The organism is Clostridioides sp. ZZV14-6345 (assembly GCF_020657775.1).
GTDB lineage: Bacteria > Bacillota > Clostridia > Peptostreptococcales > Peptostreptococcaceae > Clostridioides > Clostridioides difficile_D.
This window is the reverse complement of the sequence record NZ_JAGWCX010000021.1, coordinates 1-56,596: the sequence shown is the minus strand read 5'-3', so window position 1 is coordinate 56,596 and position 56,596 is coordinate 1. Positions and strand designations below refer to the sequence as shown.

General features: G+C 28.5%; 46 protein-coding genes. 4 read left to right on the top strand and 42 right to left on the bottom strand.

The genetic code is table 11. The features are described 5' to 3' along the window. Window positions 1–60: 60 nt before the first annotated feature. Window positions 61–942, bottom strand: a complete 882-nt coding sequence (pepI, locus tag KGF39_RS07710; protein ID WP_227821836.1) for a proline iminopeptidase — start codon at window positions 940–942, stop codon at window positions 61–63. A 464-nt stretch (window positions 943–1,406) separates the two neighbouring features. Between pepI and KGF39_RS07705 the strand changes: the two genes are divergently transcribed. Continuing rightward, window positions 1,407–2,381, top strand: coding sequence for an aromatic acid exporter family protein (locus KGF39_RS07705; protein WP_227821835.1), 975 nt, complete (start codon window positions 1,407–1,409; stop codon window positions 2,379–2,381). Between the two features lie 290 nt (window positions 2,382–2,671). Here the strand turns inward: KGF39_RS07705 and KGF39_RS07700 are convergent, their stop codons facing one another. From KGF39_RS07700 to xylB, 19 genes are all read right to left on the bottom strand, one after another. Beyond that, window positions 2,672–3,523 (bottom strand): MurR/RpiR family transcriptional regulator, encoded by an 852-nt coding sequence (locus KGF39_RS07700; protein ID WP_227821834.1) that lies wholly within the window; start codon window positions 3,521–3,523, stop codon window positions 2,672–2,674. A 16-nt stretch (window positions 3,524–3,539) separates the two neighbouring features. After that, a complete protein-coding gene (locus tag KGF39_RS07695) occupies window positions 3,540–4,460 on the bottom strand; it encodes a BadF/BadG/BcrA/BcrD ATPase family protein (RefSeq protein ID WP_227821833.1) in 921 nt (306 codons plus the stop codon). A 109-nt stretch (window positions 4,461–4,569) separates the two neighbouring features. Then, window positions 4,570–5,484: an N-acetylmuramic acid 6-phosphate etherase gene (gene murQ / locus KGF39_RS07690; protein ID WP_227821832.1), complete on the bottom strand. Its 915-nt coding sequence runs from the start codon at window positions 5,482–5,484 to the stop codon at window positions 4,570–4,572. A 79-nt stretch (window positions 5,485–5,563) separates the two neighbouring features. Beyond that, window positions 5,564–6,232, bottom strand: a complete 669-nt coding sequence (locus KGF39_RS07685; RefSeq protein WP_413927075.1) for a phospho-sugar glycosidase domain-containing protein — start codon at window positions 6,230–6,232, stop codon at window positions 5,564–5,566. Window positions 6,233–6,255: 23 nt separating this feature from the next. Next, window positions 6,256–6,426 (bottom strand): MupG family TIM beta-alpha barrel fold protein, encoded by a 171-nt coding sequence (locus KGF39_RS20210; RefSeq protein ID WP_413927074.1) that lies wholly within the window; start codon window positions 6,424–6,426, stop codon window positions 6,256–6,258. A 232-nt stretch (window positions 6,427–6,658) separates the two neighbouring features. Then, window positions 6,659–8,005, bottom strand: coding sequence for a PTS sugar transporter subunit IIC (locus KGF39_RS07680; protein WP_227821831.1), 1,347 nt, complete (start codon window positions 8,003–8,005; stop codon window positions 6,659–6,661). 80 nt (window positions 8,006–8,085) lie between these two features. Beyond that, window positions 8,086–8,394: a PTS sugar transporter subunit IIB gene (locus tag KGF39_RS07675; RefSeq protein WP_054274952.1), complete on the bottom strand. Its 309-nt coding sequence runs from the start codon at window positions 8,392–8,394 to the stop codon at window positions 8,086–8,088. A 263-nt stretch (window positions 8,395–8,657) separates the two neighbouring features. Next, a complete protein-coding gene (locus KGF39_RS07670) occupies window positions 8,658–9,056 on the bottom strand; it encodes a hypothetical protein (protein ID WP_227821830.1) in 399 nt (132 codons plus the stop codon). A 1-nt stretch (window position 9,057) separates the two neighbouring features. Beyond that, complete coding sequence (gene anmK / locus KGF39_RS07665) at window positions 9,058–10,209, bottom strand: anhydro-N-acetylmuramic acid kinase AnmK (protein ID WP_413927031.1); 1,152 nt, start codon at window positions 10,207–10,209, stop codon at window positions 9,058–9,060. Window positions 10,210–10,539: 330 nt separating this feature from the next. After that, a complete protein-coding gene (locus KGF39_RS07660) occupies window positions 10,540–10,722 on the bottom strand; it encodes a hypothetical protein (protein ID WP_227821828.1) in 183 nt (60 codons plus the stop codon). 197 nt (window positions 10,723–10,919) lie between these two features. Continuing rightward, window positions 10,920–12,077: an MFS transporter gene (locus KGF39_RS07655; RefSeq protein WP_227821827.1), complete on the bottom strand. Its 1,158-nt coding sequence runs from the start codon at window positions 12,075–12,077 to the stop codon at window positions 10,920–10,922. A gap of 2 nt (window positions 12,078–12,079) precedes the next feature. Then, entirely contained in the window at window positions 12,080–12,547 is a 468-nt protein-coding gene (locus KGF39_RS07650) for a PTS glucose transporter subunit IIA (RefSeq protein ID WP_227821826.1), read from the bottom strand. A gap of 13 nt (window positions 12,548–12,560) precedes the next feature. Beyond that, on the bottom strand, window positions 12,561–13,049 hold the full coding sequence (locus tag KGF39_RS07645) for a hypothetical protein (RefSeq protein ID WP_227821825.1): 489 nt from the start codon (window positions 13,047–13,049) through the stop codon (window positions 12,561–12,563). A gap of 13 nt (window positions 13,050–13,062) precedes the next feature. Then, the gene (locus tag KGF39_RS07640) at window positions 13,063–14,394 is read right to left on the bottom strand and encodes a 6-phospho-alpha-glucosidase (protein ID WP_227821824.1); all 1,332 of its coding nucleotides are present in this window, start codon (window positions 14,392–14,394) and stop codon (window positions 13,063–13,065) included. A 14-nt stretch (window positions 14,395–14,408) separates the two neighbouring features. Further along, on the bottom strand, window positions 14,409–15,974 hold the full coding sequence (locus KGF39_RS07635) for an alpha-glucoside-specific PTS transporter subunit IIBC (protein ID WP_054274963.1): 1,566 nt from the start codon (window positions 15,972–15,974) through the stop codon (window positions 14,409–14,411). A gap of 169 nt (window positions 15,975–16,143) precedes the next feature. Continuing rightward, on the bottom strand, window positions 16,144–16,929 hold the full coding sequence (locus KGF39_RS07630; RefSeq protein ID WP_107596036.1) for a MurR/RpiR family transcriptional regulator: 786 nt from the start codon (window positions 16,927–16,929) through the stop codon (window positions 16,144–16,146). 167 nt (window positions 16,930–17,096) lie between these two features. Beyond that, window positions 17,097–18,296: a S41 family peptidase gene (locus KGF39_RS07625; RefSeq protein WP_227821823.1), complete on the bottom strand. Its 1,200-nt coding sequence runs from the start codon at window positions 18,294–18,296 to the stop codon at window positions 17,097–17,099. A gap of 522 nt (window positions 18,297–18,818) precedes the next feature. Then, window positions 18,819–20,156: a xylose isomerase gene (xylA, locus tag KGF39_RS07620; RefSeq protein ID WP_227821822.1), complete on the bottom strand. Its 1,338-nt coding sequence runs from the start codon at window positions 20,154–20,156 to the stop codon at window positions 18,819–18,821. A gap of 104 nt (window positions 20,157–20,260) precedes the next feature. Continuing rightward, window positions 20,261–21,808 (bottom strand): xylulokinase, encoded by a 1,548-nt coding sequence (gene xylB / locus KGF39_RS07615; protein ID WP_227821821.1) that lies wholly within the window; start codon window positions 21,806–21,808, stop codon window positions 20,261–20,263. Between the two features lie 207 nt (window positions 21,809–22,015). On the opposite strand from xylB, the gene KGF39_RS07610 reads away from it, so the two are divergent. Beyond that, window positions 22,016–23,197 (top strand): ROK family transcriptional regulator, encoded by a 1,182-nt coding sequence (locus KGF39_RS07610; protein ID WP_227821820.1) that lies wholly within the window; start codon window positions 22,016–22,018, stop codon window positions 23,195–23,197. A gap of 501 nt (window positions 23,198–23,698) precedes the next feature. On the opposite strand, the gene KGF39_RS07605 is transcribed toward KGF39_RS07610, so the two are convergent. Genes KGF39_RS07605 through KGF39_RS07585 form a run of 5 tightly spaced genes read right to left on the bottom strand, consistent with a single transcriptional unit; the run spans window position 23,699 to window position 28,300 of the window. Further along, window positions 23,699–24,103, bottom strand: coding sequence for a PTS sugar transporter subunit IIA (locus KGF39_RS07605; protein ID WP_227821819.1), 405 nt, complete (start codon window positions 24,101–24,103; stop codon window positions 23,699–23,701). Between the two features lie 20 nt (window positions 24,104–24,123). Beyond that, the gene (locus KGF39_RS07600) at window positions 24,124–24,606 is read right to left on the bottom strand and encodes a PTS sugar transporter subunit IIB (protein ID WP_054274968.1); all 483 of its coding nucleotides are present in this window, start codon (window positions 24,604–24,606) and stop codon (window positions 24,124–24,126) included. A 34-nt stretch (window positions 24,607–24,640) separates the two neighbouring features. Next, window positions 24,641–25,450 (bottom strand): PTS system mannose/fructose/sorbose family transporter subunit IID, encoded by an 810-nt coding sequence (locus tag KGF39_RS07595; protein WP_054274969.1) that lies wholly within the window; start codon window positions 25,448–25,450, stop codon window positions 24,641–24,643. Then, window positions 25,443–26,222 carry a PTS mannose/fructose/sorbose/N-acetylgalactosamine transporter subunit IIC gene (locus KGF39_RS07590; RefSeq protein ID WP_003422498.1) on the bottom strand — a complete coding sequence of 260 codons (780 nt, stop codon included), beginning with the start codon at window positions 26,220–26,222 and terminating at the stop codon, window positions 25,443–25,445. The genes KGF39_RS07595 and KGF39_RS07590 overlap by 8 nt, the downstream gene beginning before the upstream one ends. Then, window positions 26,222–28,300, bottom strand: coding sequence for a TIM-barrel domain-containing protein (locus KGF39_RS07585; RefSeq protein WP_227821818.1), 2,079 nt, complete (start codon window positions 28,298–28,300; stop codon window positions 26,222–26,224). Before KGF39_RS07585 ends, KGF39_RS07590 begins: the two co-directional genes overlap by 1 nt. Before the next feature lie 310 nt (window positions 28,301–28,610). Here KGF39_RS07585 and KGF39_RS07580 point away from each other — a divergent pair, with 310 nt between their 5' ends. Then, the gene (locus KGF39_RS07580; RefSeq protein ID WP_227821817.1) at window positions 28,611–29,480 is read left to right on the top strand and encodes an AraC family transcriptional regulator; all 870 of its coding nucleotides are present in this window, start codon (window positions 28,611–28,613) and stop codon (window positions 29,478–29,480) included. 102 nt (window positions 29,481–29,582) lie between these two features. Here KGF39_RS07580 and KGF39_RS07575 read toward each other — a convergent pair whose 3' ends face one another. From KGF39_RS07575 to KGF39_RS07525, 11 genes are all read right to left on the bottom strand, one after another. Continuing rightward, window positions 29,583–30,947, bottom strand: a complete 1,365-nt coding sequence (locus tag KGF39_RS07575) for an MFS transporter (RefSeq protein ID WP_227821816.1) — start codon at window positions 30,945–30,947, stop codon at window positions 29,583–29,585. Window positions 30,948–31,026: 79 nt separating this feature from the next. Then, window positions 31,027–33,381 (bottom strand): alpha-xylosidase, encoded by a 2,355-nt coding sequence (gene yicI / locus KGF39_RS07570; protein WP_227821815.1) that lies wholly within the window; start codon window positions 33,379–33,381, stop codon window positions 31,027–31,029. Between the two features lie 330 nt (window positions 33,382–33,711). Continuing rightward, window positions 33,712–35,121, bottom strand: coding sequence for a glycoside hydrolase family 1 protein (locus tag KGF39_RS07565; protein ID WP_227821814.1), 1,410 nt, complete (start codon window positions 35,119–35,121; stop codon window positions 33,712–33,714). 117 nt (window positions 35,122–35,238) lie between these two features. After that, entirely contained in the window at window positions 35,239–37,095 is a 1,857-nt protein-coding gene (locus KGF39_RS07560) for a beta-glucoside-specific PTS transporter subunit IIABC (RefSeq protein ID WP_227821813.1), read from the bottom strand. A gap of 470 nt (window positions 37,096–37,565) precedes the next feature. Further along, window positions 37,566–38,843 (bottom strand): DUF4038 domain-containing protein, encoded by a 1,278-nt coding sequence (locus KGF39_RS07555; protein WP_227821812.1) that lies wholly within the window; start codon window positions 38,841–38,843, stop codon window positions 37,566–37,568. Between the two features lie 48 nt (window positions 38,844–38,891). After that, window positions 38,892–39,917, bottom strand: coding sequence for a substrate-binding domain-containing protein (locus KGF39_RS07550; protein WP_107594000.1), 1,026 nt, complete (start codon window positions 39,915–39,917; stop codon window positions 38,892–38,894). Between the two features lie 151 nt (window positions 39,918–40,068). Next, window positions 40,069–41,493, bottom strand: a complete 1,425-nt coding sequence (locus KGF39_RS07545) for an L-fucose/L-arabinose isomerase family protein (RefSeq protein WP_107594001.1) — start codon at window positions 41,491–41,493, stop codon at window positions 40,069–40,071. Between the two features lie 25 nt (window positions 41,494–41,518). Further along, window positions 41,519–43,018 carry a glycerol kinase GlpK gene (locus KGF39_RS07540; protein WP_227821811.1) on the bottom strand — a complete coding sequence of 500 codons (1,500 nt, stop codon included), beginning with the start codon at window positions 43,016–43,018 and terminating at the stop codon, window positions 41,519–41,521. A gap of 12 nt (window positions 43,019–43,030) precedes the next feature. Beyond that, window positions 43,031–43,972 carry a transketolase C-terminal domain-containing protein gene (locus tag KGF39_RS07535; protein WP_227821810.1) on the bottom strand — a complete coding sequence of 314 codons (942 nt, stop codon included), beginning with the start codon at window positions 43,970–43,972 and terminating at the stop codon, window positions 43,031–43,033. Next, a complete protein-coding gene (locus KGF39_RS07530; RefSeq protein WP_227821809.1) occupies window positions 43,973–44,794 on the bottom strand; it encodes a transketolase in 822 nt (273 codons plus the stop codon). Window positions 44,795–45,352: 558 nt separating this feature from the next. Next, entirely contained in the window at window positions 45,353–45,874 is a 522-nt protein-coding gene (locus KGF39_RS07525; RefSeq protein ID WP_227821808.1) for a CD3072 family TudS-related putative desulfidase, read from the bottom strand. A gap of 166 nt (window positions 45,875–46,040) precedes the next feature. On the opposite strand from KGF39_RS07525, the gene KGF39_RS07520 reads away from it, so the two are divergent. Continuing rightward, on the top strand, window positions 46,041–46,607 hold the full coding sequence (locus KGF39_RS07520; protein WP_227821807.1) for a CD3073 family putative ECF transporter S component: 567 nt from the start codon (window positions 46,041–46,043) through the stop codon (window positions 46,605–46,607). 233 nt (window positions 46,608–46,840) lie between these two features. Here KGF39_RS07520 and KGF39_RS07515 read toward each other — a convergent pair whose 3' ends face one another. The 6 genes from KGF39_RS07515 to KGF39_RS07490 form a co-directional block, all read right to left on the bottom strand. Continuing rightward, window positions 46,841–48,904, bottom strand: coding sequence for a DUF262 domain-containing protein (locus tag KGF39_RS07515; RefSeq protein WP_227821806.1), 2,064 nt, complete (start codon window positions 48,902–48,904; stop codon window positions 46,841–46,843). A 380-nt stretch (window positions 48,905–49,284) separates the two neighbouring features. Continuing rightward, window positions 49,285–52,620, bottom strand: coding sequence for a DEAD/DEAH box helicase family protein (locus tag KGF39_RS07510; RefSeq protein ID WP_227821805.1), 3,336 nt, complete (start codon window positions 52,618–52,620; stop codon window positions 49,285–49,287). Window positions 52,621–52,668: 48 nt separating this feature from the next. Continuing rightward, window positions 52,669–53,097 carry a hypothetical protein gene (locus KGF39_RS07505; protein ID WP_227821804.1) on the bottom strand — a complete coding sequence of 143 codons (429 nt, stop codon included), beginning with the start codon at window positions 53,095–53,097 and terminating at the stop codon, window positions 52,669–52,671. Beyond that, window positions 53,087–53,467 (bottom strand): nucleotidyltransferase domain-containing protein, encoded by a 381-nt coding sequence (locus KGF39_RS07500; protein ID WP_054274997.1) that lies wholly within the window; start codon window positions 53,465–53,467, stop codon window positions 53,087–53,089. The genes KGF39_RS07505 and KGF39_RS07500 overlap by 11 nt, the downstream gene beginning before the upstream one ends. A 47-nt stretch (window positions 53,468–53,514) precedes the next feature. After that, the gene (locus KGF39_RS07495; protein ID WP_227821803.1) at window positions 53,515–54,696 is read right to left on the bottom strand and encodes a restriction endonuclease subunit S; all 1,182 of its coding nucleotides are present in this window, start codon (window positions 54,694–54,696) and stop codon (window positions 53,515–53,517) included. Between the two features lie 3 nt (window positions 54,697–54,699). Then, window positions 54,700–56,163, bottom strand: a complete 1,464-nt coding sequence (locus KGF39_RS07490; protein WP_227821802.1) for a class I SAM-dependent DNA methyltransferase — start codon at window positions 56,161–56,163, stop codon at window positions 54,700–54,702. Between the last annotated feature and the right edge of the window lie 433 nt (window positions 56,164–56,596).

Sequence of the window (56,596 nt, the reverse complement as noted above, 5' to 3'; positions counted from 1 at the left end):
CTCATGAACTAAAAAGTTCATTTTGAGACACTCATTTTTTTATATAAATTTATATAATTTTTAATCGTTCGCATCTAACCACTCAGTTAGGACTTTTATATATTTATCATTTTCTTCAACGAATGGCATATGTCTTGAATACTCAAATAACTCCCACTTACTATTAGGAATTCTATCGTACATAGTTTTTGCAATATATGGTGAACATAAATCTATTGCTCCACTAGTTACTAGACAAGGCTCTTTTATTTCATGTAATCTATCTGTAAATTCATATCCAGAAAGAGTTCCTGTAGGAGAAAATTCATTTTGTCCCCATCCTACAATATATGCTTCAGAACCTGATTTTTTAGGTCTTCTTAGGCACTCTGGAGAATCTTCTGTTACTTCACCTACACAATACATTTCCATAAATCTTTCTAATGCCTCATTATATTCTTTACTAGAGTAGTCTCCAGTATTTACTGCATCAAGCAATGCTTTTTGGTCAGCTTCACTCATATATGATATTCTTCTTTTTTGTTCTTTCTCCCAAAGCTTTGCAGAAGAAAGAGTAGATGAAAGGATGTAAGACTTAATACCTTTTGGCTTATATTCAATAGCATACCAAATAGCCTGCATGCCTCCCCAAGATTGACCTAATAGATGAATTTCTTCAAGTCCTAGATGCTTTCTCAGTTCAATAAGCTCCTCTATCCAAGTGTCAGCATTAAATAGCTCAGGATGCCCTTCTACAAATGAATTTCCACAACCAATTTGGTCATACATTATTACTTGTCTACCACTTTCGGCTACCTTGTCCAATACTTCAAAATAGTTGTGTGTAGAACCTGGACCTCCGTGAAGTAATACCAATGGTTTCTTCCCTTCTGTATTTTCTCCTACTATACGGTAATAGGTTTTAAAACCTTTAAAAGGCATATATCCTTCAGTAATTTTCATGTTTATCTCCTCCAATTTTCTATTGTGAACAGTAATTAAGTTCATTAATAAAACTATTTAAAACTTCTTATACATATTTAATTATGTATTTTAATCTTTATGCCTACTTTTATAAATAGTATAACATAAAAGTTAAAAATCTCTATACTAAACCAATTATAAAATCATATTAACTATATAATTTTATTTTTTTAATAATAGTATATACATCTTTGATTATTTTTATTTGATACTTTAATAGTAATCTTAAATTTTCTTTCTATAATAAACTACTTCTATTTTATAGGCTCATGTCAGTTTCTAAATTTAAAATTTTTAAAAAAATTTTCATAAAATAAAAATATATTGATTGTATTCAAATAAATAGGGCAATAAAATAATTAAGTATAGTTAATTGTCTTTTAAGCAATATTAGTTTTATGTTAAAATTATCTTTATTATATTGATTTACAGGAGGTTTGTATTTGAATAATATTAATTCACTTAAAGTAATAAAATTATCTCTTGGATGTTCTCTTGCTATATTTATTGCTTGGCTATTAAAATTAGAATACTCAATGGTTGCTGGAGTTATAGTACTACTTACAGTAAAAGACACTAAAAGAGAAACTCTTAAAGGCTCCATTGGAAAGATTTATGGTTTTCTTTTATGTACTATTTTTTCATATTTATGTTTTAATATTTTAGGATATAATTTGACTTCATTTTCAATATTTATATTTATAATTATACCACTTTGTTTTTTATTAAATATTCAAGATGTTATTGCTATGTGTGTAGTCATAGCATCCCATTACTTTCTTCAAGGAGAAACATCTATTAAGTGGATTTTAAACGAAGCTGGAATATTTGCAGTAGGGACTGGAATAGGTGTCGTAATAAACATGTATATTCCAACAAATATACATAAAATCTATGAGGTTCAAAAAAAGTTACAGAAAGAAGTGAGCATTGTACTTATAGACATTGCAGATATTATTGTAAATCCAAAAAAAGAAAATGGATATAGTAGAGATTTATATACATTAAATTCACTTATTGACAACAGTATTTCTGAAACTTACGATAATATTAATAATACTTTATTAAGTGATACCAGATTCTTCTTAGAACATATGAATATCATAAAAAGTCAACGTGATATCTTAGAAAATTTGTATAGTTATGTATCTCAACTAAATTCTACACCACCACAAGCTCATATTCTATCTGCTTTCATACATAAGATAGGTTATACTGAATTTGAAGCTGAAACAGGAAATCTTCTTCTTGAAGAATTGAAGAGATTAATGCTTAGTATGCAAAACCAACCTCTACCTGTTGACAGAACAGAATTTGAAAATAGGGCTATTTTATTTTTTTGCTTAACTGAATTAAAACAGTTTCTAATTAACCGTAAACGTGCCCAAGTTCTTAGAGATAATAATTTTTTTAAATAAAAATGATAGAAATCCAGTAGTTGACCCAACTACGAAATACCAGATATAATGTTAAATGCGCCCCAACAAGAGGGCGCAATGTTTATAATTTCTTCTACTGTCATAATTAAATCATTATTCATATCGAATATACATTACTTGGCCAATTCCAGTATTAGCTTTTTCATCAATGATTTCTATTTTAATAGTCACATCATTTTTTTACAATACTTTGCTAATTCTGCCCCAGAACGGTTCTTATCGACTTATACTTATCTAATTTCACTGTTTAGTTGATATATAACCTAATTTTAAGCATTATCAATATTTAAATAATCAAGTATCCTTTTTGTTTCTTGTAATTTCTGTTCTGCCTCATTTAAATTTTCTTGAATTATAGAAATATAGATTATGTCTATCAATGTAAGCATTGCTATTCTTGAAGAAATAGCACCTTCTCTGAGCCTTTTTTCTATATTTGGCACTACTAGTTTTAAGTCACTAATCTTACTAAGATGATTATCACTATATTTAGTTATACAAACAATCTTACATCCTTTTAATTTTGCATTTTCTATAGACTTTATTACTTCTTTTGATTCTCCAGAATAAGATATTGCTATAGCTATATCTTCTTTATCTACATTTGAAGATACCATAAGTTGTGTATGACTATCTAAAGAGGTAAATGCTTGTTTATTTATCCTTAAAAGTTTCATCTGTAAATCTAATGCAACTAAAGCCGAACCTCCTACTCCAAAAATATATATTTTTTTAGCCTTTATTATCTGTTCAACAGCTTCTCTTATTACATCTTTTTCATTCAACAATCTTGTTTGGTTGATAGTCTCTATGTTTTTGTTTGTAATTTTATTTATAACACTATCTATATTGCAATCATAGTTTTCATCTACATATGTGTATTCATTCTCTTTCCCCATCAAATCTTTAGCTATCTCAATTTTTAAATCCCCAAAACCCGAATAGCCCATTTTTCTAGAAAATCTCACTATACTTGCTGTACTCGTTTTTGAGTTTGATGCCAATTCTGATACAGAAAGCTTACTAATAGTTTCTGTATTATTCAATATATAATCAGCTATTTTTTTATCTACTTCTGTTAAATCTTCATATATTTGTTTTAACTTTAAAATACAACTCATACTCCACCGCCTCTACCTATTTACTATAATATTTCTTCTTAGCAAGTAAACATGCTCCTAAATCTGGAGTCAACACTGGCCTCACTATATCAAATCTCGCCTTATTCAAATATTTTTTAAGTGGTTCTAATATCAAATCTCCTGACTTAAATACTCCACCTGAATAAGATACCTTTATCTTTGTACCTTGTTCAAAATGATGCTCTAATCCTATTATAAGCCTACTTAGTTCATAAGCTGCATCATCAAATATTTTACTAGCAGTATTATCACCTTCAATAACCGCTTTTAAACATATAGTAGCAAACTTTGCTATTTCTATTCTATCTCCTTTTATTTCATCATTTACATATTTTATTATGTCATAATCATTCCCTATATCAAGATGTCTTTTTATTAAATCGTATAATTTTGTTTTTGAACACCTTCCATCAGACTGCATTGTGAACATTTTTAGAGTAGCCATTCCTATATAATACGCTGACCCTTCATCTCCTAATACATAGCCCCATCCTCCACATCTGTGAAGATTCCCATCTTTATCTAAAGCCTGTGCTATTGAACCAGTACCTGCAATTATATTTATACCTTTTTCTCCATTTAAAGAACCTGCTAATGCTATTTCTACATCATTGCCTAAAGTATAATTTATATGACTATATGCATTTTTTGTTGCTACTTCTAATGCGTATAATACTTCTTTTATTTTTCCATATCCAGCAAGTCCAACAAATGCATACGTTATTTCTTCTACATTTATCTTAGCATCTTTACAAACTTCTTCCAACCCAGTTATTAATAATTTTGTTAGATTATCAAATCCTATTTGATTATAATGACAAGTTCCTTTGGTTATGTTTCCCACTGTATTTAATTCTTCATCTACTAATGTAAATGTTGTTTTAGTTCCTCCACCATCTACACCTAAAAAATACATACTATCCCCCTACAATATTTTTAATAAATCTTTCAATATTTAATACTTAAAAATAACCTCCCAATACCATACTTTTAATATTGAAAGGTTATCAGCATTATTATTTATTTTACAATATTTCTATTGATTTTAAAGCTTCACTTATATAACCTTCTTGTCTATCAAGTATATTTTTTGCACTATCCTTATCTATACCACTTTTTATCATAAATATAGCTAATTTGACACTATTATCTGCTTCTTCTAAGAACTTTTCTGCAACATCATATTCTACACTTGTAGCTATCATTATTATTCTTTTTGCTCTTTCAACCAACTTTTCATTTGATGTCTTAACATCTACCATTAAATTTGAGTATACTTTCCCCATCTTAACCATAGAAGCTGTTGTCAACATATTACATACCATTTTTTGAGCTGTACCACTTTTCATTCTAGTTGAACCCATTATTACTTCTGCTCCTACTATAATGCTTATTGGTAAATCCGCTTTTTTACTCATTTCACTATTTGGATTCATAGTTATGGATAATACTGCACATCCCAATTCCTTAGCATATTCCATAGCTCCTATCACATAAGGAGTTCTTCCTGATGCAGCTATACCACATATAACATCCTTAGAGGTAACTCCTCTATCTATTATATCTTGCTTTCCAAGTTTTTTATCATCTTCAGCACCTTCTACTGCTTTGAATATTGCTTGATTTCCACCAGCTATTATAGCTTGGACAAGCTCAAAATCAACTCCGTAAGTTGGAGGACATTCTGTGGCATCTAGTATTCCTATTCTCCCACTAGTACCTGCTCCTATATAGAATAATCTACCTCCTTGTTTCATTCTATCTACTATTATATTAACAGCTTTTGCTATACTTTCTTTTTGTTCTTCAACAGCATAAGCTACAGTTTTATCTTCGTTATTTATTAATTCTATTATGCCTAATGTATCTTCTTTATCTATTTGTAATGTATTCTTATTTCTACCTTCTGTAACTAGGTTTTCCAAAGTTTTTATTAACATATCATTTCCTCATTTTCTTAATATTAAATTTTTAAACACATTTTAATTTTAGTCTTCATAATTATATCTCAATAATAAATTATTTTGTTGAAGGCTTAAAACTAAACTTTTGCCATGGTTTAATATAATCCAATATAAATAATTCTTCTTTTCTTATACATCCTACTACATTCGATTTACCACTGTTTTTCATATCAGTCAAAGCTATTTGTAACTCCCCTGCATAGTGTCCATATTCACTACTTTCAATTACTATATCTCCTCTTTTTATCATTTTAGGAGCATTGAATAATTCAAATTTGTATCCTTTATATTTAACTCGAGATTGAGTAGACCTTATCATATTGTCAGATATGTCCCCTCTATTAAAATGTATTTCTTCAAAGAGTATCTTTTTCTCAACTTCTTGTATATTTTCTTCCATTATTACATCAAATGTAACCATATCTTTTCTCATAGAACCTAATACATTAAGCTCCTCATATGTTGGATAACAATTTGATATTATTATATCGTTTATATTAATCATAGCTATTATATGCTTTACTTGAACATCTATAGGTAAACTTCTGTGCATCTCAATTGTTGGAAGTCCATCAGTTACAGGCCATGGTCCAAATGTATTTTCATTTTGACTTGTTACAAAAACTGCTGTTCTTAATCCATCTGCCTTCGTCTTTTTAAAAAAAGTTAAATCTTTATAACTTATTTCTAATTCCTCAAATACCCTAGGATTTACATCAAGTATTACTTCAAAACCTTTAAACTTAGCTATTCATTTATACTCTTAAATTTTTTAATTATATTTTCTTTAGTATCTTTAACTGATAGTAAACATGAAAACATGCGTGTAAATCCACTTTCAGCAGCTTTATATATATAATCATATATTTCCTTAGAGGTTGTCTTTTCTGGATAAATTGATATTTCTAATCTTCCCATCTGTGTCATCTCCTTATATCCTATATGTGTTTAAATTTATTTCGAAATACACGAAACTTTTTTTAAAATTCAGCGAAAAAAAGTTTCATATATATTTACAAAAAAAGAAAAGTTTACCTTTTCTTTTTTCATAAATAATCACCAAAATATCCTTGTTACTTATTTCAAAATTGTTATACTTTAAAATTTATACTAATTTAATAAAGTTTCTAATTCTTAATATAGTTTCTAATTAATAAGCTTCTTGCTCTCCAACTTTTTCTTCCTGAAGTAACCTCTTATCGTACATCTTAACAAATGGATAGTATATTATTATTGATATAGCTATACACAATAAATTAAGAACTGAAGCTCTCCAATCCCCACCAGTGGCTAAGTATGCCCCTACTGGACCTGGTAATGTCCAAGGGGCAGTAACTACTACTCTAGACACTAAATTAGCACTCATCGCAAACCATGAAATTGTACCCATTACTATTGGTGCTACAACAAATGGTATTATTAATATTGGATTTAATACTATTGGAGCTCCGAATATTATTGGTTCATTTATATTGAATATTGCTGGTATTACAGTTGCTTTTCCTAAAGATTTTCCATAAGCTGATTTTGCTCTAAATGCAAGAAGTAGAGCTAAGCCTATTGTAGCTCCAGAACCTCCAATCCATATAAACCATTGAAAGAATGGCTCAGCAGCAATACCTGGAACTGCTTGACCTGCAGCATATGAAGCTGTATTAGCATCTAATAATTGTATCCATAAAGGTCTTGCTAATGAACCTATTATTGATACACCATGTATTCCAAATGACCAAAAAAATGTTATTAAAAATATTAATATAATTACTGATGGTAATGTGTCAGTAGCTGAAACTAGTGGAGTTATTAATTTAGCTATGAATCCATGCCAATCAAATCCTAAGAAATAAGTAACAATAGCCATTAATAATATTATTAATCCTGCTGGTGTCAGAGCTTCAAAAGACCTTGTGACTGATGCTGGAACTGCTTCTGGCATGGTTATCTTGAACTTAGATTTGTCAGTAAATCTATAAATCTCAACACCTATTATAGACGTTATAATAGCAACAAACATTGAACCTCCACCAAGATTAGCCATTGGCATTTGCCATCCTTGAGGAATTGAATTATACCAAGCTAAAAGTTCTGGACTCTTTTCAACTATCTTTAATAAATCAGGTGTGAGACCCTCTATTGCAGTAGGAACTATTGTCAAAAGGAATGTAGCTGTAGCTAATAAACCTCCTGTCAATCCATCTAACTTATATGACTTTGCCAAACTATAACCTATACCAAATGTAGAATATACTGATATAATAAAAAAGGTCATTCTATATGGTAGTAATATTGTAACTGCATTTGCCTTTAGATACTGAGTCACTCCCCATGAATCTGGTAGTGGAGGAAATGCTAATATTAAGAAAAATGACCCAACTATTATAAGTGGTAATGAAGCTACGATTCCATCTCTTACAGCCCTTAAGTGACGTTGTTCTGCTAGTCTGGCCATAGATGTTGATAATTTAGTGTCTAAAAATTCTGTAAATTTATCTAGCATCTTTTCTCTCCTTAATTAATATTTATTTTTATTATCATTAAAATTTTTGTAAAATTAACTTTCTTCTACTATACCAACTGCTATTCACTCAACAGCTCTTGAACTTGTTTTAGTAACTTTGGTCCTCCTAATGGACTATAAGCTTGTGCTTGTATTAATGCACATGGTACACCAACTTCATCAGCAAAACCTTTTAAATAGTCAAATCTATGTCTGACTTGTGGAGCTACCATAGCAATATCCCATCCATTTTTAACTTCATCCTCAAACTCTTGAGTCCCAACAGCTAAAACATCTATATCTATTCCATTTTTTGCTCCTTCTTTTTGTAATGCATTAACTGCTATAGCACTTGACATCCCTGATGAACAAACAAATAATACTCTCATATTTATTCCTCCTTGTTTTTTTATTTCTTTCCAATCATTATAGCATGTATTTTTGATTACAGGAATACATTTCCATATACTTTTTCATAATTTACAAAATTTATTGTAATTTTATTTCATGTATTTGTATCTTATTTTAATTGATTTATATACCTAATTATTCTTTTTACCAAAATTACACACGACTTCAAATACTTATATCTTTTCTTACAAAAATAAAAAAGACTATCTCATTATTAACATAAAATAGTCTCCATACTTTTTTAAATATGTATTCCTTTATATATCCAGAAGTAACCTATTATTGCAAATGATAAGGCAAATAAAATATACAGCCTAAAAAATCCTAAAGAAAAACCTCTCTTAGTTTCAACAAAGTATCTTGTATATGCAACTGCAAAAGATGTAATTAATGAATTTCCTACAACAACTCCCAATCTATTATCTATTCCAAATATAGATAATAAAAAAGGAAAAACTACAGTACTTACTAGAGATGAAACTATTAATATTAGCCCACTTTTAAAACTTATAGTCGGAATATTATAATCCGTTTTTTGTTCTTTCTCCATTTGTCTTTTAGTATTTTTATTACTTTTTATACTTTTGGAATCTTTATAATTATTATTTTTCTTTCTTTTATTTTTTTTATTAGTAGACATGCTATTTACCTCCAAAAGGTTTAGGTGTTATATTACCTAAGATAACTTTATTTTTAGCCCCTGTTGCAGATATTACATTAGAAAAAGAATTATTTAATGTTTCATTCCCCAAAATTACAAATGCCAAAGCCTCTTTTGCATCAGAAGAATACCCATATTCATCCTGAGTTAATACTTCAACCCCTAATAATAGCTCTTTTATATATCTTATTAAAGTTATATTATGAGCTCCTCCACCTCCAATTAATAAAGTATCTATATTAACCTTTGGAAGTATGAAGTTTTTATAATTATAGTATATAGTTTTTGCTGTAAACATAGTTACTGTTGCTATCAAATCATACCTATCTATATGTTTATATTTGCTAAACATATTATCCAAATAGACTTGTCCAAATACCTCTCTTCCAGTACTTTTGGGTGGTGCTTGACTAAAATATTTGTGACTCATCAAATCTTTCAACATTTCTTCATTAATTTTACCTTCTGATGCAAAGTATCCATTTTTATCATACTTTTTATTAAATAATCTTTGACATACTCCATCTATTATCATATTTCCTGGACCTGTATCAAATGCAAATACATCATCTATGTTACATGATTTAGGTATTATAGTAATATTTCCTATCCCACCAATGTTTTGAAGTGCTACATTTTTATTGTTATCACTATATAATAAAAATTCACTATATGGGACTAATGGAGCACCTTCTCCACCTGCTGCCATATCCATTACTCTAAAATTAGATATTACCTTTGTATTTGTTTCATATGCTATAACTGCTGGTTCACCTATTTGAAGTGTTGAAGATATGAAATTATTATAACTTCTTGGTATATGGAAGATTGTTTGACCATGAGATGCTATAAAATCCAAATTTTCTATATGAAAATTTGCTTTATGGCATACTGATTTTACAGCCTTACTAAATAAATATCCAAGCTTAAAATTTAAGCTACAGATTAAATCAACACTCGATTCCTCTTCTATACAGCACTTTCTTATTTCGTCTTTTATATCTTTAGGAATTTCTAAAGTTATAAATTCTATTTGCTTAATTTTAGTATTTCTACCATTCCCAGTAATTTCAGCTAATACTGCATCAACTCCATCTAAGGAAGTCCCTGACATTAAACCTACACTATACATAGTTATCATCCTTTAATTTTATAGTTATTTTATACTAAAAATCCTTATATATTGTTATACAACTCACATATTATCATCTCTAAATTTTGCTCTATTATAATATCTTTCATGTAGTTATTTATTCTCCAATCAAATTATTAAGTTTACTAATTTTAGAATTAATCTTATTACATCTTTGATTATAATAATTTATTCTTACAAAATGAATTGAATTGATTTTATATGTGGCTTTACCTTAGCTAAATCTTATCTTAATTAATTTTCAGTGTCAATGTGATTTTATGTAACTTTTTTTCATAAGTTAAACATATTTTCTCTTCAAAACTATATTCAAATAATTATTATAAATATAGAAATAAATATTAAAATAGCATACAGTATAGCTTCTATGCTAAGCCCATTAGATACCTTTATATCAAATCCAGATAACTTTACTATCACTACCTGAAAAAATCTGGATGTTATTATCCCTATAATTATACCTGTTACACAAGAACTTATTCCTATAAGCATATTTTAAAGGTTTTATATAGATAAATCCTTAAGTAAATATTACATTTTAACTGCTAGCATTACACTTTTGTAACATAGAATATAGGCTATTATAATCATAATAGAAATGTCTCAAAATAACAATTTAAGTCGTACCTTTTTTGTATAAAAAAAGAAAAGAGGCTCCTAAGAAGCCTCTTTTCCATGTGATAATTATTTTATTTCAAAAGTTTCTTTTTTAAACATACTATCAAGCCATAAGCTAAGCATCCAAAAAGACTTAATACCATCAATGTATAATTATAACCAATATTAATACTCAAGAAGCCAGCAACAGTTGGAATAATTAGAGAAGAGCCTCCCATAAATATACTTAAAGCTATTAACTGGCTACTACTTCTAAGTTTTTTAGGAGAAACTTCAAATATTAATGTTTTTGAAGTAATTAAAATTAAAGGAGTAGAAAACACTTGAAAAACACACAGTATAATAATTATATTTGAATCACTTGCTAAAGCAAATAATAAAAACTGAGTTGTTATCATAATAGCACTTAATTTTAATAAGTTTAAACTACTATATTTTTTTAATAAATAAGAGCCAGCCAAATATGTTGGTATCTCTAATAATGACTGTAAAGACCACTTTAAAGATATTTGAGAATTTGTAGCATTTAAAGTTATCATTTTATCTATTACAGTACAGTTATTTGCTACCACCATTGAGTATAGTAGAAATAAAATACATACTAGTAAAATATATTGCTTATCTTTTAATAATTCAACAATATCTTTTTTAGTTACATTTATCTTCTTGTCAATCTTTTCAATATCAGGTAATAACAATATATTTATAATAAGTAATACTACAATTAAACCAATAGCTACAGATAATCCAAAATATGAGAACTTAAGAATTAGGTAAGAAGCTACCATACTTCCAATAGCCCATCCAATTGACCCAAAAGTCTTAATAAACGACAAATAATTACTAATCCTATCTCCACAACCTATTATCCATGTATCGTATAAGCTACAACAAGTATTTAATAATCCTCCTGATAAAGCAACAAGTAATAAGTATATTATAAAGGTTGCAGATTCAGTAGAAAACATAATAACTGATGCAATTCCATAAACTGATAGACTAATTAAAACAATTTTTTTCATTGTTTGATACTTATCAGCTAATACCCCAAATAATAATTGAAATAATATATTGGTTATTGCATAACTCGATAATATAATTCCTCTTTCAAATGCTGAGTAACCTAATTTTGATAAAAAAGGTGTGAATTTTGTTGACGCAAAAGCAAAAATAATATATGAGAGAAAATAAAATATGATAAATCTAAATTTAATCGATTTATTAATCATAATCAATCAAAACTGATAACTTTAATACCACTATTTCCTTCCTGATTTAAGTTTGAAAGATGATATTTTACCTTATTAGGATTCTCTATAATAGCTAAAGGAATATATAAAGTACTTTCAAGTAACTTGTTATCGATTTCTACTAACTTTTCCCCCATATTAACTTCTTGACCTCGTTTAACTTCTAATTTAAAGTTTTCTGTTTTTGTTGTTGCACTATCTAATCCAATATGAATAAGAATTTCAACATCATTTTGTAATTTAATTCCTATAGCATGGTTAGTTTGAGCAATAAAACTTATTATCCCTTTAGTTGGTGATTTAAGAACATTGTCCTTTGCTATCATAGCAAATCCATCCCCCATTACCTTAGTTGAAAATACTTTATCAGGAATTTCTTCAAGATTAATTATTTTTCCATCAATATAGGAATTAATTGTAATTGCTTCTTTTTTTCTTTTAAAGAACATTATAAACACTCCTCTACATAATTAACTTTATTCTGATTATCATTACAAATAACGATATTAAGCATACTGCAACTGAGGAAAAAAGAGCTTTATAGCTCTTTCCCCATTGTAGTTTTTTAATACTGCTTATGATTTGTTTAATTCCAACAAATTTATAAACATAGGTAAACATGATAACAATAGTTATTGTGTAAATTTGAAATACCTGTCCTAATAAGACTAAATAGAAAGCAATCATGTTTTCTTTTATATCTTTATTCTTTTTTATATTATAAATAACATATGCACTGTATACTGCACTAAAGTTAGAGACTAAATTTAAACTTGCATTAACATCATTATTTAAAAGTTGTGAAAATGAAACATTTGTAAATAATGATGTCAATTCTAAATACACTATATACAGAACAGGCAATATTAGAAAATAACCCATTATCACTGAAAGAAATATATTTTCATCTTTTAATACTACTGTGATATTTTTTATTTTATTTGTTATCATGTTTTTATTCTCCTTATTTAAAAGTTGGCCAGAAATCCTTATTAGCCACAATCATTTCATCTAAGATTTCTTTTGCTACTTTTGCACTTGGAACAGTTTTACTCATAGTAAATGACTGCCATAATTTTTGATAGCTTTTGTCTATCCATGCTTCTACAGCTAATTTTTCAGAAGCAACTTGTTGTTCCATTAAACCTTTTTGGAAAGTTGGAATTTTACCTATAGACATAGGTTCAACCATATCTTTTCCAACAAGACAAGGAATTTCAACCATTGCATCATCTGCAAAATTTTCAATAGCTCCATTATTAGGAACAATCAGTAAAAATCTTTCTTGAGTATTAAATGCTAATGCACACGCTAATTCAACAATAAATTGAGAATGTTCACTTGCATCAAACCATGTATCTCTTGCTGTACCATTTTTTACAATTCTTTCACATTCTTCAAATGTATCTTTCTCTCTTCTATCCATAATCTCATTTGCTCTTGTATAATTTGGATTAGCATGTTTAACAGTTTCATCAGCCATTAAATAATATTTTAAATAAGTATTAGGTAATGTAGTTGGTTCTATTTCTAATAAGTTCTTTGCCGCTCTCATAGTTTCTAACCAACTAGATTCTTTGTGTTGACCTTGAGGTGTAAATTCCTCATATCCCTTTTTAGCACAATATTCTTGTAATTTAGGCATTAAATCATTTCCTTCTTTATCTTTAATACTTGTCCACCATCCAAAATGATTCAATCCATAATATCTAACATCAAAGTCTTTACGAGAATTTAAACCTAAAACTCTAGCAAATATTTCCTCTAAACATACCGGCATATCACAAATATTAATAATTCTTGAATTTGGTCTTAATACACGGCATGCTTCTGCAACTATAGCTGCTGGATTTGAATAATTAAGCATCCAAGCATTTGGAGAATATTTTTCCATATAATCAATCATTTCTATAACTGGACCTATTGTTCTTAATCCATAAGCAATTCCACCTGCTCCACAAGTTTCTTGACCAACGACCCCATATTTTAGTGGAATTTTTTCATCTTGTTCACGTAAAGCATATAAACCAACACGAATTTGTGCCATTACAAAATCAATATCAGTAAATGCTTCTTCTGGATTTGTTGTATAACTAAATTTAATTTCTGGATTTTTCTCTCTAACAATTATTGCACATGCTTCAGCAACTTTTCTTTGTCTCTCATCGTTATTATCATATAATTTAATTGATTCAATAGGAAATTTATCAACACTTTCAATTAACATTGTTACAATTCCAGCAGTATAAGTACTTCCCCCACCAGCAATTAGTATCCTCTGTCTTTTTCTTTCCATCTTTATCTCTCCTTTTATAATAAATTTTCAAATTCTTCTCTTACACTTGGTACTGAAAGCCCAATAATAATCTGAATAGCTTTTCCATTATGCACTAAACCATGTGCACCTACTGCTTTAAAATCTTCTTCTTTAGAAATGATTGAATCATCTTTCAAAGTTAATCTCAATCTTGTAGCACAGTTTGTAACATCTACAACATTTGCTGCTCCACCAACTAATTTTATGTATTCAGCCGCTTGTTGAGACGCTTTACTTAATTTATTTCCTTTTTCATCTTTAGTTTCTAAATACTCATTTTTAGTATATAGTTTTGTTTCTTCAGTATCTTCCTCTCTACCAGGAGTTTTCAAATCGAATTTCTTAATTAAGAAAGTAAATACAAAGAACCAGATAAATGAAAATATAATCCCTACAACAACTTGAATAATATATACCTTCCAGTGATACATCCCAAGTGGAAGCCAATTTAATACAACCCAGTTAATAATTCCTCCACCAAAATCACCAACAACCCCTAAGGCAAATGAAATCGTTTGCAAACACGCATCTAAAAATGCATGTACTAGGAATAAAAGTGGAGCTACAAATAAAAATGTAAATTCTAACGGTTCAGTAATTCCAGTTAATACTGCAGTAAGAGTAGCAGGAATCATTAAACCTAATACTTTTTTCTTTTTTTCCGGCTTTGCAGTCACATAGAAAGCACCAAATACACCTAATGAACCAAACACCTTTGATAACCCAGATAATGAGAATCCAATTGGATACATTTCCTTTAGAGTATGAGTTGAAGTTTGAAAGTTCTGAATATGAGTAGCCCAATATACTGATGTACCACCTGGAACAACAACACTATCATAACAGATTGGTGCATATACAAAATGATGTAACCCAGTTGGTATTAAAATCTTTTGTAAGAATGCATAACACCAAACTCCTATATTTCCACTATTTATAAAAAATGTTTGTAAATGCCTAATAACATTTTGAACATGAGGCCAAATAAAGCAAGTTAATAATGCAACTGGTATCATAACAAAGAAACAAATTGCAACTACAAGTGATGAGCCTCTAAATAATCCAATAAAATCTGGTAGTTCTTTATCATAAAATCTATTATGAACATAAATAACAATGCCTGATATTAATAAAGCACCAACCATACCAGTATCTAATGTTTTAATACCAGCAATGCTTACAAGTCCACTTCCAGCACTTATTTCAGCTGCAAAATCAACCCCAAAGCTTTTTCCCCAAAAACTTAACATAGAACCTACGAAATAATTAAAAGTCAAGTATGTTGCTAAAGCTTCCATGCAAGCTCTTGCTTGTTGCTTTTTTGCAAGTGCTATTGGTAAAGAAATAGCAAATAATAATGGTAATTGATTAAATACCATCCAAGCTCCACTGGATATTACTCCCCAAAATTGGTACCAAATATTTTCCGGTGTAGCAAGCGAACCCATAATTGACTGATTTTGAAATACAATTGAGAATCCAACCATTATCCCAGCGAAAGCAAATAATAGTGTTGGTGTAAACATTGCCCCTCCAAAACGTTGTATTTTCTTCATCATATAAATTACTCCCCTCCTTATATTTTTATTTTATCTTTGGCCTTAGATATCTATTATTTTAACAGGTTAATAAATATATACAATCTTTAGGCTATATTCGGAGCTTATTCACAATCAAATAAGTTTTTGCACATTTTTATGTTCAAATTTTCATAAAAAAAAAGAATGACTACAATTTGCAATCAATCCCTTCTGTAATCATTCTATGTCTTTTATAAATACTATATTTAATAAATAATAACTCAATCAATATAAAATATAACATTGTCAATTTATAACTAGGGTGCATTTGTAAAAATGAGATATTAGTTGCTGAAATATAGATTGATTCATCACTTAAATCAGTTAATGTATTATTTTTAAACTCTGTAATTGAAATTATTTTAGTTCCTATTAATTTTAATCTTCTAGCAATATTAAGTGTATTTTCATTCTCACCACTTAGGGATATAATAATCATAACATCATTTTTACTGACAATATTGTAAAAAGAATCATCAAATGTTCTTCCTTCAAAATCATATATTATTTCTTGACATGATAAGAACATTCTCTTTATCTGTTTTGCAACCACATTTTGAATATCCCCTGAACCATAAGCATATATTGTTTTTGATTCATAAAGAAGTTTACATAATGCATCGTAATCTTTATTTTTTTGGTCTTCAACATACTTAATTATTGAATTACACGCAATATCAAATGACTGATTTTCTATAACATGAACCTTTTCTGATTCCCAGCTTAATAAGACTTTAAATTCACTAAAACCTTTTAAATCTAATTTTTTAACAAATCTTGTAATAGTTGCACGAGATACATTACATTTCATAGCAAGTTCATTTATTGACATCTTACTACAATGTTTTTTATTTGCAGTTATATATTTCCATATTAATAAATCTGTCTCATTCAATTTATTATAATTTAAAAAAATCATTTCTTCTAATCTCATAAACTATTATCCCCTTCAATTAAAAATCGTCATAAATATTATACCAATATTCAACATTAAATTACAGCATATTCTTATATTTCCTATTTATCCTATAAAATTGACTATAAGAAATACTACTATAATTGATGCTTTAAAAAAAGGTAGTTTTAATTCTATTCTTTTATCTAATAATTAATATTTTCAAGTTCTAGTGCTTTTCTTATGCAACTATCATCTTTAAAATCAGCAGTCCTTTTACAATCTTTTACTTTAAATTCTGGAATAGTTTTAAATTCCTCATCACATATTCCATTCTTATTTAAATACATACAACTTGCCATTCTAACTATTAGACCACTACTTTTTAAATTAAACAATACAGGGTCTATACACCCTCCATCTCCGCCAGTAGTTTCACCCACTAAAGTTGCAAATTTAGTTTCTTTACAAAACATTGCAAACGACTCTGATGATGAATATATCTTTTTATCGACAAGTAAATATATATTACCTTTAAATTTTAAATCCTTCGTAGATTTTATGGTATAAGAAGTATTTTCAAAACTACTAAAATCTTTTATAATTTCTTTGGGAGCATTTTCTTTTACATTTTGTGGTAAATTATTTATAGGCTCTAATTTTATACTTCTTGCATTGGTGTATTTTTTTACTATTTTATTGTTATTTCTATAAATTCTATATCCATTTATTTTAACATCATTTTTTATAAGTTTAGATACGATTCCTTGCCAACAACTATCACTTCCGCCTGAATTACCTCTTATATCAATAATTAAAGCCTTATGTTTTTCTAAAGTGTTAATATAATCTCCAATTACCTTTAAATCATTATCTATAGGCCCATTCTTTGACGACATTGATGGTAAATACATATATCCAATTTTACCCTCAACGATATCCTTTAAAATCAATTCTTTTTTTACAAGAATATCATTTGGCATTTTTATTTTAGGATTTATAGAGTCATATCTATCTACAACTTTTTTATCATTAAGAAAATCATACCAATCATTATTAGAATATGATTTCTTAAAAAGTTCATATCGTTTCTTATTATCTATTAATTCTGTATGTTTATTATTTAAATCAGATAATATAGATGACAGTTCTTCTATAAATTCTTCATCATTTTTAGTACTTTTTATTCTTTTTGTATATTCATCCTTATTTTCTAACCAATCAATATTATTAAGCCTTTTATTTACATCTAGATATGGATATCCTGTTTTTATAACATTATATACATAATTAAAGTCATCTACCTTTTCCTCTTCAGATAGTTGATTCTTTTGAGAATAAGTAGAATTACCTAATAAAATTATAAATACTGAAATAACTATTGAAAACACTATTTTCTTTTTCATTCAATTCTCATCAACTTTCAAATTATATATTTTAATACATTGTATCATTATTTTATTATCACCTAAACAACTAAAAGAAATTCCTGAAGATATATTCCACGATTACTCTCTTTAAAAAATTTTTATTTGTATTTTCAAAATTATTTCTTGCAAGTTATAAAATAACAATCATATTTAAACATCTATTTTTCCACCATGTCCTGAAAGTAAATTCTTATCAGTGATATGCTAAAAAAGATATCCTAAAAAACTTATCCATTATGATGGCTTAAATTGAGATACTTTACTGATTTTTGGTTATTAGTTAAGAAAGATATTGATAACTAGAAATATTGATAACTATAGAAATGATTATTTTTGATAGAAATTTTAAGGATATAAACTAATTATACTTAAGTCTATATCCTTAATTTATCAAGATTATGAGAATTTTTACAAATATTTATCTTTATCTGTTTTAGAATAAAAACAAGAAAATATTCTTTTATTTTATTCAAACATTCAAATTTAATAACTACATAATTACTTATTAGAAATTGTATCTACTTCATATATATATCTGTTAAGTATAGCTTCTAGCATTTCTTGTCTTCCAGACTTATTCTTTATAACTGGCATTTGCAGTGCATAAGATTCTAGCTCTTTAAATCCAACCTTAGCATCTACTATATCTTTACCTATACCTTCACTAAAACTTGCATATCTTTCTTTAGTAAAGTTTTCAAATACCTCATCTTCTAATAATTTATGAGCTATTAATAATCCCTTTGCAAATGTATCCATCCCTGCAATATAAGCTAGGAATAAGTCTTCTACCTCAAAAGATGCTCTTCTTACTTTAGAGTCAAAATTAAATCCTCCTGGTGCTATTCCACCTTGCTTTAACACTTCATACATAGCAAGTGTTGCATCATATATATTTGTTGGGAATTGGTCTGTATCCCATCCTAATAATAGGTCTCCTTGATTTGCATCTATACTTCCTAAAACATTGTTTATTCTTGCTATATTTAATTCATGTTGGAAAGTGTGACCTGCAAGTGTTGCATGGTTTGCTTCTATATTCATTTTAAAGTATTTATCTAGACTATACTTTCTTAAGAATCCTAAAACAGTAGCAGTGTCAAAATCATATTGATGTTTAGTAGGCTCTTTTGGTTTAGGCTCTATTAAGAATTGTCCAGTAAACCCTATTTCCTTAGCATAATCTACAGCCATTTGTAAGAATCTCGCAAAGTTATCCATTTCAAGTTCTGTATTAGTGTTAAGTAAAGTTTCATAACCTTCTCTTCCACCCCAAAATACAAAGTTTTCTCCTCCTAAATACTTAGTTACTTCCATAGCTTTCTTAACTTGAGCTGCTGCATAGGCATAAACATTAGCATTACATGTTGTAGATGCACCATGTACAAATCTCGGATTTCCAAACATATTAGCAGTTCCCCATAATAACTTTATACCTGTTTCTTCCATTTTAACTTTTATATACTCAACTATTTCATCTAATATCTTATTTGTTTCTTCTAAATTTCTTCCTTCTGGAGCTATATCTCTATCGTGAAAACAGAAATACTCAATTCCCATTTTAGACATAAATTCAAATCCTGCATCAACTTTAATCTTAGCTATCTCAATTGGGTCTGTCATATTATTCCAAGGTCTCTCTACTGTACCTACTCCAAATGGGTCATTACCTTCTCCACATAAAGTATGCCAGTAACTCATTGCAAATCTTAAATGCTCTTTCATAGTCTTATTGCCTACTACTTGTTCAGGATTGTAGTATCTAAATGCTAACTCATTATTAGATTTTGGTCCTTCAAATTTTATCTGTCCTATTCCTTTAAATATCTCACTCATTTTATATCCTCCCAATGTTTTACATATATGATGTATGTAATATTTTTTCTTAATTAAAAATTATTTTTATTTTTATCTTTCTCTTTATTTTTAAGCTATTTTAACTATTTATCTTTAAAATTAACTGCTTCATCCAATAACTTAAAATCTTCTTTCAAAGATTTGTATATTTTTTTATACAATCTGTGATATCTCTTATATATATCTACATTTTCACTTATTGGCTCTAATTTAGTTGAAGTTTTTATTATAATATCACAAGCTTTTTGTACATTTTCGTATATTCCAGCTCCTACTAATGCAAGAATTGCCACCCCAAGTGCTGGTCCTTCACTTGAATTTATAGTATACACATCTTCATTAAACATATCTGCTTGCATCTGTCTCCATACTTTACTTTTACCACCCCCACCTGAGGCTCTTACTTCATTAACTTCTATATTAAGGTTTTCTATTATCTCCATACAATCTTTAAGACTATATGAAACACCTTCCATTATTGACCTTGCCATTTCTTTTTTAGAATGGATTGGAGATAGTCCAAAGAATACACCTCTTGCATAAGGGTCAAGATGAGGAGTTCTTTCTCCCATCATATATGGTAAGTAAAGTAGTCCATTACATCCTGTTGGTACTTTAGCTACTTGACTATTTATAATCTCATATACATCTTCACCTAAAGAATTTGAAACTTCCACTTCACTTTGGCAGAAATTATCTTTAAACCATTTTAATGATAGTCCAGCTCCTTGAGTAACCCCCATAACATGCCATGTATTTGGTATTGCATGACAAAAAGTATGAACTCTACCTTCTTTATCAATTTTTGGTTCTTTTGTATATGCAAATACTACGCCTGATGTACCAATAGTAGATGAAACTACTCCATCCTTAACTATTCCATTTCCTATAGCTCCTGCTGCTTGGTCTCCAGCTCCACCTACCACTATTGTTCCTTCTTTAAGCCCTGTCAAGTTTGCTACTTCTCTAGTTACATATCCTGTAACCTCTTGAGATTCATAAACTTTACCTAAAAGATTTTTATCTATGTTTAACTTTTCTAGTACTTCATCACTCCAATCTCTTTTTCTTATATCGAGTAACTGCATACCACTTGCATCTGACACTTCTGTAGCATATTCACCTGTCAATTTGTATCTTATATAATCTTTTGGAAGAAGTATTTTATTAGTATTTTTATAAATATCAGGTTCATTATTTCTAACCCATAATATCTTTGATGCTGTAAATCCTGTAAGCGCTGGATTGGCAGTTATTTCAATCAGTCTTTCTTTACCTACTAAATTGGTTATTTCTTCACACTCTTTTACTGTTCGTTGGTCACACCATATTATAGAGTTTCTCAATATGCTCCCTTCTTTATCTAGCATAACTAGACCATGCATCTGCCCTGACAACCCAATTCCTTTTATAAGTTCACTATTTATATTTGAACTTTGAATTACACGTCTTATAGATTCGACTACAGCTTCCCACCAATCATTTGCATCCTGTTCTGCCCAGCCTGTTTTCTCCTGTATAATCGGATATTCATATGTACAACTTTTTATAGTATTTCCTAGTTTATCAAATAAGACTGTTTTAGTACCTGATGTACCAATATCCACACCTAATACATACTTCAACTTCATCCCTCCTTGAAACACCACTTCATAATTATCGTTTTCCTACCCTATTTTTTTATATTTTAGGTATATTTTACTTGCTTTATTTTTGTTAGTATATTAAACTAACTTATGAACTAATAATAAAATATTTAATTATCTTTGTCAATGCAAAATAACCTTTTATTTTTGTCTAAAAAGTATTACAATATTATTTTAAGGAGGAATATCAAATTGGTTACTGATAAATACACGATTCGAGAAATGAATGAAAGATTGGTACTTGAACAAATTATAAAAAATGGTCCTATTTCTAGAGCAAGTATAGCCTCTACTATAGGATTAAATAAAGCAACTATATCTGCTATTACAAAAAAACTTATTGATGAATCTCTGGTTCATGAAATAGGAATTGGAAATAGTACTCATAGTGGTGGACGAAAACCCATACTTTTAGTATTTAATAAATGCTCAGGGATTTCTTTAAGTATGGATATTGGATATGACTATATATTTTCTTCTCTATCTTACTTAGATGGAACTATTATAAATTCTAAGAAATTAACAGATATACAAGTAAATAAAGATAATGTTATACAGTTAATAGATGAAATTATAGATAGTTATAACACGTCCAAAATAGACACTCCTTATAAGGTAATAGGTCTCACTTTGGCTATACATGGGATTACTTGTGAAAATAAAATATTGTTCACTCCATATTATAATCTTAATGAGATTGACTTATATGGTATCCTTAGTAAAAAATATGACTTTCCTATCCATATAGAAAACGAAGCAAACTTGACAGCTTTAGCTGAGAGTACTTTCTCAACTGTGCATAATTCACTACTTAGTCTTAGTATTCACAGTGGATTTGGTTCAGGCATTATAATAAACAATAAATTATATAGTGGTAGAAATGGTATGAGTGGCGAAATTGGTCACACTATTATCATGCCTAATGGTAAACTATGTCCTTGTGGAAACCGTGGCTGTTTAGAACAGTATTGTTCAGAGAAAAAAGTGTTTGAACAGCTTTCTTCTTTAGAAAATATTCCTAAAATAGATTCTAATATGTTAAAGCAATTATACTATGAAAATAATCAAAATACTAAAAAAGTTATCCATGAGTTTTGTAGTTACTTATCAATAGCTATAAATAACGCTATTGCAACATATGCTCCTGAGATAATATATTTAAATAGCCAAATAATCAGAGATATCCCTGAAATATTACAAATTACAAAAGACATGTTAGTTAGCTCTTTTAACAAGGGGATAAATATAGAAATTTCATCATTAGGGTCTGAGGCATCTCTCTATGGTGGCTCTGCTGTAAATATTAAGAGCTTTTTGAATATACAAAATTTAACCTTAATGAATGAAATAAATGAGAAGATAGCTGTACTATAATATCAAGTAATCTGATAACTAGCTTAAACAAGCTAGTTACATTTTTAATTTTTAAACGAACTAATGCTATTATCTATATTAAAAGGTAATAGAATAATAAAAAAATATAACTACATCTAAATCAACATTTACAACAGATGAATCACTTCTTAAATCACTTTATTTAATAGATTAATGATTATTATATAAGTGAATTCAAAGTTTTAGAACCTGACCTAAAATATTAAATTAATTAAATATTCATCTTAATTAAATACTAGTTGCAGTCATTATGAAAGTTAGAAAAATGAAAACATCTTTAAATAGATACTATTTTTACAAGAATATGCATAATCTTAAGTAAGGGTTATGACTATATAGCCATAACCCTTTAAATCATATATTCTAAAATTAAATTTATTATGGAGTTTACGCAAGATTGATTAAATTCTTTTTCTAAGAAGTTACATATTAATTAAATGTTAATATAAGGCTTTTATTTTAAATATTAATATAACCTTGCTACTCATCATCAGATAATAAACTTGCTGTTGTTTCAACTATGGAAATATTATCTTTACCTATTTTCTCTAATTTTACTGCCAGTTCTTTTGTATCTAAAAAGGCTGATTCAATAACCATACCTAAATTTAGTCCTGAAATAATTTTAATTCTACTATCAATATTAGCCTCCAATAAAGCAGCATTACATGGAGTTCCACCTAGTAAATCCACCATTATAATTATTTCTGAACTGTCCTTATATACTTCTAAAGCTTTTTTTAATTTTTCTATTGTTCCTTCAATTCCATCATCTTGCTTCATATTTACAGTAGGATAATCTATAGAATCTCCTATTATCATTTTAGCAGAATTTAAGACTTCTTCAGCCATATTACCATGACTCATCAAAATAATACTATTCACTTTAATACACCTCTCTAAATCTATAAAATGTCTACAAGATAAGTTTTCTTATCATCAGGTGTCATTATAGTTGTAATTTCAATTCCTTCATCTAAAAGTCTTTTAAATGCTTCTTTCTCTTCTTCAGTAACACTGATATTAGGTTTTAGTACTGTTGTGTCTTTTCTACTTGACATGTTTCCTACATTTATATTGTGTATTTTAAGTCCCGCCTCTACAAATGGAATAAGGTCGACAGGAGATTTAACAATTAATAATACATTTTGTCCTTCATACTTCCCAGCAGTAATATTTTTTATAGCAGTCTCTTCTGTAATTATAGATGATGCTATTCCTGCAGGTGTCGCCATTCTTAGAACTTGTTTTTGAACAGAATTGTTAGCTATTGCATCATTTACTACCATCAATCTTGTAACACCTAATTTATTACTCCACATAGTTGCAACTTGACCATGAATTAAACGGTCATCTATACGAATATTTTTAATACCTTTCATTTCCATACCTAATACCATCCTTTCTTTATTTTAACTTTCTTTATTTTAAAATACCTAATGCATATAAAATTATTGAAACAACCATTACGCCTAAAATTAAATATATAGGTTTTACGTTCTTTTTAAGAGCCCAATAAACAATCACAACTAAAATTGCAGGAACTAGCCCAGGCATAATTTGGTCTAATATTTCTTGACCTTTCATTGTAAAATCACCTTGCTGAAAGTTAAGAGCAACATTAGCTTTTACTACTGAAGGTATTAATGCACCTACAACCATTAATCCTAAAATAGATGTACTCTCAGTTAAAATCTTCAAACTTTTTTCAATTGAAGATATTAGCTTAGTACCTGATGTATAACCAGCATTAAATAATGGTATACTTAATAATTTCAATGCTACACTCACCACAATCCACAGTAAGATTCCAAACGGACTTCCATCTATTGCCATATTAGCTGCTATAGCTCCAAAAATTGTCCATGGAATAACGACAAACAAACTATCTCCTAAACCTGCTACTGGTCCCATCAAGCCTGTTTTAATTGAGGCAACAGCCTCTTCAGTTTCTTCACTTGATAATTCCTCCATTGCTACATTAATACCCAAAATATAAGGTGCAACCCATGGATTAGTATTAAAAAATTGTAAATGATTTAATACAGCACTTTGCAACTTTTCTGGATTATCTTTGTATACTACTTTTAAAAAAGGTAGTACTGCATAACAGTATGCCAAAGCCTGCATCTTCTCATAGTTTGAAGAAACAGAACTAGTAAAAAACCAACGCCATAAGACACTTTTTTTGACCTTTTCATTTGATTTATTTAATGATACCTTATCACTCATCTTCGTCCATACCTCCTACTACAGTATATTGTTGTGCTTGATTTTCCAAATTCTTTTTGTAAATTATAAGTGCAATTGCTCCACCAATTAAAGCTACACCTAATAATGGTACTTTCATATATACTGCTAAAACAAAACCAATTACTAAGTAACTAAAATACTCCTTAGCAGGAAGGTATCTAAGTAATAATCCTATTCCTACTGCTGGAAGTAATCCTCCAGCTACTGTTAGACCACCTGTTAACCATTCAGGTGTATATTTTAAAATTGTATTAATTAAAGAAGGTCCAAATATTACAGATAGAGCAACTGGAATACCTGTTGTAGCTGCTGTTAATAATACTCCTAACATTTGCATATAGGTTATATTTTTATAATTTCCTTTTTTAGCCCCATCTTCTGCTTTATGAACTAGCCATATACCAATAGTATTTCTAAGAACATCTAACTGTACCATCAATAAAGCAACTGGAATACCTATAGAGATTCCTACAGATGCTTCTTGCTTAGTTGTAATAGTTATAAATGTGGCTACTATACTAGCTGTTTGATAATCAGGTATTGATGCTCCACCAAAGTTACTAATACCTAATGATAATAGTTGTAATGTACCTCCAATATACAAACCTGTATTTATATCTCCTAAGATAAGACCAGTAATAAAACCTGCTGTTACTGGTTGATATGTTCCAAACATTGTTGAATTTTTTTCATAGTTTATAAAAAATCCATATAGTACGATTAATAATAATTGCCATAATTGTGGCTCCATTATGATTTCACCTCTCTTAAAATATTTTTTAGTTCTTTAAAGTTATATTTAGAATTTTGCTTTAAGAAAATAGGAATTTCTTCAAGTGGGCATTCAATTTCATAAGTTGCCCCACCTTCATAACTAACCCCATTAAATATATTTTCCCATGTATGACCTTTTGGTAAATATACTTTTCTGCTTCTATCTTTATAATTCATTATTGGAGCAACCAAAATTTCATCTCCAAGCATATATGTATTATCAACCTCCCAAGTTTTATCATCTTCAGGAAATTCATAAAATAGAGTTCTCATAATTGGCGTTCCATCTTCATGCGCTTCTTTCATCAATTTTTTTAAATAAGTTTTTAAACTTTCTCTAATTTTTACGAACTTTGTAAGAATTACTTCTACTTCTTCACCATAAGACCATATCTCATTAGGGGCTCCAGTTACCATTGAACCTCCACCTTTATTTGATAATGGTTTACTATGAGGCAATCTATCTCCATGCATTCTCAAAATTGGTGAAAAAGTGGCATATTGGAACCATCTTACCATAAGTTCTCTAAATTCTGGGTCTTTAGGATTTCCTCCATGGAAACCTCCAATATCAGTAGTCCACCATGGTATACCTGCCAGTCCCATATTTAACCCTGTATTTACTTGATTATTAAAAGCCTCAAAACTAGAATCAATGTCACCAGACCATACTAAAGCTCCATACTTTTGAGCCCCTGCCCAAGCTCCTCTTACAAGAGTTACAACAGACTCTGTATCCTCATACAAACCGTCATAAATCATTTTTAAATAATCAATAGGATAAATATTACCACAACTTAAAACATTGCCCTTTTTATATCTATAGTTATCAAAATCATAAACAGAGTAGCCAGGTTCAGCTACATCTAACCAATAGTAATCAATTCCAAGTTGTTTATAATTTTTATCTATTCTATCCCAAACATATTCTCTTGCATTTTCATTTGTCATATCTACAAAAACTGTATTTCCTTGAATTTGCATTGTCATTCTAACACCACGGTTAACATTAACCAAATAACCATTCTCTAAATAATCATTGTAGTTTTCTGCGTCACTTTGAACCGTAGGCCACACAGACACTATTGGCTCCACTGAATACTCTTCTTTCAGTTTTTTGACTAATTCTTTAGGATTTTTCCAATAATCTAGGTCAAATTTATATTCACCTTGCTTAGGCCAATGAAAATAGTCAATTGCAATTGATGAAAGCTTAATTCCTCTTTTAGAATATTCCTTCACAACATCTAAAACTTCCTCTGAAGTTCTATATCTTAATTTACTTTGCCATAGACCTAAAAGGTTTTCAGGCATCATAGGAACAGTTCCTGTAACTTGAGAATAATTTTTATTTAATTCTTTTGGACTTTCTCCACAAGTAATCCAATAATCTATAAATTTTGTAGAAAACATCTTCCATTCTGTCATATTTTTGGCAAAAGATACTCTTCCAATTCCTGGATTATTCCATAAAAGTCCATAACCTAAACTAGAAATATAAAAAGGAACTGATATTTGAGAATTTCTTTGGGCTAACTCCAGCACAGTATTCTTTAAATCTAAAAATTTATGTTGATATTGTCCCATTCCAAAAATCTTTTCAGAGGGTTCAGACTCAAATCTAGTAGTTACTTCAAATTCTCCACTATAGCTTGGTTGATATTCTCTTGATTTCAATTTGAGAGTAGAGTTAAAGTCTTTGGTAATTTCAATTGTCCCTACATCTTCTCCACCATCATCATGTTTTACAGCTCTTAATCGAATATATTCTTTTAATAATATTTCATTTTTATCATTGTAAAAAGTAATTCTATCTCTATGGTCTAAGACAGCTTTTATCTTTCCATTTTTAATGATTGCACTGCCATCTTCATTTTTATTAATTATAATATCGTCTTTATTTAACTTAGGTTTTCCGTTAAGAGCATAGTTTTCATCAACAAAATTTTGGTCTACAAATGACCTGATACGTAAAGAGTTTTTTCCCCATGCTTCTATTCGCAATAGTTCATTGTCAAATCTTTTTTCAATATAGTCTTCAGATATTTTTATCACGGCTACCTCCTAAATTAATGGTATAATATTCTATTTTTATGTATATTAAGTTAAATAATGTCGTTTAGTATCGTTATTTTATAAATTAGATTTTATATATAATTCATTTGTACATTAAACTAACTTACCAATAATATACTTTATTTGACTTTGTTTGTCAATCGCTTTCCGGATTTTAGTAAAATTTTCTAATTGATTAATAGAAAGTAATTTTTAATATTTTTTATTTATACTTTTTAATATCTATGATAATATTTATATACATTAGATATTCATTGAAAATCAAAAAATTGTTTTTTAGGAGTCTATTATGAATACACTTAAACATGAATCGGTAAATATCCATGATGATATAGGTGTGAAGCTCTATCTATCTATTGATAACGGTAGTTTTACAGTTAAACACTGGCATTATAGTCTTGAAATTATTCTCATACTTAATGGAAGCTTTAATCTTTTTATAGATAATGAAAGATTAAATCTAAAGGCAAATGATTTAATAATATTAAATCCAAAGCAAATTCATTCAGCTATTTGTTCTGATGGTAATGAATCTATAGTTCTTCAAATTCCTTATAAATTTTTAGAAGAAAACATACCTAATATAAATGAGTTACGTATTAATTATAAAGAATTACTTACTAATACTAATAATGCTAATGTGAATAAATTAAAAAATACTTTAAATGAATTATATAAGATATATAGCAAAGAGCCTCAACTATATATATTAAACTCAAAAATTTTATTATATGAATTTTTATATATTTTATATGGAAATTATTCAATTTCTATAGATTCAATATCTTACAAAAATACAGATAAATATTTTGATAGATTAAAAATTATAACTGATTATGTAAAAGAAAATTACAAAGAGCAAATTTCTCTATCTACAGCAAGTGAAGTTGTAAATTTAACACCTCAATATTTATCTAGATTTTTTAAAACACATATGGGAATAACGTTTACCTCTTATGTAAACAATATAAGACTTGAAAATATGTATAGTGACCTTATAAATACAGATAATAATATATTAGATATTATTCAGAACAATGGATTTTATAATTATAAACAATTTATGAAGTTATTTAAGAAAGTATATAATTGTACACCAAGTCAAAAACGACAACAACTAAATAAAATTAAAAAAGACGTTGTCTCAAAATATAGATAAATCTCTTTTTCATTGTTAAAATGATTAAAACACGCTTGATTTAATATAAAAAAGAGTGCCTCATGAACTAAAAAGTTCACTTTGAGACACTCCCTATATATATTATCTGCTTCTTAATTCATTTATTACCTCTCTACATTTTTTTTCAGTTAATGGATACATCTTTATAAGTACTAACATAGCTATTGTAAGTACTACTGGTATAACACCATTTATAGAACGAATACCGTACAAAGCTTGTGAAGTTTGAGAAGTATTTGCAACATATCCTGTCATAGATAGTACCACACCTGGAACTAAGCCACCTAAAGCCATACCAAACTTAAAGAAAAATCCTATTATAGAATAAGTTATACCTTCTCTTCTCTTTCCTGTTTTTAATTCACCATATTCAATAGTATCTGGAACTAAACTCCACATTATTCCAGTGCTAGAATAAGCTATACCATGAATGACTCTAAGAATCATAATTAAAGTTATATGTTCTTTTCCTAAGAACATCATTCCTATTGGAAGAGATAAAGTAACTACAGTAAACCAAAATATTATTTCTTTCTTGTCAAATTTCTTTAATAAAAGTGGAGTAACAGCATATCCAACTAATACAGCACCTTTTCCTAGTATCATATATGTTGGAAGTAAGTCTTCTCTACCTAATACATATTGGAAGAAATATATACCCACAGCATCCACTATAGACATAATACCAAACATCAATATGAATATTAATGACAATATAACTAATGGCTTGTTATTTTTAAGTAAAACTATTATATCCTTAAACCCAGCTTTTTCACTATCTTCATTTACCACACTATATCTTTCTTTAGTAGTGAAGAAACAGAATAATAGTAATAATCCACCTGCTATACCATATATTATCATTGCTTGTTGATAACCCTTAGCTAAATTTCCTCCCCCTAATATTGTACTTAACTTAGGAACACCATAAGTTACTATAAGAGTTCCTACTGATGCAAAGAACATTCTTACTACGGAAAGGTTTGCACGTTCTGTGGAATCTTGTGTCATTGCTGATGTTAATGCTCCATAAGGTACATTTACTAACGTATATATCATCCCTAGCCCTATATAAGTAACAAATGCATATACAAATTTACCCATAGGAGATATATCTGGCACTGTGAAACATAAAATAGCTATTAATGTAAATGGCAATGCACCGTATAAAAGATATGGTCTAAATTTACCATGCTTTGATTTTGTTCTATCTACAATAACACCCATTATAGGGTCATTCAAACCATCCCAAATCCTTGCTACTAAAAAAATCATAGATACTGCCATTGGAGCTAATCCATATACATCTGTATAAAAATACATTAAAAATGCTCCAACTGTACTAAATATTAAGTTACATGCTAAATCCCCTGTAGCATAACCGACCTTTTCTTTCCCTGAAAGCTTATCACTTGCTATAATAGGTTGCTTCATATTGTTTTCCATGTAATTAACCCCCTTATCTTAGAGCTAGTATAAATTTATACCAACTCATTTTATAACAATACTATCTAGTTCTAAATACTTAAAAATTATTCATTACTGTAAATATAACTTCACTATCTTTAGCTTGTGCTACTGTTCCTATTTCTAAATCGTACTTGCATTTAGCATTTTCAGATGTTGCATTAATATTTCTAAGAACTATTTTATAATCTCCACTTATTCCCTTTGTATGAACACTTATTTTATTTCCTATTTTTATTGCAGATACTTTTCCTACTTCTTTTCCAAGTGAGTTATATAGTATCGTTTCTATTCTATTATTTTCATTTAATTCAAATATGTTAATCTCTAAATCCTTTAAGTAATCATAATCTGGTTTTTTATCATTATATCCTATAGGAATTATGGTATTATCTTTAACCATTAAAGGTAGTGACATATAATCATGATTTTCCTTGTACCATCTTCTACCTTCAAGTACTTTATTATTTAATAAATTTGTCCATCTTCCTTCTGGCAAATAATAACTTACATCTCCAGTATTACTAAATACAGGGGCTACTAATAAACCTTCACCAAACATATACTGACGATCTAGGTATATACAAGTTTCATCATCACTATACTCAAGTACCATAGGTCTTATCATAGGTATACCAGTATTTTTTGCTTCAATAGCATATTTAAATAGATAAGGCATAAGTTTCATTTTTAACTTAGCAAATTTACGAGTTACTTCAACAGCTTCCTCATCATATATCCAAGGTACTTTATACTCAACATTTCCATGATATCTACTATGTGATGATAAAAGACCAAATTGAGTCCATCTTTTGTAAATATCAGCTGTACACCCTTCTTCAAATCCTCCTATATCATGACTCCAATATCCAAATCCACAAAGACTTAAAGATAATCCACCTCTTAATGACTCTGCCATAGAAGAATAATTGGACAAACAGTCTCCTCCCCAATGTACTGGGAAGTTCTGTCCTCCAACTGTTGCTGATCTAGCAAACACACACGCTTGTTCATTTCCTAGTTTTTCTACTAAAAGTTCAAATACTAGCTTATTGTATAAATAAGTATAGTAATTATGCATTTTCTTAGGATTTGATTCATCGTAGTATTTTATACCGTATTTTAGTGCATCTATTCCATAAAATTCATCCTGAACAGGTATCCTTTCACCAAAATCAGTTTTAAAACTATCTACTCCCATATCAATCAATCTTTCAAGATGTGACTTATACCACTTACAAGCCTCTGGATTAGTAAAATCAACTAAGGCCATACCTGCTTGCCATCTATCCCATTGCCATATTTTATTATTTCCAGTTTTGACAAAGTATCCTTTTTCAGCACCTTCTTTATATAGAGGTGATTTTTGACCTATGTATGGATTTATCCAAACACAAACTTTTATACCCTTATCATGAATTCTTTTTAACATTCCTTCTGGTTCTGGAAATACTCTATTATCCCATTCAAAGTTACACCATTCAAATTCTTTCATCCAGAAACAATCAAAGTGGAAAGTTTCAAGTGGTATATCTCTTTCTAACATTCCATCTATAAAACTCATTACTGTTTCTTCATCGTAATTTGTACAGAAAGAAGTTGTTAGCCAAAGACCAAATGACCACGCTGGTGGAAGTGTTGGTTTTCCAGTTAAATTTGTATAATTATTTATAACCTCTTTTAAGTCATTTCCACCTACTATGTAATATTCAAGTGATTCACCTTCTACACTAAATTGAACTTTGCTAACTGACTCTGAGCCTACTTCAAAAGATACGTTTTCAGAATGATTAACAAAAACCCCATAGCCCTTATTTGTTAAATAAAACGGTATATTTTTATATGACTGTTCACTTGCAGTTCCACCATCTTGGTTCCAAACATCCACTGATTGACCATTTTTTACAAAAGGGGTAAAACGTTCTCCCAAACCATATACTAACTCTCCAACTCCTAGTGCTAATTGTTCTCTCATATAAATTTCTTTTTTGTCTGTTGTAATATAAGCAGTACCTGTTTTGCTTGTTTCAGTTAATAGCCTATCATTATTATAAAATTTAATCCCCCAGTCTTCCCCTTTTCCTATTTGTGCTTTTAAGCTGCCTGATATAAATTCATAGTTAGCATTATTTTCTTTTATTTTAATTTCTGGTGTTTTTTCATTTAATTTGAAGTAAGATTGTTCATTTTCTCCTGCATGATGGGTGATTTTGACCTTAATTATATTTTCCATAGGAGAAGATATCTCTGTTGTTAACATTCCTCCATCTAAAGTATTTCCTCTTGTATTTACTTTGATAAACGGACAATATGCTGTTAATTTTAACTCTTCTATACACATATCATAAAGTTCAACAGGATGTAAAACTGTGTAATTCTCTTTGTTTAACCACATTCCACTGCTAAATTTCAATTTAATATTCCTCCTCTAAATAATATTAGCTTTGCTTCAACTTAAGTATATTTTATATTATTTTTTAGCGATATATTAGGTATTTTCTATGCTACTTTATAGGTCTTTTTTAGCTTTTTGCTTATATTTATAAAACTTTTTTAATGATAATACTTCATGTCGTATTTTGAAACCCATTTTACATGTTTATTTTTAAGTTTAAACTTATGACTATTACAAATTATCTAAAAAAAGCTGTCACATAACAATTTATAATTGTTATGTGACAGCTCCTTTTTTACCCTACATCTTCAATTTCACTACATTTTGAATAGCTATTCAATTGTATAGCTATTCAAATAAATGTTCTCCATTTGTCTCTATAACCTTCTTGTACCAATTAAAACTCTTCTTTTTATATCTATTTAAAGTACCACTTCCATCATCATTACGGTCTACATAAATAAATCCATAACGTTTCTTAAGCTCTGCTGTTGACGCACTTACTAAATCTATACATCCCCATGTAGTATATCCAATTAAATCAACACCATCATCAATAGCTTCAGCCACTTGCTTTAAATGATTTCTCAAATAGTCTATTCTATAGTCATCATTAACTGTAGACTCTCCATTTTTATCTACTGTTAGTTCATCAACAGCTCCCAATCCATTTTCTACTATAAATAATGGCTTTTGATATCTATCATAGAATTGATTAAGTACATATCTAAGACCTTGTGGGTCTATTTGCCATCCCCATTCACTTTCTTTTAATGTTGGATTTTTCGCTCCACCCATGATATTTCCTTTACTACCTTTAATAGTCTTATCTGAACTTTCACAAATACTCATATAATAACTAAAGGATATAAAATCTACTGTATTTTTTAATATCTCAATATCTTCATCCATTATATCTATATGTATGTTATTTTTTCTAAAGTAACGTTTTGAATAACTTGGGTATTTACCTCTAACATGAACATCTGCAAAGAATAAATTTTCGTGTTCCTTTTCCATTGCACAAATTACATCATCAGGATTTGGAGTTAATGGATAGACTGGCATAGATAACACCATGCACCCTATTTTAAATTCAGGATTTATCTCATGCCCTATCTTTACTGCTTTTGCACTTGCCACCAATTCATGGTGTATAGCTTGATATATTTGATTTTTTGTTAACTTTTCTTTAGGAGTATTAATTCCTCCACTTAAAAATGGTTCATGTACTATAGAGTTTATTTCATTGAATGTAAGCCAGTACTTTACTTTATCTTTGTATCTTTTAAAAACTGTAGTTACATATCTACAGTAAAAATCTATTAAATCACGACTTATCCATCCATCATATTTTTCTGCTAAATATAATGGTGTTTCATAATGAGATAAAGTAACTAATGGTTCTATATTATATTTTCTACACTCATCAAATAGGTCATCATAAAACTTAAGACCTTTTTCATTTGGCTCTAGTTCATCACCCTTAGGATAAATTCTAGACCATGCTATTGATGTTCTAAATACTTTAAATCCCATTTCAGCAAATAATTTAATATCCTCTTTATATCTATTATAAAAATCAATACCAACTAATTTCATATTATCTTCTGTTGGCTTTTCAGTTCTTGGAGTCATAATTCCATTTGGAGTCACATCCTGTATGCTAAGTCCCTTTCCATCTACATTATATGCACCTTCACATTGGTTTGCAGCTACTGCACCACCCCATAAAAAATTTTCTGGAAATCTACTCATTTTATATCATCTCCCTTAATTTAATATTAAATGTTACTTAAAGCATAATCTTTAAGAAATTTCTTATATTATATTTATTAATCTATGTACCATAATTCACTTTCTAGTTAACCATATTTAGATTACTACTGTTAATAAATCAGATTCTATCATCAACGCTTTATCATTAGTACTTACTATTATATCTTGGAATTCTGATGAGTTAGTCACAATAATTGGTGTTACTGTTGAGTACCCAGCTTCAATAATTTTATCAATATCAAATGTAACTAACAAATCTCCAGCCTTAACTTTGTCTCCAGCTTTAATATGCATTTCGTAGTACTTTCCTTCCAATTCAACTGTATCAATTCCTATGTGCATTAATATTTCTACACCTTCACTAGTTTCAAATCCTACAGCATGTTTTGTAGGAAAAACAAATTTTACTTCTCCATCTGCAGGTGCATATAACTCACCTTTATCTGGCTTTATTGCAATACCTTGCCCCATAGCTCCTTCTGAAAAACACTGGTCAGGTATATCTTTTAAAGATACCAATTCTCCTTGCAATCCACTCTTTAACACTACACTATCTTTTTTTGAATTTGAAACACTTTTATTTGTAAACCCTTCCGAAATCATACTATCGTTAAATCCCCATATGAAAGTTGTAACAGCTGACCCTACATAAGCAATTGCACATGCTATCAAGAAACCAATAAAACCAACACCTATATATGCAGGTAAAGTAATTAAACTTGTCCCAATAAATGCCCCTACACCTGTACCTGCTGCTGCTGTTATAGCACCTGCTACTCCAGAAAATATACTTGCAATAATAAAAGGCTTTTTAAATTTTAAATTGACTCCATATATTGCAGGCTCAGTTATTCCCGTTAATACTGCAGAAACTGCTGCAGGTCCTGCTATAGCTTTCAAATCCTTATCTTTTGTTTTTAAAAACACTCCCAAACAAGCTCCAGCTTGACTAAAGTTATTAGGTCCAGTTATTACAAATAAAGTATCTCTACCATATGTAGCTATATTATTTAATACTATAGGTACAAATCCCCAGTGCAATCCAAATATTATTACTGTTGGCCATATTACAGATACTAAACCTCCTGCAATTATAGGATTTACACTCATAACCCATTTATATCCATCAGCTAAATATACTCCTGCATAACTTGTAACTGGTCCAATAGTTAAATATGTTAATGGAACAATAATCGATATACATAATAGTGGAACTAAAAAACCTTTTAATATACTTGGTATTATTTTATTTAAAAATGCTTCTACCTTAGCAAGTGCCCATACACTAATAATTGCTGGTATAACACTAGAAGTATAACTTACTAGAATCACTGGTAATCCTAAAAAACTTATACTTTGACCTTCATTATATAAACCAACTATGTTAGGATATACTAATGATGCTCCAATGATAAATGCTAAAAATTGATTTGCCTTAAAATATTTGGCTGATGTAAATGCTAAAGCTATAGGTAAAAAATTAAAAATTGCGTCTGCTGCTGCATATAAAATCATATATGTACCACTATTTTCTTGTAAAAACCCTATTGTAGTGCCTAGTATTAATAAAGCTTTTAACATACCAGCACCTGAAAGAGCCATCATTAAAGGAGAAAAAATTGCAGATATCGCAGATATGAATCTATCAATAAGTTTTTCTTTTGGTTTCTCTTTATCTTCTACATTATCAACTTTTGTTTCAAACATAGTTCCTTTTACCAGTTGATTGTATACTTCAGAAACATGATTTCCTATGACTACTTGATACTGACCTCCACTTTCTACTACTGTTATTACACCATTATTTTTTTTTAGCTTCTCTGTATTCGCTTTTCCTATATCTTTTAACTTGAATCTTAATCTAGTTGCACAGTGAGTAACATATGATATGTTTTCTAATCCACCAACTCCTTCTATTACCTCTTTAGATAGGTCACAATATTTTGTAGACATAATAAACCTCCCACATTTAATATAAAATCAATTTCTATCTCAAATAAATGACTATATCAACTTCTCTTTTACATGTTTTGAATTACTTATTAATATTTTCGAAAACGATTTCAAGTTAATTATAGACAACCTATACAGCTTATATTTTTATATTATTTAGTTCAAGTATATTAACTAGTACTAAATATTTACTTCTATCAATTTGCCATAATTTTCAAACTGTCAATACGTCTTAAATCTAATCAAATCATGCTTTAAGAAGTTAACATCACTTGTTAGAACATTAATATCTTCACTCCTTTCTAATTCTAGATATTCTTTATATTTTTATAGTATCACAATCAATTATTTTTGTAAATATTTATTATTTTTATACTAAATATTTACTTAATTATTTTTATTTTTTATTAAACAAAAAAATCCTAAGCTATATTTCATTTGCTTAGGATTCTCAAAATTTATTACAATATTTATTTTTTTCCTATAATTACTACGTCTTTGTTACATGAGTGCATTTTAAATAAAGTGCTATCTTCTTTAAATTCAATTAAAGGGCTAAGAATATTCTTTGTTTCTAAATCAAATAGATAAAATTTATACTCTGATAAATTTTCACTTATTTTAACATTAGTATTTATTGGTATATATAGTATAACAGATGATTTATCATCATTAGTTGCATATCTTATTTCATTTGTATCATTAACAACAAGATTATTTTTAGGGATAATATTTTTTAAATTATTTTGTTCAAGAAGATACTTTAACATACCATAATCAAAAGCACCTGGTAATTGAAGCGCACTTTGCCACAATAAAGGACTATCAAAAGCTTCTCCTATTCCCATAAAAAATATTGAATTATTAGTGTGCCAACTCCATATTCCATGAGCTCCATACGTTAATCCAGCACAAGCTCCAGATAGTACACTTTGCCATCCTGCCTTTCTTATATCATAGTCATTAAATCTGCCATACACCTTTCTACTATAGCCCATCTGCTCATAACAAGGTTCTGAATTTAAGATTGGTTTACATGGATATTTACTATAAAATACTTCTGCTAAGTAGTAAGGCATACTGGTAAATAAACTATTGTGTCCTGATTGATACATATAAAAATCAATTTTACTTACTAATATCTCTGGTATTTCCTCCAGTCTCCCTCTGATATGGAGAGTTTTTAAGGTGTTTGGAGACACTTTATTAAAAAATTCTAATGCTTTATTGTAATATTCTATACTTTCTTCTTTTTCAAAATCAGTATCTCCACTAATTAAATAGATAGGGTTCATATCATTAAAAGTTTTATTTACTATATCAAAATAAGTTGGCAAAAACGATAGAGGTATTATATTTTTATCCATAATCGCACTTGCCCACGTTCCTGGCACATAATTTGACCACAATACTACTAAAGCTAATTGAAATCCATATTCTTTAGCTAATAAACACATCTCTTTAGCATTTTCAAAATATAGTTTATTCAAAGTTGAATAGTCGAAAGCTCCATCATCATTTATATCAAATGGTAATAACTCATCATGCTTAGCACTTCTATCCCATTGAGGAAGAATGTTTATTTGAAGAGTATTAAATCCTTGTTGTTTTCTTTTTTCAAGATAAAACCTCCACTCATTAAAATCTATATTTGTAAATGCACTCCAACATGTATCTGCTAAATAAAAAAAATGCTCTTTATCCAAAGTAAAAGTTCTATTGTCAGATGCTATTTTTAACCTACTCACAATTACACCCCTCCTCCTTAACAATAGTCTTAAACAAAATTAAAACTATTATTTATTAATATATTTAACACTATCTCTTTCTATCAATTCTGTTTCTACTTCTATCTTTAACTTTAAATCAAGTTGATTATTAATCTTATCTATAAGTCTATTTACAGCTATTTTCCCCATTTCTACAGTCTGTACCTTAATAGTTGTTAAAGCAGGGTTAGCAAGTGCACTAAACGTTATATCATCAAATCCTATTATGGATACATCTTCAGGAATTTTTATTCCTTTTTCATTCATTGCCTTCATTGCTCCCAAAGCAATTATGTCATTAAATGCAAATAATGCAGTTGGTAACTCTACTTTTTCATCTATTATCTTTTTCATGTCATTATAAGCACCATCTATAGTAGGCTCTAACAAAAACTTATATTCTTGATTTTGTTCTATATTTAAATCATTTAGAGCCTTATCAAATCCAGTTGCTCTGTATTCAAAGTTCTTTATGCTTCTAGAACTTCCTAAGTAACCTATTTTTTTATGTCCCTTTTCAACAAAATACTTTACAGCAGAATACGCACCACTGACATTGTTTATACAAACATAGTCTGAACTTTTAGTTTCATGGTAACTATCTACTATAACTATAGGTATAGATATACTTAAATTTTCAAAAAATCTTAAATCCTCTTCGTTCATTTCTGTTGCCAACAATAAAATACCATCTACATTTTTTTGTCTTATTATTGTATCAATATTATCTTTTGAACTAACATCATCTCTAACATGAGAAATTAAGAGTTCATAACCATTATTACGGCACTCTCTTTCACAACCTTCTATAAGTGCAGAGAAAAAAGGAGTATCAGAAACAACATAGCCATGCTTTTTAAATACTATTAGTCTAATTGCATTATCTTCATTTTTCTTCTGATTTCTAAAATAGCCTTTTTCCTCTGCTATTTTAATTATTCTTTCTTTGGTTTCTTTTCCTACACCTTTTCTATTGTTCAATGCATTTGAAACAGTACCCGGCGATACACCTGCTAATTTAGCTATATCTTGCATTATAGTTTTACTATTCATTTTATCACTACCTTTTCTATATTAAATGATTAAATTCACACTCCATAAATTATAGTATAAGGCAACAATTAAATAAAATAAACACTTAAGCTAAATATTTAGTAAATATTTTTATTTTAGTAATGTTTTTCAATTTTTAATAAATATTATCTTATTCTCCTCTTATCCATGCCTTTACATCCTCTTCTACATCATCATAAAAATCTAGATTTAAATCATGTAAATACTTACAAGCTTCATAAATAGCAGGTAATACATTATGATGTATCCCAACACAATGGTGCACATATGGACCAGTTACAAGCTTATCTTCTAATCTTGTTAAGTTTTCTACTTCAACCCAAAGATATGTTCCCTGTATATAAGGTCCTTCTATTCCTTTTGCATGTCCTAACAGCAAAGAATACTCTCCATTATCTCCATCAAACCTTAATAAAGATATATCCCCTCCTTTTATCTCTGCAAATGATGAACCTACACATCCACTTTCAAGAGCAAAAGGAACTCCAAGTTTTGCTTTTTCTCCTTCTTTAGTTAAAGATATAGGATAGCATCCACAATGTTGAAGCAATTCTCCATTTTTATTGGTTGGATGTGCTACTGTCCAATCAGCAAAAAACGGTGGTGTTTTCCCCATTGCAGCAGATTGAGCTATAACAGAGGTTATCGCTCCATGTATATCAGTTTCACAAACTACTGGTATTCCCTCATCAGTAAGAATAGCATTTGCTATACATGGCATTATCTTAAGCTCCTCTTGTAATGCATTCCAACATTGAATGGCTACTGCTTTACATCCATACTTTTCAGTTAAAATGTTAAATGCCAACTTAAGTGCTGCTACCCTAACTACACTCTCATCTTCAACATTTATTTCTAAATTCTCTCTTAGAAACTGTATTGTTTCCTTTAATTTTTCATCATTTTTTGATTCTATCTCTTTTACACAGTTAACAAATTCCGATAAAGAAATTGGATTTATTTGAACTCCAAACTTCTCAAGTAATTCACCTTCATTGCACATCATAGTCCAAAAAGATAATGGTCTAGTTGATATTTGAAGTATTCTTAAATTTTTAAGTTCTTTTACTACATTAACTGCAGCAATAAAATTGTTTACTCCTCTTTCAAAAGCTTCATCTTCTAGAGATGCATTTGGTATATATGTAAACTTAACTTTAAATCTTCTAAGTATCTTACCTGTAGCAAATAGACCACATTGACTATCTCTAAGTCTTGTTCCATCTTCTAGTGGAGCTCCATCTCTAGGTCCCCATAAAAGAACTGGTAGATGTAATTTATGAGCAACTTTTGCCACCAAATCTTCAGTACCAAAGTTACAATGTGGAAAAAATAAAGCATCTACTTTTTCTTGTTTAAACTTATCGACAATCTTCTCTACATCCGATTCTTTAAATAACAGACCCTCTTCATTTATATCCTCTATATCAACAAAATCTATGTTCATGGATTTTAATTTCTTACTGATTAATTGTTTATACTTTATAGCTTCTTTTTTACTAAATATATTTCTACGAGTTGGTGCAACTCCTAACTTTATTTTATACTCTATCATATTATCTCTCCTATAAATTAACATTTTAGCTATTTAATTCTGTCATGTATAATACACTTTTCATTGCATTCTTCCATTTTCTATACAGTTTTTCTCTATTTTGTTCACTTACATTAGAAGTATAGTTTTTTATATTTTCAGGTAAATGTTTAATTTCTTCTATACCATTCCAAACACCTAAACCAATCCCTCCTAAGTATGCAGAACCTAGAGCTGATAACTCTTCATTTTTATTTTTAGCAATCTTACAATCAAGTAAATCTGCTAAAAATTGATTATATATATCATTTACTGTTACTCCACCATCAACACTTAAATTTTTAATCGTTATATTACTTTCCGATTCTAATATATCAATAGCATCTTTAACTTGATATGCTATTGACTCCATAGCAGCTCTCATTATATGCTTTTTATTCGTATTCCTAGATATACCTACTATAGATGCTCTCGCATCAGGCTTCCAAAATGGTACACCTATTCCTACAAATGCTGGTATAAAATATACACCTTCATTATTTTTAACTTCTTCGACAGCTTTATTAAACTCTTCAAAATCTGAAAACAGACCTAGTTCATTTTTTATCCAGTTGATTGTATCTCCGCTAGAATTTACAATTCCTTCAACTGCATAGTTAATTATATTTTTAGTAATATAACCAACAGTCGATACAACTCCATTTTGAGAAGGAATAAAGTTTTTACCCACATTTATCATTATAGAATTACCAGTACCAAATGTAGACTTTGCCATACCTACTTCAAAACATCTTTGACCAAACAAAGCACCTTGAGAATCTCCAATTACTCCACTAATCTTAATATTTTCCGAAAAATATCCTTCAATATTAGTTTCTCCAAATATTTCATCTGATGGATATATTTTGGGTAACATACTCCTTGGTATACCAAATATGTTCAATAAAAAATCGTCCCATTTCAAATCTCTTATATTAAGTAATAAGGTTCTACTAGCGTTAGTATAGTCTGTAGCATGACTTTTTTTATTAGTAAGATTCCAAACTAACCACGAATCAATATTACCAAGCAATAAATCCCCACGTTCAGCTTTATCTCTAGCTCCATCTACATTATCTAATATCCACTTGACTTTAGTAGCTGAAAAATAAGGGTCTAATTTTAAACCAGTCTTTTCTTGTATTTCATTCTTATATCCACCTAGAGTTTTGCATATATCACTAGTTCTCCTACATTGCCATACTATTGCATTATATACAGGCTTACCCGTATTCTTATCCCAAACTACTACAGTTTCTCTTTGATTTGTTATAGAAATACCGGCTATATCCCTTATACATAATTCATGAGATATGATTATTTCCTTTAATAAGCAGATTACATTACTGTATATTTCAATAGGGTCGTGTTCTATCCAACTATTATTAAGATAATATTGGTTATGTTTCTTAGATAATTTATTTATTACTATTCCTCTACTATCTATAAGCAGTACCTTGGTTCCTGATGTACTCTGGTCTATGGTTAATATATATTTTTTATCCATATTTTTACCTCTTTAATTTTCACTAGATAGCATTTCCTTAGCTATTTTCACTATATTTTCGCTATTTAGTCCATAATAATTAAATACTTCTTTACTATTACCTGCTATAGGAGATTCATCTGCTATTCCTAACACTTGCATCTTAATAGGGATATTTTGGACTACGACCTCTGATACTGCTGCTCCCAATCCACCATATATACTGTGTTCTTCTATTGTTATAATTCCCTTCGTTTCTTTAGAAGATTTTATTATAGCTTCTTTATCTAAAGGCTTAATTGTATGCATATTTATTACTCTACATTCAATACCATGTTTTTCAAGTTCTATAGATGCATCTAGTGCAATTCTTACTGTTTCACCAGTTGCTATCACTGTTATATCATTTCCACTATGTAATTCATTAGCTCTACCTATTTTAAAATCAAAATCTTCATTTTCATATACATCTTCAACAGGATTTCTTCCTATTCTTATATAAGCTGGAATATCACTTTTAGACAATTCTTGTATCATCTTCTTAGTTTCGTGTCGGTCAGCCGGAAGCAGTACTTGTATATCTGGTATTGCTCTAGTTACTGCTATATCTTGAAGAGAATGATGAGTCATTCCTAGAGCCCCATAGCTTACACCTCCACTTATTCCTATAAGTTTGACATTATTTTTAGAATAAGCCACATCTATTTTTATTTGCTCTATACTTCTCATTGATAAAAAACATGCTGGAGAAGCTACATAGGTTTTTTTCCCACAAGATGCTAATCCCGATGCAATACCAACTAAATTTTGCTCTGCTATTCCAACTTCAACAAACTGTTCTGGATATAACTCAGCAAACTCTGACATGGAAGCAGAACCTCTAGAATCACTAGTTAAAACCATTATATCTTTATCATATTTTGCTATATCCACTAAAGTATCACAAATTACTTTACGGTTTGCTATCTTATTCATCTATTTCCCCTCCTTTAAATCTTTAACTGCTTTTATGTATTGCTCCTCTGTTAGCACTCCATGATGCCATTTTATGTTATTTTCCATAAAAGATATTCCTTTACCCTTTATGGTATTAGCTATTATCATTGTTGGATTATTTTTTTTCAATGGTATCTTATCAAAGACTTCAACCAATTCTGTTATATTATTTCCATCTACCTGAATTACTTCCCAGCCAAAGCTCTGCCACTTTTCGTGAAGATTTTCAAGTGTCATAACTTCTTCTGTAGTTCCTGATATTTGCAATTTATTTCTATCTATAATTGCTACTAGGTTATCTAACTTATAATGACTAGCTGCCATAGCTCCTTCCCATACAGACCCTTCAGCTAATTCACCATCTCCCATAAGGGTAAAAATTCTGTAACTTTTCTTATCACGCTTTCCTGCTATGGCCATACCTACAGCTAATGAAAGACCATGTCCTAGAGAACCTGTATTAACCTCTACTCCTGCATTTTTATTGTTTGGATGACCTATAAGTGTTGAATTAAATTGGCTATATCTTTTTAACTTATCTCTACTAAAAAAGCCTTTATCAGCTAATATACAGTATAGAGCTTCTGCTATATGGCCTTTACTTAATATGAATCTATCTCTATTTAAGTCTTTTGCGTTTTCAGGACTTATATTCATTACATGGTAATAAAGAGTTGTTAAGATATCAGTACTAGACATTGCACCTCCTATATGACCTGCTTTTGCATTATATACAACATCTAATATTTCTTTTCTTATTTGATTTGATTTTTCTTCTAAGCTTTTAATCTGTTTGTTCATAGTCTCCCTCCATATAAATCTTCTTTTTATATTTAGTAAATATTTAGTTATATTTTTATATTATCACTTATTTTTAAATTAGTAAATATTTATTATTATTTATGATAATTATTTAGTTCTTATTTATTTACATCACTAAATATTTAGTCAATAGAAAGTAAATTAAAATTATATCGGATATCTAAAGTTATAAATAAAACCTATAATTTATAAACAGAAAAAGTGAGTGTCTCAAAATGAACTTTTTAGTTCATAAGGCACTCTTTTTCGTATGAAATAAAATGTATTTTCATCATTTCAGCAACAAAAAAGAGGCTTATCTCTCTATTTTGAGACAACCTCTTTTTCACGAATTCTAATGTTGCTCTTATTCTATCATCATTAGATTTATAGTTACAATTTTTACAACAAAATATAGGATTTTTCTTATATCATTTACAAAACTATTTTCTCTTAAACCTATAAACTTAATTATACATTTTGCAGATTTATTTCCATATTCTTAAAGTTTTTTCTTAGGATTTTATAATGTACTCTTTTTGATAAATATTTATACATTTACTTATTTTCTCTAATCTCATCAAATCCAACTATAGGTATCTCTAAATTATACTCTTTAAGTAGCTTTTCTAACTCTTCTATAAAAATACCTCTCCCATCTACCATTTGTACATCATTTATTTTATTCATCAATTCATTACAACCACTCAATTCACCAAGCCAACTTTTAGAACTACATGTCTTATTATAACCACAACTTGGGCTACCATCTATTGCAATGATACTTTTTATATCATAATTATTTTTTAAATATTCATCAAATTGCCTCACATAAGGTATTAACATTTGCCTACATTGTTCTCTAAAAAACAAATTGTCAAACTGTTCTTTTACATGCCCCCACCTATTTATTCCATACATAATTATTTCTGGACATGGTAGTTGAATTATTCCATATCCTTTATTTATTAAATCTATTGCTATATTTTGTGCTCCTTTAAATTCTGACAGCCCCTCTACTTTAGAGTTACAGTTTAATATACAATGACATACTACTACAATCTCTCTATTTCTCTTCATAATAATCTCCTTAGTTATTCTTAATTTTAATGATACTACATATTTTGATAATTATATTATTTATTTGTTCTATATTTATAATATTCTATATAGAAATATACAATTAGTAATCTTTTATAATCTATACTATGATAAATGTATACATTTTTTTTAGGAGGTATTATAATTGAATACTAAGAAAATCACATTTTCTTCAATGTGTATAGTTATTAACATTGTCTTAGGTATGGTTATATCTATGATAAATATACCATTATTATTTTTAGATACAGTTGGTACTGTGCTTGGGGCTGTTGTATTAGGTCCTTTTTGGGGTGCTCTTATTGGTGGATGTACAAACTTAGTTTTAGGTGTTATATCAGTTCCTACAAACATACCTTTTGCCCTTGTAAATATTGTTCTTGGTCTTATTGTTGGATATATTTCTAAGAAAAAAGGTTTTGGTTATAAAGAAGCTATTATTACAGGAGTAATTTTATCTATTGTTTGTCCTTTAATTGGTACTCCTATTTCAGTTTTATTGTTTGGTGGTTTAAGCGGAAGTGGTGCTGATTTATTGGTCGGTTTTTTAGTTCAGTCTGGTCAGAAGATATTTACTGCTGCATTCTTTCCAAGAATTCTTAGTAATATAGTGGACAAGCCTTTATCTTGCATTATGGTGGTATATTTTATAAGTAAAATGCCTAAAGGTTTTATAAGCCAATATAGTAAAAATACGTCTAATTCATACTAATAAGTCATTTATCATGTAGAGTTTATTAATCTTTTTAAAATGTTATATACTCATCTTTATATAACGTTTTTATATAACATTTTTATTAATAATTTAATTATATAGTATTTGCAATATTTTAACTAAATGCAACCTCTTGATATAAATTTGATATATAAGTCTATATCAAGAGGTTCTATTTTATTTTTTAATATAATTAAGATTCTATTCCAACACAAAATGTGTAAATTTCATTATTTTATTGAAAATATTACTTCATTTAACTCTATATCAAACTCATTAAGTAAAAATCTCATTATATTTAATTTAGCTTCTGTATTTAAATGTGTTTCTAAATATATATTCTCTGAAATTCTAACTCCTCTCCTTAATTTAGATATATCTTTAGATTTATTATTATCTATAAAATCTCTTTTATAAGCTTTTTCTATAATACTATTAAACCTTACAGGATCCAAATCATATAAAGTAAGAGCAACTTGTTCATAAAATTCTGTCCAATTTTTAACTTTATATGATTCTCCTAATATACTAAATGATACTATACTCTCATTTGTAAAATTAACATCATCATCTTCTAATGTAAATATATTTTCACTGTTACTTGGAGGTTCATATGTAACATTTGGATATTTCCAAATTTCTACAGCTCTATCTAATAATATCTTAGTTCTATTTTTTATTTCTTCTTCATTCCACTTATCTATAAATGAAATATACTTGTTTAGATAAAGCCTACTATCTTTAAATCCACTTTCCATCTCTTTCTTTTCTTCAAATGTTTTATTGCTTAATTTTGAATTATATCCTGTCAAAGTTAAATTTCCAATTGTATGTAAATATTTATCATATATCTCTTTATAATTCTCTCCTAGCAATTCTTTCCATTTATTTGTTAATGTTTGTGGCATTATATGCTCAATATTTAATGTGTTATTATTAATTAAATTTTCTAAATCAACAATTTCTTTGTTATTATAGTTCTCTAACCTCTCAAGTATATATAACTTATTTTTTGACTTAGTATTATATATATCCTTAGTTTCAAAAGCATTTGAAAATTCACTATCAGTAGGAAATCTTTGAGAAGATTTCTTATTTATAAAAATATACTTTAGTATGTTAGAGTAGTTTTCTTTATAATCACTAAATTTTTTAATTTCCCTCCCTAAGTTCATGAATACTTTATTAAGTGCATTTGGAGGTACATCACATACTATTCTTCTTAATATAAAACATTCCACTAAAGTAAGAGATTCTACAAGTGCTTTTTTATTTATTATACCTTCATTATAATCATCAAATAATTCTAATATAAACGGATATGATACAAATATTTCGAGTTTATTTATCCTTTTTAGAACTTTATTTACATCATTATCATCAGTGCATGAATAAGATATATCTCTATAATAATTAGAAAATTTAAGTAAATCTTTTAATAAAATTTCTATATCTATATCATTATCTAATACATACCTTTTAAAGCTAAAATATACTTTATTTTTATTTGGTATATTTCTCTCTTTTATAGTCAAGTAGTCTCTTATAAAATTACTTACATTATTACTTGTATTTTTTTCGATTTTATACCAATAATTATTATAAAATTCCTCTTGTAATTTAGAATTTTTACCCATTAACACAAAGTTTCTTACTCTATCAGCTTCACTTAAATCTAAGCCAGTTGAATTTAGACTTTCAAAGATTAATTGAGGGTCATCTTCACCATTTTTTAATTCTATTTCTACTATAGTTAATTTCTGTATCGCATCAAACAAATCATCTATTGATATATTATCTTCTTTTATTCTATTATAAAAATATAAATAATTTGAAACTATATTAGAATTTCTATCTGTATTTATTTCTTCTTCAAATAGTTCATAGTACGCTTTTCTATCTTCTGCTATTGGTTTTAACTTTATTTTTCCATCTTTATCTCTTGAGTGCTTGTTTATAAGATAACACTCCTTAATCTGTTCTTCTGTTGTAATAATTCCTTTTGATTCCCCAAACTCTTTTATTATTTGACACATGGCAATCAATAGTATTGACACAGTAGTTACTCTTTGTTGTCCATCTATTATTAAATATTCTTTTCCCATACTATATATAGATACAACTGACCCTAAGAAATGAGTTCTAAATCCAGAATCTATTATATCCTCTAAATCATCAAACAATCTTTTGCATTGCTCTTTCTTCCAGTTATAATTTCTTTGATATACAGGTACTACAAAACTTTTGTTTGACCCCTCTAAATAACTAAGAAATTCAATTTCTCCTGCTTTCATATTAACTCCCCCTATAAGTTAAATAAATTCCATTCATAATTCCATGTATCTATATATTATATCAAAATTTTCACTCATAAATGCATATGAAAACCTTATTATATACCTTTTTATACCTATTTTTATTTTATTAAAGTAAATACATGATTATTCTATAAAATATGCAAATACTTAATCTTAAAAATTATTATTTAATCTTCTTCATGAGTAATTCATAGTTATTTATCAATTAAAAAGAGATATTGCATAATTATTCAATACCTCTCTTTGTATATCTACATTATCCATATTTAGTTATCTATTTCAACCCAATATTAGACTACTTATCAATAAATTTATTCTCTACATCATTAATAATAATTTTACACTAAATAACATTATTAACCTATCTCTGATGCATTTTCTTTAATTTCATTTATAGTTTTAATCAATTTATTTCTCTCCTCAATATGATTTTCAAATAAATCAATTATACTTCCAACAGTTCTAAATGGATCTTCCATCAACACTTTGTTATCCTCTATAAATCCATTCTTAACTACATAATCGACTATAAGTTTAACAAAATGTATTTGCTTAGTATTAAAACTCTTATTATTTAAAAACTCTGAAAAAGCTTCATTTGCAGCTTCTCTATCCAATCCCACTAGTTTTCTCACTAATTGACTTACTGGAGTATCTCCAAACTCCTTCTTATAATCATCACAATTACCTAACTGCTTTAAGAGTATTTCCTCCAACGTTTCAACATCTTGCTTTGTTATCTTTTTATTATTTCTTAATTTAAATATTGCTAATTCATCTTTATGACTATTTAAATAATACTCTACCTTCTTTTTATAATTCTTAAGATTGTTTGCATTATATACAGAATCATTTCTATCTTCTGCTACAATCATATCTTCAAAACTTGTATAATATATCTTTTGACTAGACTTTTCAAGATACTTAATAAGCTCTCTTAATGATATACGTACTTCTTCTACCTCAAATATATCTGAATCTTCCCAAAAATCCTCTGTCATTGCTTTTTCAATAGTATATTTTTGTTGCTGTATCTGTGGTATAGTCCCAAGTTTTGAAAGTCTTTCTGCTGTAGTCATTACATGTCTTATACCTTTACTTGCATTATTATTTTGTAAGTATGCAAGTTGTATATTATACATAACTACATCAAATCTTTTAGCCAATTCATCATCACTATATGAAGTTATGAGTGGTGATATATATTCTCTTATCTCATTTTGTGCTACTGCTCCAATATTACTCCAAATATTTTCATTTTTATACTTATGTACATAACTTAAATTCATCCTAACTATATAACTATCCTCATTTAAAGCTTTTACAGAAGTTATAAGTTCTTCTAACAATTCTTTTCTAAGTTCTGCATACTCACCTTCTATATATTTAATATCTTGAAGTTCTTTAACCATACTTACCTTTATATTAAATAATTTTTCAGTAAGTGTTTCTGTTTTATTTCCCTCAAATCCTTTAGGATTAAATTTAAAAAATTCAAAATTATTACAAAAATCAAATATTAAGAATCTTTCCTTATCCATATCAACACCTAATAAATCTGGACATAATCTAGTTCCTCTACCTATCATTTGCCAAAACTTAGTCTTACTTCTCACTTTCTTGAAAAAAACAAGATTTAGGATTTCAGGTATGTCAATTCCTGTATCGAGCATGTCCACTGAAACTGCTATTTGAGGTAATTTATTCTTATCAGAAAAATCATCTATTATAGAATCTACATAATTTATACTATAGTCAACTGCTTTTACAAAGTTCCCACCATACTTTGGATACAGTTTATTAAATCTTTCAACTATTGCCCTAGCATGCTTTGTATTCTTTGCAAAAATTATAGTCTTACCAATCTTTTCTTCTCCTTCTATTTTCAACCCCTCTGTCATTAGCTTATTTAAAACTAAATCTATTGTGTCAGAATTAAATAGCCACTCATTTACTGCATTATTCCCTATTTCGTCTCCAATACTCTCATCATCATTAAATGTATTTTCATATTCTTCCTTCTCTTCATCAGAAAGCTCATCATACTTAATTCCATCTTCCATAATCTTAGTCTTAAACTCAATACTAGTATAATCTACTAAATATCCATCCTCTACTGCCTTATTATACTCATAAGCATATGTAGGTACTCCATTTTCCATGTCAAAAACTGAATAAGTATTTTTATCTATCTCATCCTTTGGTGTAGCAGTAAGACCCATTAAGTAAGAATCAAAATAATCAAAGATTGACTTATACTTTTTATAAATACTTCTATGCGATTCATCTATTATAATTAAATCAAAATGACCAGGTGTAAACAATCTCTTTCCATCCTTAGACTTCGTATCGTCAATTGCATTCATCATTGTTGGATATGTAGAAAATATCATCCTAGCATCTTCTGGGCTGTCTTTGCTATCCAATAAATTACATAAAGTCAAGTTAGGTAATAGCTTAGTAAAACTTTTTTTAGCTTGCTTTACCAATGCTTTTCTATCTGCTAGAAATAATATATTTTTAATCCAATTATGTCTTGAAAGTACATCAACTATAGATATAGCAATTCTTGTTTTTCCTGTACCAGTAGCACATACCAAAAGAGTTTTGCGTTGCTTATTTTCAAAAGCCTCACATACAGCTCTAATAGCTTCTTTTTGATAATATCTATTGGATATTTCATCATTTATTGTTACAGAACTTAAAGACTTCTTACTCTTTCTTCTATCTATCATAAGTTGTAATTCTGATTTTTTATAAAACCCATAAACTTTTCTATCTGAATAGTCATCCCAAATATAGGTATCAAAACCATTAGTTAAAAATATTATTGGTCTTTGACTATATTTCTTTTCCAGACAGTCTGCATATAGTTTAGCTTGTTGCTGACCAATTTTCGGGTCTTTACTCGTTCTTTTCGCCTCAACTACTGCTAATGGCCTGCCATTTTCACCATAAAGAACATAATCTACATATCCTACACCACTTTCATTAGGCATACCTTGGACTTCTATTTCTTCCCCTATGTCTTTTCCAAATTCCCAACCTGCAAGCTTTAATTCTATATTTATATATCTTTTTCTTGTCTCAAATTCGTTTACTTCGTCTATCTTGAAATCATAGTTTACAGTATTAATTTTTCTCTTTTCAGTTAATGACTTTCTTAATTCCTCATTTTCTTTTATTACTTCTTCAAGCTTTTTATCTTTTGAACTTAATCTCTCATAAAGATTTTTAAGCTCGTCCGGTCTTGTCCTTTTCTCTTCCCCATGAAGTAATAAATCTTCATTAAACTCTTCTGCTGTATATTCATCTGAATAACAATAGTCTATCCAACTAACAAACTGATGCAAATTGTTAAGTGAAAGTATTGCTTCTCCTCTTTCTATATTCGCACTAGTATGTACAGACACATTACCTAACTTAACTATATATTTTAATAAAGGTAACATATCATAGTCTATAAGTTCTATAAAACTATTGTTATGAATCAACGTACTAAGATTATCTTGATAAGGCAATACTAAATCGCTATCATTAGCATATAGCCATTTTACTGCAAGCTCTAAAGCTCTTCTTGTTATAGTTGCACAGGTAGATGGGCTAACTAATATACTTTTTTCTGCTTCTAAGCAAGCAGTATTAAAGCTATTGAAATTTTTCTTATTTTGTAAAAAGTCAAAATTACCCAAGACTTTTCTCCCCCTTTGTCTCTTAGTTAAAATAAATCTCCCTCAAAACTATTTCTTACAACTGTTTCTTACACTAACAAATACTTCTTCATTTTCTGTAAACAATTCGTACATATCTTCAAACTGTGGTATATCATATCCATGAGAATCATCATTTCTCAATTTTCTAAGTGTTTCTATAACTATAGAAGAATTTTTAGGTAATAAATTGTGATATTCACAAGCTAAGAGGTAGTCATAGAAATTTTTAGATTTTATGTTTAAATCTATTGATTTATAATACAACATTGCTTTTGTTAGTTCTAGAAATGAGACCATATAGCTTTTAAAACCTTCTTTTATATATCTAGTCCATAACTCAGGCATTTCTTCCTTATCATATAAGATTTTGAAGTTTTGCAGGTCATACAAGCAAGAACCAAAATCCCTATTTACTTCTTCTATTGAGTTCCAAGATAATTTATTTCTAATTACCATACATATCCCTCCAATCTAAGATATCTATTACATCACTGTTTTCAAAATAGAATTTATTTATATAATCCTTAAAGTCTTTAGATTCATAAATAACATCACCTTCTAAAATAGCTTTTTTAAGTGCTATTGTATAATTATCTGTAACAATTTTTAGGTCCACATCGATGTCTAATATATTTCTTAGAGCCTCTGTCTTAGTTGCAAGTTCTGTAATTGGTACTTTTTTGATAGGAATCCAAGCTATGTCTATATCGCTTTTTGATGTATGCTTATCTGTGCCATAACTACCAAATATTATGATTGCTAGAGTATTTTCTTTTGGAAATATATTTATTATTGAGTTTTTAATCTCATCTTGTATATTTCTCATTTAATCACCTCTTTTTTATTAGGTAATATTGCTTAGTTAAATAATTCTCATTTGAAAGCTTTTTGCATTAATGAATTAAAGTTATCTTCTAACTCTTTTAAGTTGGTTTCTATTTTTAATTTTAATTTATCCACTTGCTTAACAAACTCAGAAAACTGATTTTGAAATTCAATTGGAGGAACCATTATTAAATACTCACCTAACTTACTAACTGATAACTCAATTTGATTCGTTGAACCATTAACACATTTTCTATATATTGTGTCTTGTACATTTGTAAATTCAAATAACGCTGCAAAATAATCTGAATTTAAGTTATTTGAAATACTTCTTAAAACTGTAACATGACTATCTGCTATATATTCAGAATTATCAATTTTGTTAAGTTTTACACATCTTCCTAATGTCCCAGTTCCAGTAGAATTTATTAATATATCATTTTGTTTCAAAAATATATATTCTATTTTCTCTTTTAAGTTTTCATCATAATATTTACAATTTTCTACCTTTAAATTTCTCCAGTATATACATTTTTGATTTATAACTTTTATATTTGATTGCTCTACATATTTAGGAGATACACCTCTTTTTAAATATATAGAAATCTCTTTAATCTTCTTCATATCAAATTTTTTTGTATTAATAATTGGGTCACCAAACATCTCAATAAATCTTGATTTAACTAAATCATCCAATGCTTCTATTTGCTCTTTTCTTTTGCCTATTAACTCTTGAGCTTTATCTAAAACTTTCGATATATTCTTTTGAGTTTCTATTCCAGGTAAATCTACTTTCAAACATTTTAAATCATTAACTGAAAAACTTGCTTGATTAACTGATTTTTTTACTATTCTTGGTAATTGTCTTCTAAATTCATTACTATTAAAAAAATAATTTAAATACTTTGGATAACAAACTTCTTTATCTGGTCGTAAACATAAAAGATTCATTCCATGTATAATTTTTTTATTTATATTTTCATATATTGCACTTTTCCCTAAATGTTTTTCACTATTAATATGTGACATTAGTATATCTCCATTTTTCAATAAATAGTCTTCTAATTTGCCTAATTCTTCTATGTCAGCATATCCCATTTTATTGGTATCAATATAAGAATTTGCTATAGTTTCTATTCTTGTAATTGGATATCCCAATTTTGTATCAAATTGTTTAATACTAGCCCCATTTCTAATAAAGTCAAAAACTTCATTCAATCTATACTCCATAACCTATACCCCTAACATTCTTTCTAATGCTTCTAATCCATCCACTATTTCCTTCTCTAACTCCTTAACCCTACCTATAATAACACTAGGAGCATCATAAACTACTTCCTCATATACTACCTCTTTATACTTATTAATAGATAAATCATACCCATTCTCTCTTATCTCTTCCACATCAACAAAAAAACTTTGCTCTGTTCTTTTTCTATCTACTTCCCCATCAAGATTATCAAATCTTTCAATAATATCATCTATATCACTATCTTTTATCTCATTTCTCTTATCATCCAAAGAATAACCATCAGCTTTCATATCATAGAACCATACCTTATCAGTTCCACCTGTCCCTGTTTTAGTAAATATCATTATAGCTGTAGACACTCCTGCATACGGCTTAAACACACCACTTGGCATTGATATTATAGCTTCCAATTTATTATTATCAACTATTTCTTTTCTTATCGACTTATGTCCACCTGTTGAACCAAACAATACCCCATCTGGAACTATACATGCACATCTTCCACCAATTTTTAAAACTCTTAAAAAAAGTGCCAAGAATAATAACTCTGTTTTCTTTGTCTTAGTCACTTTTAATAAGTCTGCTGACACTGCTTCATAATCTAAACTTCCCTTAAACGGAGGATTTGCTAACACCAATGTAAACTTATCTTTATCTGTATTAACCTCCGATAAAGAATCCTTATACTCTATATTAGGATTGTCAACGCCATGCAACATCATATTCATAGCACCTATTCTAAGCATAGTTCTATCCATATCAAATCCATAGAACATACCATTATTAAAATGCTCCTTCAGCCCTTGCACTAAGAAAAGACTTGAATGATTATCCCTTAAGTACTGTTGTGATGATACTAAAAAACCTGCTGAACCTGCTGCTGGGTCTACTATAATATCTTCTGGTGTTGGTTTAATAAGTCTTACTATCATATCTATTATGTGTCTTGGAGTCCTAAATTGACCATTAGTACCTGCTGTAGCCACTTTGGATAATAAATACTCATACAAATCTCCCTTTGTATCTCTATCTTTACTTAATTCTAAATTACTAATACCATCAACTATTTTAGATAACATAAGAGGTGTAGGAATTTTAAATATTGCATCTCCCATGTACTTTGCATAAGCTGAGTCTTTATTTCCATGTAATTTTTTTATGAAAGGAAACACTTCATTTTGTACTATTTCATACATTTTTTCTGAGTTTCCTTCATTAGAAAACTTACTCCATCTTAAATGTTGATGTTCATCATCAAATATCCTTTCAAAAGAAACACCCAAAAGAGTTGCTCCTGCTTCATTTTTTGTTTCTACTTCATCCAATCCTTTAATAAATAAAAGATATGTAAATTGTTCTATAACTTCTAATGGATTAGTTAATCCACCAGTCCAAAATGTCTCCCAAATCTTGTCTACTTTACTCCTTAATTCTCCTGTAATCATATATGACTTTCCCTCCAGTGTTCATAAAATAATTTAAATATATATTTTAGTCGTACGTCTTAATAATTAGTGTCTTATATTAAATCCAAATTTTTACTACACAGTTATTAAATTATTTTTCCTATTTACATATTTTAGCTAAAAAACTAATGCAATACTCTTATTTTATAATTATTATATATCCCATACAAAATTATTTTATCATATATCTATCATAGAAGTCATCTACTTGGATAACTCTTACCATATTATAACTTTTTAATATTAATTTAAATATAGAAAGAAATTTTTTATTTAATTATATCATCTTCCTTATTTCAGATTTCTCAATTACAATCTTAATCAAAAAATAAAATAAGATGCTGTATCAAAATAGAGATAATCCTCTTTTTCATTGTCTAAATGATGAAAATATATTTGATTTCATACAAAA

Coding starts and splice junctions, on each gene's coding strand:
- pepI (WP_227821836.1), bottom strand. CDS start 942: ATGAAAATTACTGAAGGATATATGCCTTTTAAAGGTTTTAAAACCTAT.
- KGF39_RS07700 (WP_227821834.1), bottom strand. CDS start 3,523: ATGAGTTGTATTTTAAAGTTAAAACAAATATATGAAGATTTAACAGAA.
- KGF39_RS07695 (WP_227821833.1), bottom strand. CDS start 4,460: ATGTATTTTTTAGGTGTAGATGGTGGAGGAACTAAAACAACATTTACA.
- murQ (WP_227821832.1), bottom strand. CDS start 5,484: ATGTTAATAAAAACTTTGGAAAACCTAGTTACAGAAGGTAGAAATAAG.
- KGF39_RS20210 (WP_413927074.1), bottom strand. CDS start 6,426: ATGGGAAGATTAGAAATATCAATTTATCCAGAAAAGACAACCTCTAAG.
- KGF39_RS07680 (WP_227821831.1), bottom strand. CDS start 8,005: ATGCTAGATAAATTTACAGAATTTTTAGACACTAAATTATCAACATCT.
- KGF39_RS07675 (WP_054274952.1), bottom strand. CDS start 8,394: ATGAGAGTATTATTTGTTTGTTCATCAGGGATGTCAAGTGCTATAGCA.
- KGF39_RS07670 (WP_227821830.1), bottom strand. CDS start 9,056: ATGTCTACTAATAAAAAAAATAAAAGAAAGAAAAATAATAATTATAAA.
- anmK (WP_413927031.1), bottom strand. CDS start 10,209: ATGTATAGTGTAGGTTTAATGTCAGGGACTTCCTTAGATGGAGTTGAT.
- KGF39_RS07660 (WP_227821828.1), bottom strand. CDS start 10,722: ATGCTTATAGGAATAAGTTCTTGTGTAACAGGTATAATTATAGGGATA.
- KGF39_RS07655 (WP_227821827.1), bottom strand. CDS start 12,077: ATGATTAATAAATCGATTAAATTTAGATTTATCATATTTTATTTTCTC.
- KGF39_RS07650 (WP_227821826.1), bottom strand. CDS start 12,547: ATGTTCTTTAAAAGAAAAAAAGAAGCAATTACAATTAATTCCTATATT.
- KGF39_RS07645 (WP_227821825.1), bottom strand. CDS start 13,049: ATGATAACAAATAAAATAAAAAATATCACAGTAGTATTAAAAGATGAA.
- KGF39_RS07640 (WP_227821824.1), bottom strand. CDS start 14,394: ATGGAAAGAAAAAGACAGAGGATACTAATTGCTGGTGGGGGAAGTACT.
- KGF39_RS07635 (WP_054274963.1), bottom strand. CDS start 15,974: ATGATGAAGAAAATACAACGTTTTGGAGGGGCAATGTTTACACCAACA.
- KGF39_RS07630 (WP_107596036.1), bottom strand. CDS start 16,929: ATGAGATTAGAAGAAATGATTTTTTTAAATTATAATAAATTGAATGAG.
- KGF39_RS07625 (WP_227821823.1), bottom strand. CDS start 18,296: ATGAAAAAGAAAATAGTGTTTTCAATAGTTATTTCAGTATTTATAATT.
- xylA (WP_227821822.1), bottom strand. CDS start 20,156: ATGAGTGAGATATTTAAAGGAATAGGACAGATAAAATTTGAAGGACCA.
- xylB (WP_227821821.1), bottom strand. CDS start 21,808: ATGAAGTTGAAGTATGTATTAGGTGTGGATATTGGTACATCAGGTACT.
- KGF39_RS07600 (WP_054274968.1), bottom strand. CDS start 24,606: ATGGAAATGAAAGGTATTAAAAATATTCGTATAGATGACCGTTTAATT.
- KGF39_RS07595 (WP_054274969.1), bottom strand. CDS start 25,450: ATGAGTGATAAGGTATCATTAAATAAATCAAATGAAAAGGTCAAAAAA.
- KGF39_RS07590 (WP_003422498.1), bottom strand. CDS start 26,222: ATGGAGCCACAATTATGGCAATTATTATTAATCGTACTATATGGATTT.
- KGF39_RS07580 (WP_227821817.1), top strand. CDS start 28,611: ATGAATACACTTAAACATGAATCGGTAAATATCCATGATGATATAGGT.
- KGF39_RS07575 (WP_227821816.1), bottom strand. CDS start 30,947: ATGGAAAACAATATGAAGCAACCTATTATAGCAAGTGATAAGCTTTCA.
- KGF39_RS07565 (WP_227821814.1), bottom strand. CDS start 35,121: ATGAGTAGATTTCCAGAAAATTTTTTATGGGGTGGTGCAGTAGCTGCA.
- KGF39_RS07560 (WP_227821813.1), bottom strand. CDS start 37,095: ATGTCTACAAAATATTGTGACCTATCTAAAGAGGTAATAGAAGGAGTT.
- KGF39_RS07550 (WP_107594000.1), bottom strand. CDS start 39,917: ATGAATAGTAAAACTATAATGCAAGATATAGCTAAATTAGCAGGTGTA.
- KGF39_RS07545 (WP_107594001.1), bottom strand. CDS start 41,493: ATGATAGAGTATAAAATAAAGTTAGGAGTTGCACCAACTCGTAGAAAT.
- KGF39_RS07540 (WP_227821811.1), bottom strand. CDS start 43,018: ATGGATAAAAAATATATATTAACCATAGACCAGAGTACATCAGGAACC.
- KGF39_RS07535 (WP_227821810.1), bottom strand. CDS start 43,972: ATGAATAAGATAGCAAACCGTAAAGTAATTTGTGATACTTTAGTGGAT.
- KGF39_RS07530 (WP_227821809.1), bottom strand. CDS start 44,794: ATGAACAAACAGATTAAAAGCTTAGAAGAAAAATCAAATCAAATAAGA.
- KGF39_RS07525 (WP_227821808.1), bottom strand. CDS start 45,874: ATGAAGAGAAATAGAGAGATTGTAGTAGTATGTCATTGTATATTAAAC.
- KGF39_RS07515 (WP_227821806.1), bottom strand. CDS start 48,904: ATGAAAGCAGGAGAAATTGAATTTCTTAGTTATTTAGAGGGGTCAAAC.
- KGF39_RS07505 (WP_227821804.1), bottom strand. CDS start 53,097: ATGGTAATTAGAAATAAATTATCTTGGAACTCAATAGAAGAAGTAAAT.
- KGF39_RS07500 (WP_054274997.1), bottom strand. CDS start 53,467: ATGAGAAATATACAAGATGAGATTAAAAACTCAATAATAAATATATTT.
- KGF39_RS07495 (WP_227821803.1), bottom strand. CDS start 54,696: ATGGAGTATAGATTGAATGAAGTTTTTGACTTTATTAGAAATGGGGCT.
- KGF39_RS07490 (WP_227821802.1), bottom strand. CDS start 56,163: ATGATTACAGGAGAATTAAGGAGTAAAGTAGACAAGATTTGGGAGACA.